The following is a 49026-nucleotide window of genomic DNA, read 5'->3' on the forward strand; positions in this document are numbered from 1 at the left end:
GAGGCGAATTCTACAGCGTTACGCACGACCGTCAACCCCCAATCTGAAAATTCTTTTCCCTGATCAAAGAGCCTGGATTTCCCCTATATAAAGCTGCCGACCCCCATACAAAGCACCAGGGCAACGGGCAGCATGCCCGCGCCACCATAGAGGCGTTTCTTTAATAGCACCGCTCAGGACACAGCGCTTAGCCGACTGGGCAGATGAGGCGGTGCTGCGCCTCTTATATAAGGCAAGAGAAAGCCGACCATATGAAAACACCGACACCGACTTAATAGCGGTGCGTGCTCACCCGCCACCCAGACTAAGAAAGGCCCTACTCAGCAAGGCCTTTTTTTTCACCCACGGAAAAGTGATGATCGCCGCCCAACCGCAACAGCAGAGGAACCTGGACAATGGAATTGACGCTGGAAGCCATTGCGCTTTTTGCCCTCAAACTGACTTATGAGACCGAAGGCGCCAGCCCAATCTTAAGGGACGATCAGCTTATGGCCGAGTATGAACGGGAAGTCTTCGGCTTGCTGGTGCGCGCCGCCGATGTCAAAGCCATCCAACTCAAAGTGGATGTCCCCCTGAGTTTGGCGTTGAAGACAGTGGGCGGCACAGATACCGTACTCGGGCGCGAGCTACAGCGGCTGGCCGAAGACGTTCGTAAGGCACAAACGATGGAAGCACTGAACGCTCCACTTGGCCTGCTCAAGGATTACCTGAAAGACATTCAGTGAAGGCTTTTCAAACACAAGGACTGCCCCATGATCGACTTCAACAACAAAGGCTTCTTCAAGCTCAAGCAGAACCATGAGTACGCCGAACGCGTTAGCTCCCTGCTGCTGGACGACGAGCAAGTGGTTGACGCTTACAAGTCCATGCGCGATGGCGTGGTGTTCACCACAAAGCGGATCATCGCCGTGAACGTGCAAGGCATTACCGGCAGTAAAAAAGACTTCACCTCTCTGCCCTACAAAAACATCGTCGCGTACTCCGTGGAAACCTCAGGCACCTTTGATCTGGATTCAGAACTGGAAATCTACTTCTCATCCCTGGGAAAAGTGAAATTCGAGTTCACCGGCAAGACCTCAATGGTTGAGATATCGAAGCTGATTTCCAAGCACCTGCTTTGACCTCCCCCCGGCAATGATTGCGACCTGAAGGCCTGAACCCAAGCAACGCCCACTCAACCCAGGTCGCTAATACCTCACCCACGCTCTGTGCCTTCCTTACATTTTCATCTTATAAGGCTTGGACTTCGCGACGATCTGGAACTGCCGACTCTTCTCGTGCCACACCACCACGCCGTCAGACTGCTGCATATCTGTGCCGACATACCCCAGGCTCGACATAAAAATCAGATTACTGTTGGCCTGGTAGGCCTGACCGCCACTGGCCTTGGGCAAGTCCGCGCCTTCGCTGGGGAACTGCATCGGTGATTTATAGATCTTGCCGTCGTTGACGTCGACGAATGCCGTGGCCTGGCAGCCAGCGCCGCAACCAAACGATGTCACCACAAAGTGCCCAGCGAAGTCGGCCTTTCGCCCTAACGCCCATTGCACAGCATCTTTGGCCTTCAGGTCCTTGGCGTAAGCCGGATTCGATTGCCAATCAATCCTTGCCAATGGCTTGCTGACCACCACCGACGCCGGATAAGCCTCAAACCTGAAGCGCTCATCAGCACCTGCGTTCAGCGCTACCGCAGCACAGCCTGCCAGGAGCCAACCACATAGCTTACTTTTCATTCATCCTCCTCTAATGACATTGATAAGCCTAGAACCCACTTCAACTGATTCACGCAGCACAGCTCACATCGTAAAGAACTCCCACTTCCTATTGCACCATCCGCGAAGTACAAAACGCCAAAAAATCATGTTAGCCGTATTTTTTCGAACAGCTGACATTTAACCAACCATCCCACTCAGACTTTCGAAGCATAATCTGCCACATAAATCCCCCCACAACAACCCGAGACGGATTACCCACCCAAATTAACAACACAACGAGAATAATATTTTTCCAAAATATTCAAATACCTCGACCCATCTAAAAATCAAAAAACATGTGAAAAAACTTAATACAACATTCATCAAAATTGTTATAACCGCCCACTAGAGGCGCCTTTTTACACGACATAGCCGTGCAGCCCTAAAAACACAAACTGCATCGCCCGACAGCCAAATGAAACATTTAGAAACATTCAGACCAATTAAAAAAATGACAGCATCTTCAGCTTTTTACTCACAAAATCGCCAAAATCAAGCAAAATACTGGATCCAACATCATGCTAAATCGTCAATCTTCTGAGAAAGCCGTACAACTCGACACATTAAGAAATCATACAAACAAGCAATGCATCTGACCTTTTTGGACTGATCAACGCTCTAGCTTTTAACTAACAAACTGATACTATTTCCCAAGGATGCCATAGTGCTATCACGGAAGAATTAAAACCCTCATTTATTAAAACTCAATCTTTTATCTCGACTCGCAAGCGCCACACTCGGCCTTGCTGGCCGGTAAACGATTGCCTTCAGGAAAAGGGGTCAGTGACTGAAAAGTTGCTGTTGCACATGGTTCAGACTTGGAAGTCACTTGTTCGGTTGATGGTCATTTAACTGCATAAGGACTCGTTAAATTGAGCGCTTTCTGGCGTCCAGGTATGTGGCTTTAGTTGGAATCTAAACGTGCACTAACGCATTGAAGCACTTGTTCTAAACAGTGAATCCAATGCGTTCCCCCTCAAGGCAAGGAGCAAGAAATGGCTGTGATCAAGACTGGCAATACCGCAAATCTGGTGGAAAAACTGTTCAACCAGATCGCCGATGCCGTGCAAGTGACCGATGAAGTACAGTCCGCGGTGACCAACACCGTTGGAAAAATCACCGACAGCAGCCTGCCGACCACAGGCATCACCGAGCAGCTGACCACCACCGCCAAAAACGCCACCCTGACCGAAACCCTCAAGGGAGTGGCCAGCGAAGGCACCGGCACTATCGACGGCACCAATAAGTTCTCGTTGACCGGGACTGGCCTCAATGCAGGCCTGACCACCGGCACCGCAACCGACCTGAGCGTGACCGGTAGCACCACCACTACCGACAAGGGTGCGGCGTACCTGAACAGCAACAGCGACGTCAGCAGCTTGACCGCCAAAATCAACCTGAGCCTGGCCACTGGTAACCTGACCGTTGGCAATTTCACCAGCAGCGAAACCGACAAGCTCAATAAATCGGGCTACTCCTTCGGTTTCACGGGTCTGCCAGTGGATGGCGCGACCACGGTTAACAACGAATCCGAAAAAACCGCATTCACCGGCAGCGCAACCTATGTAGGTGGCACGCTGCAGTCCAGCACCATCAAGTCAGTAAGCGTCAGCGTCAATGACAGCGGCACAAGCGATGGCGGCCCAGGCTCCTCGGCCATCGCCTCAAACAACGTCGAATCCCTGACCCTGACCAGCAAGGTCGGCCTGAACCTCACCGGCACCGGCGCGACCGGCTCGATCGACAGCCTGAACTTCAGCCAAAAGACGTCCTACAGCAACGTCGACCAGGGCTTCTCGATCAACGTGGAAGACGCCTACCAGTCCACCAGCCTGGGCAATACCGTCAGCGTGCTATCGGACTCCCTGACCCTGAACCTGGCTCATAACGCTGTAACTGCCGCCACCACCGCCGTTGCCAATGCCACCACTGCCCACAGCAACGCCCAGGCGGCCCTGGTCACGGCTGAAACCAGCAAGGATGAAGCCGCTGCTGCCTTGCTGGCTGCCAATGCCAACGCCACCAACGCTCAGACAGCGGCCAGTACCGCAGCGGGTGTTAAAACCGCCGCCGATCTGGCACTGACCGAAGCTAATGCTGAAGTCTCTGCGGCCCAAGCGGACCTGAACACCGCGACCACTGCTAAGAACGCAGCCGACCAGGCGCTGGCGGCCGCCAATGCCAAGGTCACAACAGCTCAATCCGCCCTGACCACCGCCACAGGTGTAAAAACTGCAGCCGACGACGCCGTAATCGACGCTCAAGCGGCTTTTGATGCCGACGGCAGCCCAGAAAATCAGACCGCTCTTACCACCGCAGAATCCACGGCCACCGCTGCGCTGACGGACTTCGACCTGAAGACAACAAACCTGGCCAACGCGATCAGCGAGCAAAGCAGCGCCACCACTACTGCGACCAACGCCGCCGCTGACCTCAGTACTCAGCAAGGCATACTGACCGATGCTCAAGCCGACGCTAGCGACGCTCAAGAAGCCGTAACCCTCGCCGCCCTCGACGCCGCCAACAAAACCGCAGCCTCGACCGCCGCGGCCGCTGCCGCAGCCGCCGCACTGCTGGCTGCCAACGCCGCCACAGCAGACGCCGCGACCAAGCAAACCGCAGTCGAAACGGCTGGCAATGCCCTGGAAGCCGCCACCAGCAAACTGGGCGACGCCAACGATGCGCTGGACAACATCGGCACCATCAACCACAACACAGTGATCCAGCAGTTGACCGACGAGCTGTTCAAGGGCAACGACACCATCACTGTCACCAGCACCGACAACAGCAGCCTGATCCACGGCGGCGCGGGCGACGACCGCATCACCGGCAACATCGGTAACGACACCCTGTACGGCGATGCCGGCGCTGACACCATCAACGGTGGCAAAGGCAACGACGAACTGCACGGCGGCCTCGGCAACGACAAGCTGTATGGTGGTGAAGGCAACGACACCCTGTTCGGCGACGAAGGCGATGACCTGCTGGACGGCGGTGACGGCAACGATTTCCTCTACGGTGGTGACGGCAACGACACCCTGCTGGGTGGCGCAGGCAACGACTGGCTGGAAAGCGGTGACGGCAACGACAGCCTCGATGGCGGCGCAGGCAACGACGTGTTGCTGGGTGGCGCAGGCAATGACATTCTCAAGGGCGGTGCCGGCAACGACATCCTCGCGGGTGGCATTGGCCAGGACACGCTGACCGGTGGTGCTGGTCGCGACCTGCTCATCTTCGAAGCCGGCGACTCGGACGTGGATGCGACGGGTAAAACCATCGATACCATCACCGACTTCAACGTCAACGAAGACACCATTGCCTTCAATCACCTGGGCTTCGACCTGGACAGCGACTCGGTCAAGACCTTGACCACCGGCAACGGCGCGAAAGCCACCTATGCTTCGTTACTAGAGGCCGCCAACGCCCTGTTCACCGCCGACGGCAGTACTGTCAAAGCCGTGATCGGCTACGACGGCGGCAACGCCTACGTGTTTGTCGACACTGACGCCAACGCTGGCGCCGATACGGCCATCAAGCTGGTCGGCGTTAAAACCGACGCAGCAATCAACGCCATCAAACTGATTGACGTTGACTACAGCCTCACCATGGCCGTTTAACTGCAGTTGCCAAAGAGCACCCGGCGAGGGCTTTAAAGCCTCGCCAATCAGCCCGCGACCTTTGGTTGCGGCCTGACTTTTTTTCGCCACGAGAGTAATCTCCCGCGGCCAACGTTTTTTCGGACTGGCCCAGGGCGGGTCTGAGGTTATAAATCCATGTCAGCACTTCAAAAAACCGAGCTGGAACAAGCGCTTGCCGTGTGCAAAGGGAGCTTTCTTTCAGTCGGTTTCTTCAGTTTCTTCGTTAACCTGCTGATGCTGGTTCCCTCCTTTTATATGCTTCAGGTGTATGACCGCGCCGTGGGCAGCGGCAGTTTGTCGACCCTGCTGATGCTGACCCTGATCATGCTGTTGTTGATGGTGACCCTCGGCAGCCTGGAGTGGGTGCGCTCGCGGATCATGGTGCGCATCAGTACGCGCCTGGAAACCCTGCTCGGACAACGGCTGTTCGACGCCAGTTTCAAGCAGGCCCTCAACACCGGCGGCATGAACGCTTCGGCCCAGCCGTTGAGCGATTTGAGCAGCCTGCGCCAGTTCCTCACTGGCAACGGTCTGTTCGCCTTCTTCGACACCCCGTGGATTCCCATCTACCTGGCGGTGATGTTCATGTTCCACCCCTGGTACGGCTGGATGGGCGTGATCAGTGCCCTGTTGCTGGCCGGCCTGGCCTATATCAACGACAAGCTGACCAATGGCCCGCTGCATGCCGCCAACCGCGAGCACATGACCGCCACCAGCTTCACCAATAAAAGCCTGCGCAACGCCGAGGTGGTCGAGTCCATGGGCATGCTCGGTCACCTGCGCCAACGCTGGAGCGCCCGGGTGCACAAGGTGCTGTCCCTGCAAAGCTCGGCGAGCGACCGTGCCGGGGCGATCTCGGCGATTTCCAAGACCTTCCGCCAGATCGTCCAATCCCTGGTTCTCGGCCTGGGTGCCTACCTGGCGATCCAGCACGAGATTTCCTCGGGCCTGATGATTGCCGGCTCGATCCTCCTGGGCCGAGCGCTGGCACCTATCGACCAGTTGATCGGGGTATGGAAAGGCTTTGTCGGCGCCCGTTCGCAATACGCGCGTCTGCATGAGTTACTGGAAAAGATCGCCGCCGAACCTCCACGCATGTCGCTGCCGGCGCCCCAGGGCGCGATCTCCATCGAGAACCTCGGCGTGGCTCCACCGGAAAGCCGCAAGCCGACCCTGCGCGGCCTGAGCCTGAGGGTCGCCGCGGGTGAAATGGTGGGGATCATCGGCCCCAGCGGCTCCGGCAAATCCACCCTGGCCCGAGCCTTGCTGGGCGTCTGGCCGCCCCTGACCGGCAGCGTGCGCCTCGACGGCGCCGACGTGACCCAGTGGCGCCGCGACGAGCTGGGCCCGCACATCGGCTACCTGCCCCAGGACATCGAGTTGTTTGAAGGCACCATCAGCGAGAACATCTCGCGCTTCGGCGACCTGAACGCCGAAGCCGTGGTGGCGGCCGCGCGCATGGCCGGGGTGCATGAACTGATCCTGCAATTGCCCAACGGCTACGACACCCTGATCGGCGCCAACGGCGGCGGGCTCTCCGGCGGCCAACGCCAGCGCATCGGCCTGGCCCGCGCGGTGTATGGCCAGCCACGCTTGGTGGTGCTCGACGAACCTAACTCCAACCTCGACGACGTCGGCGAAAAAATGCTCGCCCAGGCCCTGCAGAAGCTCAAGCAAAGCGGCGCCACCGTGTTTGTGATCACTCACCGCCCCAGCGTGCTGTCCAATGTCGACAAGCTGCTGGTGCTGAGTAACGGCGAGCTGGCCTTGTACGGTCCGCGGGACCAGGTCTGGGCCAAACTGCAAAACACGCAACAGGGTGCCGCCGCCACGCAACCTGCCCCTGTGCAACGATAAGGTCTAGAACAGTCATCCCATGCAAAACTCCACGTCCTTATCCACTGAAACCACCGACCTGCCAGTGGACGACCGCCCGACCCGGCGCGTCGGCTACCTGATCCTGTTCCTCACCTTCGGCCTGTTTGGCAGTTGGGCAACCCTGGCGCCCCTGGACAGTGCTGCCCTGGCCCCTGGCGTAGTCACCGTCAAAAGCTACCGCAAGACCGTGCAACACCTGGAAGGCGGCATCGTCCGCGAGCTGCGGGTGCGTGACGGCGATCAGGTCAAGACCGGCGATGTGCTGCTGGTGCTGGACAACACCCAAGCCCGCTCCGAGATGGAGATGATGCGCAGCCAGTTGATTGCCGCCCAGGAACTCGAGGCACGCCTAGTAGCAGAACGCGACGGTTTGCCCGAACCTCTCGCGGTGCCCGGCCTGAACCCCGAGGACTCGCGGGTGCGTGAAGCCCACGACAGCGAAGCACGGATCTTCCAGACCCGGCGCACTTCGCTGCTGGGTGAAATCGGCCTGCAGGAACAATCCATCGGCCAGATCGAACAGCAAATCCGCGGCTTCAAGGCGATCATCGCCAGCAAACAGAGCCTGGCCCGCTCCTATGAAGAAGAGATCGTCGACTTGCGCGCCCTGCTCGCCGAAGGCTACGTGGATAAGTTGCGCCTGCGCGACCAGGAACGCAGCCTCTCCCGCTTACAGGCCGAAGTGGCCGAACAACAATCGGAAAGCGCCCGCGCCGCCGTACAGATCGGCGAAGCCAAGCTGAAGATCCTGCAACTGAAAAAAGCCTTTGCCAGCGACGTCGCCGGCCAACTGGGGGAAACCCGGACCAAGGTCTACGACCTGCGCGAGCGCCTGGCTACGGTGAAGGACCGTGACCAGCGCACGGAAATCCTCGCCCCCGAGTCCGGCATGGTCATGGGCATGACCGTGCACACCCTGGGCGGGGTCATCAGCCCTGGCACCCCGCTGATGGACATTGTGCCGGCCAGCGAAGAACTGATCGTCGAAGCCCAAGTATCGCCTATGGACATCGACCGGATCGCAGTCGGCCGCCCGGTGGATATCCGCTTCAGCGCCTTCAAGAGCAGCACCACGCCGGTGATCGGCGGCACCCTGGTGCAGATCTCCGCCGACCGCCTGACCAACAAAGACAACGGCGTCAGCTACTACCTGGCCCGGGTCGCTGTCACCGAAGAAGGCCGCAAAGCCCTCGGCAACCTGGCCCTGGTGCCGGGCATGCCGGCTGAAGTGCTGATCAACACTGGCGCCCGCACCCTGCTGCAATACCTGATGCAACCGGCGACCAACGCCTTTGCCCGTTCGCTGATCGAGGACTGACATGAAGCGTTTTCTTGCTCTGTGCCTGTCCCTCAGCACCCTGCCCGCCTGGGCTGCCAGCGTCGCCGAAACCGACTACCTGGACCTCTGGCAACTGCAACAGGAAGCCCGGGGCGCCGACCCGCGCGTGCTCAAGGCCCAGGCCCAAGTGCGCAGCGGCGAGGGCCGCAAAGACGCGGCCTTCGGCCAAATGCTGCCTCAGCTCAATGCCAGCGGCAGCTTCAACCGCAGCCGTCGCGACGATGACCTGAGCCGCACTGAATACAACGGCAAGCGTGCAGCCCTGGCCCTGAACCAAGTGATCTACGACCCGCAGGTGTGGCGCAGCTATCAGAAATTTTCCGAGCTGGCGCAGCAGAGCCAATACGAGTCTGCCGACGCTCAGGTGCTCAGTAGCATCGACCTGACTGAACGCTACTTCACCGTGCTGGCCGCCGAGGACGAATTGTCCTTGGTGCGCCAGGAGCTGGAAATGACCCGGAAGAACCTGGACCGGGCCAACCACCTGTATGCCGCGCAGATGATCACCAAGCCCGAGCAGTTGGACATCAAGGCCCGGGTGGACAAGCTGGTGGCCGACGAAATCGAAGCACAGAACAAAGTGCAGATCAGCCGCGAAGCGATCTCCGAGCTGGTGGGGCGGGATATCCAGGAGCCCCTCAAGCGCATCAGCAAGACCCCGTCCTTCAACCTGCCTGCCCAGGAAATGGACTACTGGGTCGACGCCGCCCTGCACAACAACCCGGCCCTACGCGCCCGCGAACACAGCCTGAATGCCGCCGAAGCGGCCGTCGGCGAAGCCAGGGCCGGGCACCTGCCGCGCCTGGGCCTGAACCTCACGGCCCAGCGCAGCGACATCGGTTACGAAGGCACCCTGACCCCGCGCTCGGACAACTTCGTTGCCTCCCTGGACCTGCAAGTGCCGCTGTTCAGCGGTGGCTCCACCAGCGCCCGGGTGGCGGCTTCCGAAGGCGACAAGGACGCCGCCCAGCAAGACCTTGAAGCCCTGCGTCGCCAAGTGCGCAAGGAAACCCGCTCGGCCTACATCGGCATCACCGCCGGGCTGAGCCGGATCAAGGCGACCCGGGTGGCCCTGAGTTCGGCCAAAGCCTCGCGCAAGGCCACGGAGATTTCCTTCAAGTATCACCAGAAGAATGCTTCAGACGTGCTGGACAGCATCCAGAACGAGTTCCGCGCCCGGCGCGACTTCTACCAGTCGCAGTACAAGTTCATCACCAACCTGTTGGTGCTGCACCGTTGGAGCGGGCGCCTGACCGACGCCGATTTGCGCAAGGCCAACGACTGGCTGGTGGTGCCGCCCATGGCCAGCGCTCAACCGGTGGGCAAGGCCAGCGTGCGCTCCAGCCAGGGCCCGGTCTCGGCCAGTGAAATCGGTGCCGAAAACAGATAACCCTGCACCAGGGTGCAGCCCAGGCTTTCTAGGGCGGCCAGCTCCTCCAGGGTTTCCACACCTTCGACAATGCATTCCAGCCCCATGTCCAGGCTCAGGGCAATCAGCGATTTGACGATCTTGAAACTGGCCGGGTTGTGCTGGATGTCGGTGACGAAACAGCGGTCGATTTTCAGCTTGGTCAGTGACAGCGCGTGAATCTGGCTAAGGCTGGAATAGCCGGTGCCGAAATCATCCAGGGAGATGCCACAGCCCATCCGCCGCAACAGGCCGATGGCCCGCTGCACCTGGGCGATGTCCTGGATCGCTGCGGTCTCGGTAATTTCCAGGTCCAGGCGCGCCGGGTCGAAGCCGCTGCCGTTGATCACCTCGATAATCGCCGCGACCACATCGGCCGACGCGCAGTCATGCACCGACAGGTTGAAGGACAGGCCGATCTCCTGGGGCCAACCCTGTGCTGCCTGTAAGGCTTTCTCCAGCAACGGCAGGGTCAGGCGATTGATCATGCCGATGCGTTCGGCAATGGGGATGAACTGGCTGGGCGGCACGTTGCCCAGCTCCGGGCTGCACCAACGTGCCAGAGCCTCAAAGCCCCGGGTGCGGCGGGTACGGTTATCCACCACTGGCTGGAACACCACAAAAAACTCGGCTTGCAGGTCGGCCCTGCGCAACGCCTGTTCGATCAGGGCATCACCGTGAAGCTGGTTGAGGTGTTCCCTGGAAAACAGGCACTCCCCGCCGCGCTTCTGGCCCTTGCTCTGGTACAGGGCGTAGTCAGCGTATTCGTAGACTTCGGTCTCATTGGCTGCCATGTCCGGGAAGGTGGCTATGCCCAGTGAGGCGCTGATCTGTATCGGAATGTCCACCAGCAGGAAGGGCTCGCGCAACATCGCACAGACCTTGCGCCCCAGTTCCAGCACCTGCTCGTCGTGCACCGCCTCGGTCATGATCAGGGCAAACTCATCGCCGCCCAGACGGGCAATGTGGATGCCGGGGGCACGTAACCCCTGCAGCCGCTGCCCCACCTGAAACAGCAACTTGTCGCCCACGCTGTGACCGTACAGGTCATTCACCGGTTTGAACCCGTCCAGATCCAGCAGCCCCACCGCCAGGCGCGCCCCACTGGCCCGAGCCTGGCTCAACGACTGCTCAAGCACGCTGAAGAACTGCCGGCGGTTGGGCAGTCCGGTCAGGCTGTCGAGGTTGGCCAGCAGGCGGTTCTCGTTGCTCAGCTGTTCCGTATTGGCCTGCATGGTTACCAACTCGGTGAAGGCCTGGTACTGGTTCTGCAGAATCCACAACATGGCAAAGGACACCAGCAGCACGTTGATGGCCATGGCCATGAACGTCATGTTGCGGGTGGAGGCAAAAAACAGAATGAAAATGGTGTTCACCACCACCGCGGTGATCAGCCCCGCAGGGCGCAGGTGCATCATGCTGAAGATGCAGGCGATCACCGTGATCGCCATGTAGAACGCCACGTGGGCCTGGGCGTAACTGTCGCCGTAGGGAAACAGCGACAGCGACCACCAGGCAAAAAATAACGCAATGATCCCGGCCAGGCGATTGGTGCGCTGCAACGAGCGGAACATCTGCTCCGCAGACGGCTGCTGTGCCCGGCTACACCACCACAAGGTCGCCCGATAGGTACACAGCACCGTCATCGCCAGCGGGCAGTACACCACCAGCCAGAGCGGCGCGAGGCCGTAATGGGTGGCCGCCAGCGCCAGGGTGTTGACCACCAGCATGAAATACATCAATGGCAGCTGCCGAGACAGGGCGATGAATTGCGCCCGCAGCAACCGTGGATTATCACTCTGCACCGACATCAGTCCGCGCAGGCGGCCCAGCAAGGTTATTTTCATTGTTGTTGATCCCTGCACTCAGGCTGGCTCATACCCTCATCCCCCACTCGTCATACCGATACTGCTGGAGGGTTTACCCAACTCAACCTGATATCGGCCTGAGCGGGGGCTTCTGCAATCCCGGCGATAAAAAACCCATAGGGCGCCCCACCAGGCAAGGCACCGAAAATCGCGACCAAAGCACCATTGCCCCGGCATTTTCATTGATGTGAGTCTCTGTGGGCGAAAAAGAAAACCGCTATTGATGACGACCAGGCAGCGCCCGGACGCGCGCCCTTCTGGCCAGATGAATAGCCCTCGCTCGCCGCTCACCTATCGGACCGACACCATGAGTTTATTTTCCCGCTTCAAAACCGCCAGCGCCGAGGACTCGGGAGTCGTCTCCCTGGTGACCTGCGCCCGACAGCTGGCCGAGCACGTGGCGGCGCTGAGCATCGTGCCGGTGTACATCACCGGCTTTGTGTCGCCCCACATCGACCTGGACCAAGCCGCACGTTGCATCGCTGCGCGTTTCCCGGGCGCTACCCTGAGCCTGTGCACCAGCGCCGGCGAACTGCGTTCAAGCGCCAGCGGCCTGTACTGCGAGACCGGTCAGCAATGGGACCGCATCGTCCTGGCACTGTTCGACTCCACGGTGATTGCCTCGGCCGAGGCGGTGCATATTCCCTTGCATAGCGAAGACATTCGCGGCCAGGGCCGGCGCCTGAACATGCGCGAACGCATCGCGCAGCTGGTCAGCTCGATCAAAGCCGTGCGCGTGTCCACCGCCATCGACCACCGCGACACATTGGCCTACGTGACCTTCGACGGCCTCTCGGCTTCGGAATCGTTTTTCATGGAAGCGCTCTACGAATCCGGGCGCTTCCCCTGTCTGTTTGTCGGTGGCTCGGCGGGCGGCAAGCTCGACTTCAAGAGCACCTTGATCCACGACGGCCAGCGCAGTTACGCCAACCACGCCCAAGTGGTGTTTCTCAAAAGCGCGAAAAACATCCGCTTCGGTGTGTTCAAAAGCCAGAACTTCGAGAAAACCAATTTCAGCCTGAGCGTGCTCACCGCCTCCCTGGAGGAGCGTTACATCAGCCAGGTGGTCAAGGCCAATGGCGATATCAGCAGCATGGTTGCCGCCTTGTGCGAGACCTTCAGCTGCGCCCCCGGGCAACTGGAAAAGCACCTGGCCCAGTACTCCTTCGCCATCCGTGTGGGCGAAGAACTGTTTGTGCGCTCCATCGCCCGCATCGACCTGCAGAGCGAGCGCGTGCACCTGTTCTGCGACGTGGCCCCCGGGGAAGAACTGGTGATGGTCAAGCGCACCCCCCTGGTGGACGAAACCCGCAAGGACTTCGCCCGCTTCCTCAGCAACAAACCGGGCCAGGCGCTGATCGGTCTGCTTAACGACTGCATCCTGCGACGCCTGAATAACAGCGCCGAACTGGGCCGCATGGGCGGTGTGTTCGGCGATACCCCGGTGCTAGGCTTTTCGACCTTCGGCGAGATTCTGGGCTTGAACCTCAACCAGACCCTGACCGCCGTGTTCTTCTTTCGCGTACCGCCCAAAGCGCACTTTCACGACGAATACCTGGATAACTTCATCGCCTATTACGGCGAATTCAAAGCCTTCTTCCTGCGTCGGCAAATCAAGAAGCTCTCGGGACTGAGCCAAGTGGTAGTGAAGCAAATCGAGCAGTTCAAGCAGAAAAACTTCAGCGCTGCCATCGACACCCTGGGCCTGGACGAGCACATCCAGCCGGTGTTCGCCGGCCTCTCGGACCTGGGCCAGGTGCTGCATCGTGCCGACAGCGACCAGCAGCAGATTTCCAGCCAGTTGCAGCGTTACTCCGGCGAGTTGCACGTCTCGATGGACGAACTGAGCAGCACCATCCAGCTCCAGGGCCAAGTGATCGACAAGGCCGGGAGCACGGTCAAGACCCTGGCCCAGCAAGCCGACGACGTGGTGATCAGCTCCCGGGACCTGGCCCAGTCCAGCCTGCGCATCCAATCGGTGGTGCAGGTGATCCAGCAGATCGCCGGGCAGACCAACCTGCTGGCCCTCAACGCCGCCATCGAAGCCGCCCGCGCCGGAGAAATGGGCCGAGGCTTTGCCGTGGTGGCCGACGAAGTGCGCAAACTCGCGGAAAAAACCACCCAGAACGCCGGCGAAATCGGCGACGACATCGACCGCCTGGCCGCCGAGATTCGCAAGGTGGCGCAGCACATCGAGGAGCAATCCACGGAAGTCGGCACCCTCAGCGAGCTGCTCTCGGAGCTTGAAGGCTCCAGCAGCGCCACCGCCGGCACCTCCCAGCGCACCCGGGACGTGGCCGATACCTTGATCGGCCTGACCCGGCGCTAGGTTGTACGGGCCTGACGCTTGGGCACAAAAAAACCGGCGATGGCCGGTTTCCTTGCGCCCTGGGTGGGCAGCCTGCAATTACTGCGGCTGGATGCCTTTGATTTTTTCCAAACGCATCGGATAGCCCTGCGCCGGCTGCACGACGGTCTCAGTCTCGACGGTCTGCACAACACGACCTTCCGCGTCCTTGGTCACGGCGATACTTTTGCTGTAGGTGCTTTGCACCACGCAGCCATTGAGAGCCATAACCGCTGCGAACAAAGTCAGTGCATGGATGTATTTCACTTGAAGCGTTCCTTCCCTTGGATAATTGGCGGGGCGGACTCTAGCAGCCAACCTGCGAGGGCAAAACCCTCGCCGCCGATCTTTCACGCCGCCTCGCTCACCGCCGGCGTCTTGCTCGGCGGTTTGATCGAGCCGATGTACACCGCGACCACCGTGAGCAGGGCGCCGCCAATTTGCAAGGCAGAGCTGGCCTTGTGCAAGAACGCCACGTCGATGAAGTAGGTAATCACCGGCTCCAACAGCAGGATCAAGCCCGCCAGCCCCAGGCTGATGGAGCCGATGGCGCGGTTGACCAGCAACCAGCCCACGAACTGCACCAGCACGCCATAGATGATTAACATCCACAGGGTCTGTTGGTCGGCGATCACCAGGCTTTCCCCCTGCACCAGGGCATAGCCCAGCAACACCGCCGCGGCCCACAGGCTCAGGTGCAGCATCTGCGCGATTTTGTCACCGCCGCCGTCAGGCAAGTCGGTGTTGACCTTGAGGAAGTACACGCAAATCGCATACGCCAACCCGGACAACACACCAAACACCACACCCTGGATGCCCACCGTGGTGCCCATCTCCGGCAGCAGCAACAGATACAGACCGGCAAACGCCAGGGTGATGGACAGCAGGAAGTACAACGACGGTTTTTCCTTGAGCAGCGAAAGGCCGAGCAAGGTCATGAAGAACACCTGGCAATTGGTCAGGATCGAACCAATGCCCGGGCCGACGATGTAGATGCTCTGGTGCCAGAGGATCAGGTCCACCGCCAGAAACACCCCGGCCAGCGCCGTGTAGCGCCGGGCTCGAGGGCTGGCCAGACGCACCGGAACCCGGCGCCACTTCAGCGTCAGGTAAAACAGCACCGAGGCGAACAGCATGCGGTAGAAACCCACACCGCCGGCGCCCATGTTGGCAAAGGCCACGGCCAGGGCCGACAGGCTGAGCATCAGGCCGCCCAGGGTCAGTTCCACCACCGCTCTATTGGTCGACATACGCGACTCCGAAAAATACTGGTCTATACACTCGGCGCCAGCCCCAGGCCGGCGCCCTCCCTCACACCCCGGCGCCTTCCTCGGCCGCCCGTTGCAGCCACTGTTGCAGCGGCGGGTACTCAAGCACCTGCTGTACATAGCCGGCCAGCTCCGCCGGCACCGCCACGCCATAACGCCGCAAGCGCAACACCACCGGGGCAAACATGGCATCCACCACACCAAAGGTCCCGCACAGGAACTGCTCGGAGCCGCTCAGCGTCAACAACTGGCGCCACAGGGCAAAGATGCGCTGGATATCGGCCTGGGTGTCATCGTTCAAAGGCCCGGCACTCTCCCCCGTGCCCACCCCGAAGGACAGTTGGCTGCGCAAGGGTACAAAGCCGCTGTGCATCTCGGCGCAGGCCGAACGGGCCAGGGCCTTGAGGCGCGCATCGGCAGGCCACAGCCCGGCGTCGGGCCAGGTTTCGGCGACGTACTCGCAGATCGCCAGGCTGTCATGAATCAGCAGGTCATCCAGGCGCAGCGCCGGCACCTTGCCGGTCGGGCAATGGCGCAGGATATTGGCCCGGGTGTCGGGCTCGTCGAGCTTGATCAACAAGGTCTCGAAGGCCACGTCCGCCGCGCGCAACGCCAGCCAGGGACGCAAGGACCAGGAGGACTTGCGGTAGTCGCCGATAATCAGGGTGGCCGTCATTTCATCTAGCTCGCTTCAAGTAAGGGGTGCTAAATTTACCCGCCGTTTTTTTCACCGTATTGCACAAAACTGGACTCGCTCATGGATGCGCCCCGGCTCCCCACCACCCTGCCGCCCACGGGCGACTTCTCGCGGTTCTGGCGCATACCCGAAGGTGACTGCGAGCTGCTGTCGGCGCGCTACAGCCAACAGTCCTTCGGCCGCCACAGCCATGAGCGCTACGCCATCGGCGTGATCACCGGCGGCGTGGAAAAGCTCTTCTCCCGTGGCCGCCAGCACCTGTGCACCGCCGGCAGCGTGGTCACCATCACCCCGGACGATATCCACGATGGCGTGCCCGGCAGCGCCGAAGGCTGGGTCTACCGCATGCTCTACATCGACCCGGCCTGGCTCAACGCCGTGCTCGACCCGCAGCGTTTGGCACCCGGGTACATCCACCGCTTCCAGGAGGTCATGCGCCACGACCCGGCCCTGGCCTGCCTGTTTCTGCAGCGCCACCGGCTGATTGAAAGCTGCGCCCCGAGCCTTGAGCGGGAAACCCTGCTCCTCGACTTGCTGGCCCAGGTGTTCCAGCGCAACGGCCTGCCCATTCCGGTGGTTGCAGGCACGGAACGCCAAGCGGTGATGCGCATCAAACAACGGCTCGAAGATGACTTTGCCCAGCACATTCCCCTGGAGGAACTGGCAGCCACGGTGGACCTCGACCCGCTGTACATGATCCGCGTGTTCAAGCAGCAGGTCGGCGTCTCGCCCCACAGCTACCAGATCCAGAAACGCATCGCCCAAGTACAGAACCTGCTGCGTGCCGGGGTGAGTATCAGCGATGCCTCACTGCTGTGCGGTTTCTTCGACCAAAGCCACATGACCCGCGCGTTCAAAAAAGTGGTCGGCGTCACCCCCGGCCACTTTCGTAACAGCCGCCCCTGAATGGGCGGCCCAACACTCCCTGAAAGGATTCGCTTCCATGTCCCAAGAACACACCCCTGACTTTACCCAGCTCCCGGCCGGCGCCGTGGCCTTCCCCGAGGCCAGCGAGGTGTTCGTCGCCGACCAGCAAGAACTGGCCCGCCACCTGCACCCGCTGCTGAGCGTCGACGCCAGCCGCATCAACCCGCAATGGTCCGGCCACCTGCACCTGCTCAGCCCTCTGGAGCCCGACGAAGGCCTGGTGGGTGAGCTGACCGAAGACTGGTTCCTGCACAGCGACCTGGTGAAAACCAACTGGATCGGCTTCAAGCTGGAAGACGGCCGCTACCGCCTGTGCGGCGACCCGCGCTATTTCTTCCTGCACCCGGACAACACCCAACTGCACGAGGCCGAACCCCGACAGGTCAAGAAGCTGCAAGCATACTACGCCGAACAACAGGCCTCCTTTGAGGCCACGCGCCAGCACTACCGCGAGCACGGGCACCTGGTCCGTACCGACTGGGAGGACGCCGGCCGCTGGAGTTTATCGAGTCTCTGGGCGGTGACCTCGATGGTCGCGCCAACTGGGTGGAAACCGTGGAATTCCCCATGCACATCATCGAAGCCGATGACGACAGCGGTGACTCCCAGGTCTGGCCCCTGAGCCCTGCCGGGCGCCGTTTCCAGCACGTGCTCAGTGTGCCGGGCTGGCACTACCGCAGCGCCGGGGCCGACGCCATCGTCATGCTCTACGAGCCTGAAGAAGGCCTGGTGCTGTTGACCTTCGACTGGTCCTGAACCCTGCCCCTTGACTCTGTCCCTAGGGACAGGCTGCACAGTGCCTGATCTTTTTCAGGCACCGCCGCAGGCGGGCAAGGACACTTATGCACTCCCTCGCCATGGTCACCGGTGCCAACGGGCACCTGGGCAATACCCTGGTCCGGGCCTTGCTGGCCCAGGGGCAACAGGTTCGGGCCGGGGTTCGCGACCTCACACACATGGCCCCTTTAGACGGGCTGACCTGCGAGCCGGTACACGCCGAGCTGCAAGACCCAGCCTCCCTGCGCAAAGCCCTGCACGGCGTGGACGTGCTGTATCAAGTGGCCGCGGTGTTCAAGCACTGGGCCAGGGACCCCGAGCGGGAGATCGTCGAGGTCAATGTCCAAGGCACCCGCAATGTGCTGCGCGCCGCCGCCGAAGTCGGGGTCAAGCGCGTGGTGTATGTCAGCTCCGTGGCGGCAGTGGGGCACAACGGCCAGCCCCTGGATGAGGGCCACTGGAACAGCGACCTGCAAAACCCCTACTACCGTTCGAAAATCCTCGCCGAACAAGCCGCCTGGCAGTGCGCGGAACAACTGGGCCTGCCCCTGGTCACGGTGCTGCCCTCGGCGATGATCGGCCCCCATGCCGAACGCCTTACCGACACCCTGGGTTTTCTCGCTTCAGTGCTGGCGCGCCGGGTACCGCTGGACCCGAACTTCCTGTTCAACTTCGTCGATGTGCGGGATGTGGCCGCCGGCATGATCAGCGCCGCCGAGCGCGGGCGGCCGGGAGAACGTTACCTGCTCGCCAACCGCCAATGCTCGTCGCTGACCGAGATTATCCAGGCCGTCAACCAAGTGGTGCCCGGTTACCAAGTGCCGCGTCGGGCGCCAAAAAGCCTGCTGCTGGCCCTGGCCTGGATCGAGGAACAACGTGCCCGATTCAGCGGCCGCCCCGCCGAACTGCTGCTCAGCCAGGTGCGGATGTTTTATGGGGTGCCCCAGGAATACTGCATCGACAAGGCCATCAACGAACTGGGTTACCAGCCCCGGCCACCGCAGTTGGCGCTGCAACAGGCCTTTGCGTACTTGCAGCAACGCTGAGCGAACCGTCACAGGCGGGCACGGCCCCAGGTCCGAAACGTTGCGCCAGTTCGCCCCGCAGCGCCAACAATTGCAGGTCCTGGGCCTGCAAGGCAGCAATCTGTGCCTGGATTTCCTGACGCTTGGCGTCGATGCCTTGCTGAGCCAGCGCCACCGGAAACCCTTCGGTCGTCTGCTTGGCCTCAACCAGTTCGCGCAATTGGCTCAACTTGAAGCCCACCGCCTGGGCGGCGCGAATCAGCTGCACCACGTCCAGGTGATGGGCACTGTAGACCCGATAGGTGCCCTGGCGCGGGGGGAGGCGCAACAAGCCCATTTGCTCATACAGGCGAATGGCCTTGGAGGTGCAGCCTGATAAGTTCGCCAGCGTGCCGATGTACATAGTCCTCTCCCTGAACCCCTGGTTAGGCCGCGCAGCTTACCGGCAAGCCGAGCCCGGCGTCTTGCCGGCTAACGCGCCAGCACCGGCAGCAGCGCCCGCGCTTCCAGCCCGCCACCCGGGCGATTGTGCAAGGTCAGCTCGCCACCCTGCTCCAGGACAATCGCCCGGGCCGCCGACAAGCCCAGCCCGACGCCGCCGGTGCTCTTGTTGCGGGAGGTCTCCAGGCGGAAGAACGGCGCAAACACCTGCTCCAGGAATTCAGGCGCGATGCCCGGGCCGCGGTCGAGCACGCGGATCAACAACTGGTCCGCCCGCGACTCCAGTTCGATGGCCGGCTCGCGGCCGTACTTGATGGCGTTGTCCAGCAGGTTGCCCATGACCCGCCTCAGCCCCAAAGGACGGCCGCAGAACACCAGCCGTGACGGGCCGCGGAAGTGAATGTCGATGGACTGGTCACGGTAATCGTCCACCAGGGTCTGCAGCAACTCCGCCAGGTCGAACGAGGTCGCCTGCTCAAGCCGCGCATCGTCGCGGAAGAACTCCAGGGCCGAGTTGATCATGGCCTGCATTTCATCCACATCACGGAACAGCCGTTGCTGCTGGTCAGGGTCTTCGATGAACTCACCGCGCAGGCGCATGCGCGTCAGGGGCGTGCGCAAGTCATGGGAAATCGCCGCCAGCATCTGGGTGCGGTCCTGAATGAAATGCTGCAACTGCGCCTGCATCGCATTGAAAGCGAGGATCGCCTGGCGGATTTCATGGGGGCCCACCGGCTCGATGGGGGGCGCATGAAAGTCCACGGCAAAACGCCGCGCGCCCTCGGCGAACTGCTGCAAGGGCCTGGCCAGGCGGCGAGTGGCGATCAGCGCCACCAGGCTGATGGACAGCAGCACCAGGGCAATCAGGATCAGGTTGCGCGGCCCCTCCTCCAGCCCCCAACTGCGGGACGCCGACGAGAACAACAGCCAGGAACCGTCGAGCAACTGAATCAGCAGCGCATAGCCGCCATCGGCGCCAGGCCAGTCGCTGGGTTCGTAGGCCTCGATATGCCGCGGCGGCCCACTCAGCGCGTTGCGCAGTACCCGGGAGCCGCTGCCGAACTCCGAGTCATCCTGGTACGGCAAGCCCAGGCCGTCGCGGCTCCGGTACCACTGGGCGTTGATCTTGTCGTCGCTGACGGCGGCCGCCAGCCGCGGACGCTGGGCCGGTTGCGAGGCTTCGATCACCCGGGTGATGGCGGCGACCCGTTCCAGCAGGCCGGTCTCGGTCAGCGGCGGTTTGGCCCAGACCCCGGCCAACTGCACGAACAGGCTGTTGAAGGCCAACGCGGTGAGCATGGCCATGACGATGGTCAGGGCGATCCAGCGCGCCACCGTGTCTCGCGGGCGATAACGCAGCGCGGCACGAAACGCTTTCACTGGCGGCTCACGCTGGGGGTGAACAGGTAGCCGCCATTGCGCACGGTGCGAATCATCGCCGGCCGCTTGGTGTCGAACTCCAGCTTGCGCCGCAGGCGGCTGACCTGCACATCGATGCTGCGATCGAAAGCGTCATGGGCCTGGCCCCGGGCCAAGTCCAGCAACTGCTCGCGGGTGAGGATGCGCTGGGGGTGCTCGACAAACACCAGCAGCAGGTCGAACTCCCCGGCCGACAGCGGGATCATCACCTGCTCTGGCGAGCGCAGTTCGCGACGGGTGAGGTCCAGTTGCCAGTCGGCGAACTTGATCAGCGGCCGGGGCGCTTCACCGCTCAAGGGTCGACTCTCCCCGGCCCGCCGCAGTACTGCCCGCACCCGGGCCAGCAGTTCGCGGGCATCGAAGGGTTTGCTCAGGTAATCGTCGGCCCCCATTTCCAGGCCCACCACCCGATCACTCAACTCGCCCATGGCGGTGAGCATGATCACCGGCGTGGCCCGCTGCTGACGCAGGCGCTGGCACAGGCTGAGGCCATTTTCCCCGGGCAGCATCAGGTCGAGGATGATCAGGTCCGGGGCCTGGCGCTCCAGGGCCATCCAGAGTGAGGCGCCATCGGTGGCGACCTCGACCTGGTAGCCCTGTTGCACAAAAAATTTCTTCAGCAGCGCGAGGACCTCAAGGTCGTCGTCGACGATTAAAAGACTGCTCACCAGCGGCATCACTTAAGGGGTGAAAGAGCGGTTATCTAAAACCATTCGACGCCAGCCGTCATATATTTCAATGCGGTAACAAACCTTCACCCAGGCAATAAAGCAGACATCTTTGCGCAAGCAGCGAATGCCAGCATCGGCCTCCCCTTGATGGAGATCCTTCGCTCATGCCGTTGCTGAAACCTTCCCCCGCCCTGGCCCGCCATGCGGCGCTGGCACTGACCCTGTCCTGGCTCGCCGGCTGCAGCAGCCAGGCCCCCAACGAGCCGCGCCCCTGCACCCCGACCGATACGGTCGTGTACGACCCGGCAGAACGGGTCAACCGTGGCATCTTCGCCTTCAACCGGGTGGTCGATGACTACGCCCTGGCGCCGGTCGCCCGGGGTTATCGCCATCTGCCCGACGTGGTGCAACAGGGTGTGCATAACTTCGCCAGCAACTTTGGCGAACCCAAGGTGTTTATCAACGACCTGCTGCAAGGCAACCCCAAACGCTCGGTCAACACCCTCGGGCGCTTTGCGGTCAACAGCACCGTCGGCGTGCTGGGCCTGATCAATGTCTCCGACCCGCTGGGCATCCCCCGTCACGATGCCGACTTCGGCCAGACCTTTGGCGTGTGGGGCATCGGCAACGGCCCGATCGTCGAACTGCCCCTGCTGGGCACGGCCAACAGCCGCGATGCCAGCGGGCGCGTGCTGAGCTTTTTCTTCGACCCTTTCGGCGACCACAGCGACACCGTACAAACCCTGGGCACCGTGGCCACGGTGGGCGGCGTAATCGACGGCCGCGCCGCCCTGCTGCCGCTCACCGACAGCCTGCAAAACATGCCGGACTACTACAGCGCCCTGCGCAACGTCGTCGCCGAACACCGCGCGGCCTTCGTCGAAGAAGGCAAACAGGGGCTGACCGATCCCGGGAAAAACCGCTGCGAGGGCCCCGACCATGACACCTTCTGAACCCCGCTCGCTGATGCTGCTGCAACAGGTGGCCATGCAAGACGACGCTTGCCTGCACTGTCGAGAAATCAGCCTGGACCTCTCCGAGGACCAGCAGCACCTGATCCTCAGTCGCTACAGCGAACGCTACAGCCCCGACGGCATGGAATGGGTCGAACGCAAACATCAGGTACCGATAGCCGAACTGCTGCGCTGGGTCATCGAAGAAGGCCAGCCGCCGACACTGCTGCAGAGCGACCCGGCGGCCGAACTGAACGTGGCGGCTCACTGAGCCGCGCGGGAGCCTGGGCAGGACCGGATTGAACGAAGCACTGAGAGAGCCGCAGAAGACTTTGCTATCGTACCGACCCCATCCACCCGCCCTGTGCCCAGCGGCTCTCCTGCCCGACACAGGCGTTTGATTGCGATAAGCCATGCCTCTCGAAATCTATGCGCTGCTGTACCTGAAACTGCTCCTGTCCATCTGGGCCGGTGTGTGGGTCATCGTGGTCAAAAAACGCGGCCGCTTCGGACGGCTCCCCGCCAATCTGGCAGGGGCGGTTGCCGGCTTTATCGCGTTTATCGTGGCACTCACCGTATTCCCCACAATGCCGCACAAAACCCCGACCATCAGCAGCCTCTCGACCCCGGCGGCTGCGGTCGAGGTGGTGAAAGAGCGGAGGGTCTGAGTTTGAAGCTTCAACTAGGTCAGAAGTTCGAGTGTCGAGATTCGGGTAGGGTTTGATAGGTTGGTGCAGGGTGGGGCAATAACCAGCCGCAGAGTCGTGACAGTTCAATAGGTTGTAACACCAGCCCAGTCACCCCGCCATGGTACAGCCATTGAAAGCACATGTTCTGCGAAAAAGACCCAAGCCCCAACATTCTAATAGCATAGTGACTTCACCTGTTCCTAAACATTGATCAAAACCATACCGATCTCTAACTATTTAATTAGCCACATTAAACAAACACACCACCTCAGCAATACAATCTTCACTCCTAGACAACACCAAGAAAAATAAAGTGCACCTCATTTACGAAGCATACAAAAGACCTGCTTCATACATCACAACAACAGCTTAACCCCCACTATAAAAACATAGCAAAAAATATAATCCAGATCATAACACCCAATAAAAAATCGAAAACCCGATATTAAATCCGACTTCCCAGAAATCAAAATCCTACTTTAAAAGTAAGTTTATCACCTTTAAAACCAACCAATTTTTTCGCCACAAATCAGCAATCATCCATTAAAAACCTCATCAGCATTACAACGCATCAATCTCAACCTATTACTTACAATACCCCTCAGCTTCTCCAAAACATCACACCAACTTAAACCTGAGGAGATTTTATTCCTCACCAAAAAATCAAAACCGTATAAAGCCCTCACTCATCAAAGTACTTCATACGAAATACATCCACTAAACCACTATGACTACCATTACATAAGAGGACATCTCGCAGCACGCCCTCAACCTACAACGAATCAGAAACTACGCAGAGAATTCTGCCCGAACCCTGCACTAGACCAACAACATACAAAGCATTCCAGCTTAGAATAAAAACTAAATCATCAACCCTTTGTATCTATCACTCAAACAAAGCAAAACTTTATTTTGAAACCTTCATGCTTATCCTAAACCTTAATCAACTCATGAAACTCTAAAAAAGAGTGATCAAAATCAAGCAGTAATATTTTATTTTTTAGCTCTTCTGAGACAACAATATTAAATGCATCCCCCCACTCTCTAAGGCGAAATGCACATAACTCTTTAGGGATTCTCTTATCATCAATAACCGGACTTATAAAAAACCGACCTTTTTTGTACTCCCACTCAGCGGGCTCATAATTTACGGGCCATGGCTCATACTCTGACAATCCCCAATTCACACAATCAATGTGTTTATACAGATGCATCAGTAAATACGTGTGCTGCGTCTCTTCATTTACTATGGGAACAAGCTGAACGCCGGGAACCTTTAATGAATCTATACTGGGTATATTTGAATCAAACATAATAACTCTTGAACCCAACGTATTAACCGGAGAAACCTCACCTCTATCTAATACTTTATAAAATAGATCCTGATGAATCTCCTCCTCCATATTAGATATTGCAATAGCGCTTAGAGCTCCACTTTCACTAGAAAGCTTGGTTTTCGGATTTAAATATCCTTTCCACTTCCGACTTGACACATTTGGATTTAGCTTAAAATACCTCATGGGGATGCCTTTATTAGTATGTCATTTAACCAAGAACCTGGCGTTACTGCTTCAACTCTGAGTTTTTTTAGCTCATCTGTAAAAGCATCGGGCCCACGCTCACTAGCTTGTTCGAGGCGATCAAATATTTTTTGATGCATTCCTTCAGGATGTGGCCCTTTATGGCCGGGGACATCCACTTTATTCAAAGGATCGTTGAGTATATCTTTGCGAGACTTACCATTTCTGAACTGCCCCAAACCGTTTTCTTTAAATAAGTCTCTAAATCTACTAGACCAAACTCTATGTTTATTTGTAGCAATATGGTGAGTCGGAGCACAAGCCGAAAGCCCCCACGGATCAATCCACCCCAACGCATTCGGCGCATACCGATAAAGGTTATCCCCCCCCAACAACCCAATCGGATCCTGGGTGGTAAACCGTCCCACCGCCGGATCGTAGTACCGGAAGGTGTTGTAGTACAGCCCGCTTTCCCGGTCGTGGTACTGCCCTTGAAAGCGCAGGTTCTGCTCCACCAGGTTCGGTGATAACGCTTCCAGCCCGCCCCAGGCTTTGTAGTAGGCGCGCCACACCACGTGCCCTTCGGCGTTGGTCATTTCTTGCGGCGTGCCGATCTGGTCGGTGTGGAAGTAGTAGTACCGGGCGTCTCGTTCCGGCAGTTCGGGGTCGGTGTCGATACGGGCCAGGGGCGCGTAGCTGCCGGGTTCGTAGAGGTACAGGCTGTGGAGTTGCGGCTGCTGTTCCTGAAGCAGGCGCAGGCCTTGCCAGAGGAACCTGATTTCCTCGGCCTGGCCGTCTTGCGTGACGTGTTTGCCGATGCGCCGGCCCAGGGCGTCGTAGTGGTACCGGGCCTCGCTGCGCAGTTTCGAGCCTTGCCAGGTTTCGGTTTTGATCAGGCGGTTTTCACTGTCGTAGTGAAAGCGTTGCATGGCCCCGGTTGCACTGCTTTTTTCGCTGAGGTTGCCCCAGGTGTCGTAGCTGAAACGCAGGTCCTTGAAGGCGACGAGGCGGTTATCAGGCAGGCTTTCAAAGTGCCAACGACCGCTGCCGCTGAGGTTGCCGGCGGGATCGTAGGAGAAGTCCTCGGTCTGCAACTGTGGGTGATCGGGTTGGCGGCTACGCAGTTGGCCACTGGCGTCGTAGGTGAAGTGAGTCACCCCACGCTGTTTATCGGTCACGCGCTGCACTTCGCCGCCTGGGCTGTAGTGGTAGCGACGATGCAGGGCGGTGGCCGGGTGCTGTGGGTGGCCGAGCAGGCTGTCGGTTTTTTCCTGAAGCTGGCTGAGTTGCTCGTGGGGCAGGCGGATTGCGGCCTGCCACACCTTACGGTCCTTGCTGTCGTAACCATAGCGGCTGGTGAGCGCCCCCTGGGTACGCAGGGTTTCGCGGTGCAAGGCGTCACGCTCGAAGTCGCTGATCATCCGACCGTCGAGGTTGATCTGGTGCAGGTGGCCGCTGCCGTAGTGAAGGTAGTTCGCCTGGCGCCCGTCAGGCAGCGTCAAGCCGGTGAGGTTGCCCAACGCGTCGTAGCTGTAGCCGAGGTTGCCGGTGCTGCTGTCTTCACTCAGCAGTTGGCCGGCGGCGTCGTAACTGAACGCCAGGTGATCAAGGCCGACACCACGAGCCTTGCCTGCTGCACTCGGCTGGCGATCCACGGCAATCAGCCGATCGACATCATCGTACTGGTAGTCCAGACGCCCATCGTCGGTGATGCGGCTGAGCAGGCGCCCCGCAGCATCGTGCTCGAAGTATTGCTGGCGGGAGACGTCATTGAAGCCCTGCCGGGAGACTTCCTCCAACTGCGCCAAGGCGCCGCTGAGGGTGTAACGGAAGCGCCGGCGCAGGCCGTCGACCCGCACTTCTTCCTGCAGGCGATCGCTGGCGTCGTAACGGAAGCGATAGGCCGCCTTGTTCTCGTTGAGCAAGGCAATCAGGCGCTGGCAGTTATCGTACTCATAGTGAACCTGCTGCCCTCTCGGGTCCTGGCGTTTGCTCAGCAACCCGCGGGGCGTGCGCGTCACATAGGTGGTGCGCTCGTCGGCATCGGTATGGCTGAGCAGTTGGCCAAGGGCGTTGTAGCTGTAAGCGTCATGACTGCCGTCCGGGTGCTCGACGCGCAGCACTTCACCGTCAGCCTTGCGGATCAGGCGGGTGGTGCGCTCCAGGGCATCCTTGATGCTGAGCAGGTGCAGGTTCTGGTCGTAGGCATAGTGGGTGCGATGACCGGAACAGTCCTGGTACTGCTCGATTTGCCCCAGTGCGTTCCACCACAGGTGCGTGGTGTTGCCCAGCGGGTCGGTGCAGGTGTGGGGCAAGCCGTCGGTGGTGTTGAAGTACTGAGTGACATGCCCCAGCGGATCGACACTATCGAGCAACGTGCCGTTGCTGTCGTAGACCCAACTCTGGGTGCTGCCGTCCGGGCGCTGGATGCTGGTGATCAGGCTGGTGTTGAGGTGGTAGCTGTAGCAGGTGCTGCGGCCCAGCGGGTCGACTTCCTCGACCAGGCGCGCGAAGTCGTCGTAGACGAAGGCCAGTGAATTGCCGTCCGGCAACTCCAGGCGCGTCATGTTACCTGCGTCGTCCAGCTCGAACCGGTAGTGCTCGCCACCGAAGTCACGGCAGGCCGTTACCCGACGGCCATCGTTGTAGTGAATCAGCGCGACACGGTTGAGCACGTCACGGATTTCGGTTTGCTGCTGGGCCAGGTCGTAGTGGAAATGGTAACGCTCACCGTCACTGGTCCAGTGCTCGACCACGCGGGGCTGATGATCGTCGAAGCGGGTCGACCAACGATACTGACAAACCAGCCCCAGGGCATTTTCGTGGGCGACCATGCGCCCCTGCTCGTAGGCAAACTGGCGCACTCGATCGCCATTGCGATTGATCACCTGCTGGAGTTGCCCATCGGCGTCGTACTGGTAGTGAACCAGGGTTTCCACAGGCCGGTTGTCCACCACCCTTTCCACCCGACTCAGGCGCCGTTCATGGCGCTCGTAGCACAGGTGCAGACGAATGCCGCCGCTGGCACAGATATCACTCAGGCGTGCTTGGCCGTCGTAGTGGAAGCTCAGGAAATGCCCGAGTGCATTCTCGATACGGCGCAGTGGCGAGGGTTGGCCACTGTCGGCCAACTCACCGAAATAGAAGAAGGTGTTGTCGGGCGTCTGAATCAGGTAATGCCCGCCTTCGGAGCACACCAGGAACAGTTGCTCGCTGGCCAGGAAAAACCGCTCCCCCGGCTCCAGCACGGGCAGGTTAAGGTCGCGCCCCTGGTTGTCGCGCAGGTACAACTGACCCTCTTGCAGACGCAGGCTTTGCTCCCACGGCAGCACCCAGCCGCGCCCCAGCAGCCCTTCGTGATGAATATCGCTGGCATAGAAACGCGCCCAGACAATCGGCATCAGGCCGGGAAGATCAAAGTCGGTTTCGCTTTCTTCCAAGAGCAATTTGCGCCCGCTGATCCCATCCACCGGGTTGCCAAACAGTGCCCCGGCGACGCGCCCGACGGCTGGGCCTATAACGAACTGTCCAGCCAGTTCGCCCACCACAAAAGTGCTGGCGAAACGCATGGCGCAGGGGGCCACAGCTTTGAGCCCGACCTGGCTGGCCTTGAACAGAAGCTGCCCAACGCCACCGACAAGGCCGGCAACGACCATGGCGACCTCCACCGTGTCGCGTATGATTTTCGGTACTTCGTCGTCGATCGGCAGGTACTGTTCCTTTTCAGCGCCGATAAACACGTTCTCCGAACCGCTGTCGATCACACTGCCGCAGGTCAGCTTGTCGCCCTTGCGGGCCGCTGGCAGGCCGTTGATAAAGACCTTGGCCGAGCCCTCTGCAACCATCGGCGGCACCGGGTGTTTTGTGCAGAGCCCGACACTGCCCTGGACAAAGGCCGCCTTCAGGCCATTGATAAACACATCGCTGGAACCACTGGTAATCCCTCCGGCGGGCGCCTTACTCATTCGCCCTATGCCCTCCCCCGCCATCACCAGCCCTGAACCGGCAGCGCCCGCAACCACCCCAATCAGCAAGGGCAACAACACGGCCCCGGCTCCGCAGGTCGCAACGACAAAAATCGAGGCGGCAGCCACCAGCGCCAATCCCAGCGCGGCGCCCACCAAAAAACCTACGAGAGCGTTGGTGTGCGCAATCTCGTCGTCAAAACGTGCTGCTTCAAACATGCGTGACATCCATGTCATGCCGACTGTTTAGGGCCGGAAATCCTTAAGGGGTGGCGGGGTTGGAGGGATGGGCTCGAAAACTCGCCAGCACCTCCAGCCACAGCTGATTCAGCTGGGCGTCAAACGGCATTTGGCTGGTGGCGGTAAACACCAGTACCCGTTCAGGGGCGATGACAAAAGCCGACTGGCGCTGATACACCGGGCGCCCATCGCTCTGGTAATGGGCATCGACTTGCCGACCCGGGATCGGTGAGCTGGCCGAGAGCTCGACCTCGAGGAGGCTCTGGCGCTGGTACTTGCGCAGCTTGGCGGCGATCATGCTGACCTGGCGCTCGACGTAGTCGGACAAGGCTTCGCCGGGCAGTGTGGTGTCCCGTGAAATCGTCAGGCTGAACGGGGCCGGCAAAGTCACGCCCGGGACAAACATGTTGACGCTGCGGTCGTGAAAACCGACCGGCAGGGTGAGCGTGCCTTCTTGAATCAGGTAGTCCATTGGCGATGTGCCCTCAGGTTGGAACAGCAGGTTTAGGAAGCCGGCTGGGGTGGGTTGGAGAAGACGCCTTGCACCTGGCTGTCGATGCTGCCCTTGGCCCCATCGGCACCCGGAGCCGTGCCCGCTGCCCCGCCCGGCATGTTGATATTGAGATTGCCGCCGGTATTGATCTCGGCGTCGCCGGTGACCGAGAAATTGAACGCGGTGCCGTAGAGGTTGATCTCGCCGCTGGCATTCATTTCGATCACGCTCTGGCCACACACCAGGCGCAGTTGGCTGCCCGCCTCCATCAGGTACTGGGTGCCGACGCTGTCGCGCTTGGCGCCGCCGACTTGCAGGGTGTCGTTGACCTTGACCGTCCTCAGGCGGTTCTGGCCGATAGTGACGGTTTCGTTCTGCCCCACGGAGTGAGCACGGTCGACACCCACCCAGTGGGTCTCGTTGTTGCCGACGCTGCAATCCTGGTCGCGCTGCGCGTGGATGTAGATCTGCTCGCGCCCGGCCCGGTCTTCCACCCGCACTTCATTGGAGCCTGCGCCCCCCAGGCTGCTGTTGGTCTTGAACACGCTGCGGGTCTTGTTCTCGGGCAGCGGATAAGGCACCGGGGTGATTTTGTTCGGCACACAACCGGTGATCAGCGGTTGGTCGGGGTCGCCCTCAAGGAAGGTGACAAACACCTCCATGCCGATCCGTGGAATCACCACCTGGCCAAACCCCGGGCCCGCCCAACTGGACGCCACCCGCACCCAGCAACTGCTGGTTTCGTCGAAACGGCCCTCACGGTCCCAATGGAACTGGACCTTGACCCGGCCATACTGATCGCAATGGATTTCTTCACCGGCTGGGCCGGTCACCCTCGCCGTCTGGCTGGCCAATACGGGTTTTCGTGCTGGCATCGGCGGGCGGTAAAAAGTGTCCCAGGGGATGGCGGAAAAGGTGTTGCGATAGCCCTGCACAAAACCGTCTTCGAGCTTCACATCGCTGGTGACTGATTCCTCCAGCACTTGTGGCTGCAAGCCCTGGTGAGCGACTTCGGTGATCAGCCAGAGATCATTCCAGGCCATGCGCGGGTGCTTGGCCAAGGTCAGGAAATGCCCGCTGACCAGGGCCGGCTCGTCGCTGTGACCCTTGACCAGGCGGTAGTCGGCACGGTGCCGCTCCAGCGCGCGCTGGCTCAGCACCTTGCCGCGATCACGGCGATTGAATGCCCCGGGGTAGTCGTAGTCTTCCAGGTCAGGCTGCGGGGCCTGATTTTCCGATTGGTACTTTGACTCCAGCAGCATGCTCGGCTTTTCAAAGTCATAGTCACGGCGCGTGGTACGGCCGGTACGCGCCTCGACCCGCAGGTCAAAACCCTTGATCACCGGCCGGTCGGCAACCATTCCGCTACCGGCCTGATACTCCGTCGCTTGCGGCAGTTGGGGAAACACCGTCTGGTCATCCCCGAACATCAGCACATGCCCAGCCTGGCTATGGCGATGGTGGTAGTGAATACCCTCTTCGCTGCACAGGCGTTGCACGAACTGCAGGTCGGATTCGTCGTACTGCACACAGTAGTCCCGCTCCGGGTAATCCATGCCCAGGTGGAACTGGTAGGCATCGCTGAGGATGCCGTGCTCTTCCAGAATCTGCGCGATGATCCGGTTGACCGGCAAGTGCTGGAAGATGCGTTGGTTGATTCGGTGGCTCAGGTAAGCCAGGTGGGGAACCAGGGTCAGGCTGTAACGGGTCAGGCGCTTGCCGCTGGCACCCTGCTCCGCACGGTGAATGATCCCGTGAATGCCCTCGCCCCGGTCGCTAAAGGCCAGGAAGGCGGGTTTATGCAGCAAGCTCTCAAGGTCCACTTCATGTCGCTCGCTGACCAACTCCACATCGAAGGCATAGAGCGTGCTGATCGCTTCCTTGCCCACAAAGGAGAGCACTTGAAAATCATGCTGGAGCCCCTCGACGACCAGGCTGAAATGGGTCTGGTTGGCTGAACTGAACAATCCCTGTTCCTCTGTGTAAGTGCGTCAGAAGCGAAAAAAGCACATGGACCGACGCGGCAGGTCCATGTGCTGTGACGATCGACCCGCCTTAGCCGGCGACCGGGGTGCGCCAGTCATCGGAACCGGAAGTACCGGAGACTTCGTGGGTCCAGGTGATCTTGCGGTAGGTGAAATGCACGTCTTCCAGGTGGGTGAAGTGCGAGTTCGATGGGTCTTGGCAGTTGTGCATGTAGTCCTTGATGTCAACGATGATTGCGTCTTCAAGGGTGGTGGTGAAGTAGTGCTCTTGGGTGCCGGCAGCGGACGTGCGGTACCAGTGGATAACGATTTCGGTCAGGCGCTCGCCGGAGGTCAGGGCGCCCAGCAGCAGGGGCGAAGCCTTGTCGAAGACCTTGGTGATGACCACCGGCTTGTGTACGCGCTGACCGGTCGGCTGGCCGGATTGCGGATCACGGGGAATGATCACTTCGTGCTGGAAGCCCTGGACCATGACCTGGTCTTCGTGGCCTTCCTGATAAGTGTTGCCCACCGAGTCGGCGGTGAAGGCGCCAGCAGTGATCAGGCCTTGTTTGGTGCCGGTAACGGACATGTACGCGGGTGTAGCCATGGGTGCGTTCCTTGCTAAAAGTGAGAATAACCAATGGGCAACATTGCCCAATGGCTACCCAAAGCTATGTCAAGGAACGTGCCAGGAATCGTCATAACCAAGCGGGCCGGGACCTTCAGCGCGATTCCGGGTATTTTCAGACCGGCGCAACCGCACAACCCATTGGAAAGTGCGCAAGAAGTTGCGCAGTACTGTGCAAGAAGTTGCGCAGTCGTCTACAACGCTGGCAATACCTGCCTTACAGCGATGTATACACAAACTTATCCACATTGAAGTGCGCAAGAAGTTGCGCACTTGCCCTGAGCTCGTACCACGACAACTGACGCCCGCAAAACAGCCATCAATGCCTCTCACTCTGCCCGAGCGGTGTACCGATAAGGGCGTGGACCGGGAGGTTCGATCAACAGCTGGGTGCGGATTTTTTCGCCGGCTATTGGCTCACCCTGCGACCCTGGCGCTGCAGTTTTTGGCGTGTGCCGCTTACCCGCGCACCCGGGCCTCCCGACAGGCCAACGCACTCACCGCCAGGCACCCCGCCGCCAGTGAATACACCCACACCGTGGACGCCACCGGCAGGAGCAGCCCGGCGATCAGCGGGCCGATGCCCGCGCCGATGTCGCGCCATACGGCGTTGGCCGCCAAGGCTCGGACGCGTCCAGGGCCTGGGTGCCGTTGGGCCACAACGGTCACCACCAACGGCAGTTGCAGGGCCCGCAGCACCAACACCAGGGCACCGCCAACGATCAGCCAGTGGCAACCAAAACCCACCAGGGCCACGCAGGTGAGCAGGGAGAAGACGATGAGCATGCGGGTCGCGCCCCAGCGTTGGGCAGCGAGGCCGCCCAGGGGGCTGAGGAGCATTTCTGAGAGGTAGCGCAGGGCGAGCAGGCCTCCGGCCACGAGTACGGCGTTGCCGGCCATGAGTTGTTCGGCCAGCAGCGACAGGCCAATGATGAACAGGCCGTCCAGCACCAGCCCTTCGACAAAGGACCACATGGCGACGCTGTCGGGACGCTGGAAGCGCCGGGGAGAGGTGGCCAGGGGATGAGCTTTGTTCGGCAGCGCAAGGGCCAGATACACCGCGATCAATGACGTCAGGGCCATCAGGAAGAAGATCACCCGGGGGCCGTATTCAACACTGACCAGGGCGCCGAGGGGCAAGGCCAGCATCGGGCCGGTGGCGATCAGTGCCCGGGAGCGGCCGGTACGCCGGGCCGCGCCGTCAGGTTCGGCGGTGGCCATGACTTGGGTCGAAAGGTTGAGGGCGGCGTAAGTCAGGCCCCACCCCAGGCGCAACAGCAGCAGCCACCAGAAGCCGGACAACGTGGCGTAGCCCAGGGCGCACAGGGCCGCCGTAGCAGCGGCCAGCACGCAGATCGGGCGATCACCGTGCCGGGCGTAGAAGCCCATGACGTGGCTGTAGCCGAAAATCCGCACCAGGCGGTTGGCCGCCAGCAACAAGCCGGCTTCGGCCAGGGTCACGCCGAAGGCTTCGTGCTGCATGGGCAGCAGCAGGTAGAGCAAGGTGTCGCCGGGCAGGCACAGGCCCAGGATCGAGGCGGCGCGGGCGGAGTGTTTATCGGTGGTGCGGGCGTGGGTATCAGGCATGGCGGGCAAACCGGCAGGTCACAAACGGCCTCCAGCCTGACCGTCGACAGCGGCGCTGACAAACACTTTAATTGCGCCGTATAGGTGACTAAATTAGACCCATGATCAATGACCTCCCGCCCCTGAATGCCGTCCGCGCCTTTGCCGCCGCCGCTCGCCACGAGAGCTTCAGCGCGCGGCTGAAGAACTGCATGTGAGCCACAGCGCGGTAAGCCGCCATATCAAGTTGCTGGAAGAACACCTCGGGGTCTTGCTGTTCGAGCGGCGCATTCGCCAATCGTTGCTGACGCCCGCCGGGCAGGCCTTCTATGAACAGGTCAGCGTGGCCCTGACCCAAATCGCCAACGCCGCCACGTCCCTGCGCCGGGGCGCGAAGCTGCGCAAAGTGATCATCAATGTGCGGCCGTCCTTTGCCGTGCGCTGGCTGATCCCACGGTTACCGCAGTTCATGGCGCTGTACCCGGAGATTCAGCCGGAGGTGGTGACCAGCACCCTGGCTCCCGACCCGGCCAGGGAAACCTTCGACCTGGTGATTCGCCGGGGTCGCTCAGGCTGGTCGGCGGCGCTGCAGCCCCAGCGCTTGCTGGAGGATGAAATCCTGGTGGTGGCGGCGCCGTCGCTGTTGCAGGCCACTGCGCTGAACACCCCCAAGGACCTGGCCCGGCATACGTTGCTGAACAGCCGCACCCGCGCCAGTGACTGGCAGAAATGGCTGGAGCATTGCGCCCTGAAGCCGCTGCGCCATCCACCGACGCTGCATTTCGACCACATGCACTTCGTGCTCCAGGCCTGTGTCGATGGGTTGGGGTTGGCGCTGTGCCCCGCCTCGCTACTGGCCAAGGACCTGGCCAGCGGTCGCCTGGTCTGCCCCTTGCCCGAGTTGCGCCAACCCCTGACCCGCTATTACTACGGGGTGGCCGGTGATGCCACGCCCGAAGCCCAAGTGTTTATCCGATGGATGCTGGCGCAGATCGAGAAAGATGCGCAAGACAACCGACCCCAGGCGCATCGCAGAGGATGACCAGCCCCCACAAATAATCCGATACAAATGTGCCGATTCAGGGCCTTTAACCGACATTTCTTCGACATTGGCTGGAGTAATATCGCCGCCTCTCTTTGCCGTAAAAGCCCGACTGCGATGCCCTTGACCACACCTGCCTGCCACGACCTGCCTCCCGTTCTCGCCGGCCCGCTGTTGCGGCGCCTGGAGCCGACGCGATTGGTGCTCTGGCTGGTGGGCTCCGAGCCACTGCAACTGACCCTGCGCTTGCGCCTGGCCGACCACGGGGCCGACCTTGATATCGCCCTGGATGCCCGCCAATGCCAGGTGGTCGCGGTCGGCCGGCATGCCTTTATCCATCTGATCGATGTGGCCCTGGACTGCGCCCTGCCCCAGGACGTGGCGATTGCCTATGACGTGCTGATCCAGCAAAGCAATGGCACCACGGCCGGCATCGCGCAGTGGGCGCCCCACCTGGTGTACGGCGATGCGCAATGCCCGACGTTCGTGCTGCACAGCCGTATCGAGCAACTGGTCCACGGCTCCTGCCGCAAGCCACACCACCCGGCGGCGGATGGCCTGCTGTGTGTCGATCGCCTGCTGGCCGAAGCGCCCGAGCCAGGGCAACGCCCGGCGCTGCTGATGATGAGCGGCGACCAAGTGTATGCCGACGATGTCGCCGGGCCGATGCTGCGGGCCATTCACGAACTGATCGAGCGCCTGGGCTTGTTCAACGAATGCCTGGACGGCGCCGTGGTGGCCGACAGCGCCGCGCTCTATCAGCACCGCGCCAGCTATTACCATCGCGCCGAATTGCTGCCCGCCCTGAAGAGCAACGAAACCCTGCGCGAGCGTTTTTTCGGCGGGGTGAAAAAACCCATTTTCACCAGCAGCAGCGCCGACAATCACTTGGTCACCCTGGCTGAAGTGTTGGCCATGTATTTGCTGGTGTGGTCGCCGCTGCCCTGGACCCTGATCGCCCCGCAGCCGCCGCAACTGGCACCCGAAGAACAACAGCGCTACGCCCGCGAACAACAGCAGATCGACGTCTTCGTCTCTGGGCTGGGCAAGGTGGCCCGGGTCTTCGCCCATGTCTCGTGCCTGATGATCTTCGACGACCACGACATCACCGATGACTGGAACCTCAGCGCCCAGTGGGAAGAAACCGCCTACGGCCACCCCTTCTCCAAGCGCATCATCGGCAACGCTTTGCTGGCTTACCTGCTCTGCCAGGGCTGGGGCAACAACCCGGATGTGTTCACCCAGGTGCTGGAGCGCACCCAGGCCCTGAGCGCGGCCGCGCCGGGTCGCGACGGCTACCTGGACAGCCCGGCGCTGGACGGGTTGATCGACGAACTGCTGCGCTTCCAGAACTGGCAATACGTGCTGCCCAGCACCCCGGCGCTGGTGGTGCTGGACACCCGCACCCGGCGCTGGCGCAGCGAGTCCAACCTGGGCCAACCCTCGGGCCTGCTGGACTGGGAGGCCCTGTGCGAACTGCAACATGAACTGCTGGATCACCCCTCGGCGATCATCGTGTCACCGGCGCCGATCTTCGGCGTCAAGCTGATCGAGACCATACAAAAGGTCTTCAGTTGGTGCGGCTACCCGCTGTTGGTGGACGCGGAAAACTGGATGGCCCATCGCGGTTCGGCCCAGGTGATCCTGAACATCTTCCGCCACTCGCGAACCCCGGGCAGCTACGTGATTCTGTCCGGCGACGTGCATTATTCCTTTGTCTACGAAGTGCTGATCCGTCACCGCCAGGGCGGCCCGCGCATCTGGCAGATCACCAGCAGCGGCATCAAGAACGAATTCCCCGACACCCTGCTGGAATGGTTCGACCGCCTCAACCGCTGGCTCTATTCGCCACGCTCGCCCTTGAACTGGTTCACCAAACGCCGCTTGATGCGGGTCATCCCCCATGTGCCGGAGCATGCCGAGGCCGGTGAGCGGCTGTGGAACTCGGCGGGCATCGGCCAGGTGTTTTTCAACGACCAGGGCCAGCCGCGGGCGATCTACCAACTCAACGCCGATGGCTCGCCAGCCACCCGCATGCAAGCCCCGGACTGAGCCATGGAACGCCGACACACGCCGATCAGCCCAGCGCAGCGCGAGGATATTTACTGTGCCCTCTCGGAGGCTTTCGTCGATAGCCAGGTGGATTACGCACTGATTGCGCGGCAGACCCAGGCGTACGACCGGCACGAAATCAAACGCATGCTCTACGAAGAGGTGGCGCCGGTGTGCTACCCCAACCTGGCAGCGGCGGTCCCGCCGATCTGGACCGGTTTTGCCCGGGCGCCACTGCTGGAAGACATCCAGCAGTGGCTCGACGGCCTGCGCCGCAGTCGCCTGCGACGGGCCTGGGCCCTTGTGTACGTGAGCTGGATCCGCTGGCGTTGCGCCTATATCTGGCCGGAAATCACCCAGCACTACCCGGACTGATCAGCGTCCCCGCTCCACCCCCAACCCCGCCGCTTGCCATTCTTCAAAGCCGTCGGCCAGACGCTGCACCTGAAAACCCTTGGCCCGCAGCAGCGCTGCTGCCTGCTGCGAGAGCACGCAATAGGGCCCACGACAGTAAGCCACCAGTTCCTGATCGGCCGGCAACTCGGCCAGGCGCTGCTCCAGTTCATCCCCAGGAATATTGATCGCCCCCGGTAAATGGCCCTTGGCGAACTCCTCGGGCGAACGCACGTCGAGCAAGGTCATGCCGCCTTCCACCAGGCGTCGGCTGAGTTCCTCGCGGGAGATGCCTTCCAGGCGCGTCGGCTGCTGGTCGCTGTCCGCCAACAGCTCGCGGATCTGCCCCAGGTTGTATTCGGCGTATTGCCGCAGGGCCTGGAGCAACGGCGCCAGCGGCCCCTGGGCTAGGCTGTAGAGCACTCGCTTGCCGTCGCGCCGAGTCTGCACATAACCGCCCCGACGCAGGGTTTGCAGGTGCTGGGAGGTGTTGGCCACGGACAGGCCGGACAGCTCCACCAGACGCTCTACCGCTTGCTCACCCTGGGCAATGTGTTCCAGCAGAATCAGCCGGTGGGCGTGGCCGAGGATGCGCGCCAAGTCGGCCATCTCGGCGATGGGCGACTGGGCGGTGGGCAAATCAGTCGTTGACATGAAGCTCTGCCTTCTCGATCATTCAATCATTCAATTGAATGAAAGCCTAACACAGAAACCGAGGGTTCGGCCTGCATCGCCACTCTCATTCACTGTTCCAGCACACCAAGGAGTTGTTATGCACCCGACCCTGGATTTTGCCTTGCACGCCCTGTTGATCGGCGTGGGGGCAACCGCCATCCTCGACCTTTGGGCACTGTTGCAACACGCCGCCTGGGGCGTGCCCAAAGCCAACTGGGCGCTGGTTGGGCGCTGGGTCGGGTATTTTCCACGGGGGCAGTTTATCCACAAGAGCATTGCCCAGGCCGCACCGGTGCCCGGCGAACACCTGATCGGCTGGACCGCCCATTACCTGGTGGGCATTGTCTTCGCCAGGGTGCTCCTGGCGCTGTTCGGCCTGCAATGGGCCGAGCACCCAACCTTGCTCCCGGCCCTGATAGTGGGCGTGCTGAGCGTGGCGGCGCCGTACTTCATTCTGCAACCGGGGATGGGCGCGGGCATCGCCGCCAGCAAGACGCCCAAGCCGAACCTGGCGCGCATGCGCAGCCTGATCTCCCACTCGGTGTTTGGTCTAGGGCTGTATGGCGCGGGATTGTTTTGGGCGGTGCTGCGGGCCGTGGGCTGAGCAAAAACACTGGCACTTCCACGGGCCGATACACTCAGAGTTCTTGCCGCCCCACCGCGGCAGGCGCTTTATGGCTCGCTGAACAAGGACTGCCCCTGCATGCTCGAACACTTGGACCTCAATGCTCTTCTCGCCACCTACGGTTACTGGGTGGTGTTTGTCGGCTGCCTGCTGGAAGGCGAGACGGTGCTGATCCTTGGGGGCATGGCCGCCCATCAGCAGGCGCTGCAATTCTGGACGGTGCTGGCGTTGGCCATCCTCGGCGGTGTGCTGGGGGATCAGTTGCTGTTCTGGAGTGGGCGTTATTTTGGCGCTCGTCTGCTGCCCAGGCTCAAACGCCATCAGGGCGCGATTGACCGGGTCAGCGGGCTGATCGAGCGCTACCCCTCGACCTCCGTGTTCGCCGTGCGCTTTCTCTATGGCATGCGCTTGGTGGGGCCGCTGGTGATCGGCGCCAGCGGCCTATCGCCGTGGCGCTTCGCGCTGTTGAATCTACTGGGAGCGACGGTCTGGGCCACGCTGTTTGTCAGCGCCGGCTACTGGGCCGGGGAAGCCCTGCAGCACCTGTTCGGTGACTTGAAGCCTTACCGCCTGCCGATCGTGATCGGCGTGGTGCTGCTGGTGGCGACCGCGGCGCTGGTCCGCCACCTGCGGGCCAGGCGCAAGGCGCGCCGCTTGCCCACTCAAGATCAGAACAGGTAGCCGAGGAAAATCCCCACTCCCGCACCGGCCTGCGCGCCGGCGTTCATGCCGACCATGACCACCGCGCCTTTGGCCGATTGCAGCAATTGGCGATTGACCAATTGCGCGGCAATCACTGACGTCGCCGGGTTGCTGTTGAGCGCCAGGTACATGGCCAGCAACTTGGGGTCCAGGCCGAACAACAGGGCTGTGGCCGAACCGCCGACCACCAGGCCAGCTGCCACTTCGGTGTAGACACAAGGGCCAGTGATGTCATCGCTGGTCAGGTCGCTGGCCTTCAACGCATCGCTGACAAAGACCTTACCGGTGCTGGGAAAGGCTTCCGCAGCGCCCGCTGCAGCCACCCCTGTGCCCTTGACCTTGATGTTGATCTTGCCGATACGCGGCAGGCGAGCACCGACGCCCACACCCACGCCCACACCGCCGTAACGGAAGCTGACGTCCTGGCCCTGGGGCGAACGCAAGATGATCGAGCCGCCGCTGCCAGCGACCAGAGCCACCGTCAGGCCGCCGCCGCTCGCAGTCGAGTACTGCCATTTGCTTTCATTGACCGGAATCGGGATGGAGATGCTCATGCTTTCAAAGTCCTTTCAGAGAGCGCGCAGGGCGTTGGCCCTTACGCTTGAAGATGCCCAACAGGCCAGCGCCGAGGAAAATCAACCCCATGCCGCCCACCACCCCGGGCGTCGCCCAGAGCGCCATTCGATCATCGACCACGGCGCTGTTGGCCGGGCGCTCCGCCAGGTAATGCACCTTGACCGGCTGGCCTGTCTGGTAACCGAAGATAAAGCCGCCCTGGGGGTAGGAAATCTGTTCGCCCTGGGCGCTGGTGAACGCGATCTCGGGGTGCGAACCACCGGCGTTCAAACCGCTGACCACGCCATCAGCGGTCAGGGCGTTGTCGAGGAATTCCAGGCGATTGCTGAGGAGGTAGCCGGCGATCACCAGCAGCACAATACCGACCAGGCTGATGAACAGGCTGCGCAGAATGTCGAGCCAGCGTGACTGAGAGGAGTGAGCCATGGGGCGGCCTCGTTATTCTTCCGTGAAATAAGGGAGGCCACGTTAACAGCAACGTCACCGAGGAAAAAACGCCTGCCGCGACTCTGTGACCCACTGCTCAGAAATGCGGCAAGGGGTGGGCCAAACGTGGGCTGGTCTTTCCCGGGAGTGACCCGAGCTGAAGAACCCGCGCGCGGAGCTACGGAAAACTTTGTCTGCAATCGGCGCCGGAAGTTCCGCCCCTGCGCGCAACAATCTCAGCGCCCTCAGGCGATGCGCCAGGGCGCGCGATGCAGTAGGCTCGCCCACCACCCTCCCCCTTGCAAGGATGCCCCCATGTCCGACCTCGAGCACACCGACGACACCTGGCCACCGGCCGACTGCCCGCCCCTGGCCTGGCCGCATCTGCCTGATCAGGCGGCGCGTTTTGATTGGTACCGGGCGGTGATCAACGCCTACGGCGCCTTGTGGTCGGGCCACGTCAGCGCGCCGCAACTCAAGCCCGTCAGCCCCGCCGAACTGGAGCAATGCGAAGGCCTGATCGGCTGCCCCTTGCCCCCGGCGTTGCGTCGCTATCACGCCCAGTTGGGCGCCCTGTCCCTGGCAGAAACCCTGTGCAGCGTGCGCCCCGGCAGCGAGCCGATCCAACCGCTGTTGCAGGCCTATCCGGGCATTGTCGACATGGATGAACGTGAACTGGACCGGGCGCTGGTGGACAAACTGGTTGCCTTTGGCGACTACCTGGGTAACGGCAACCTGTTCTGTTTTCACCGGGACACGGGCGCGGTCTATTACTTCGACCACGACACCGACCCGGCGCTGACGCGGTTTTTCGACGCCACCGAAGACTACCTCGACGCCCTGATGCTGCTGTGCCTGGCCGAGGTCTACGACGACGATGAACGCGGCGAAGCACTGATCGGCCAGCGCCACGGCCAGGCGCTGATTCACAAGTGGCGCTACTGACGGGGCTCAGTCACGGGCCTTGTCCACGCCCCAGCCGATCAGGGCGAAGGGCAGCATCACAATGGCGAACAACCCCACCAACACGCCACCTGCGGTTTGCTCGACCACGTTCGGCTGCCGGGTTTTGCTCGGCGCCGACACCGGCCCCTGGCTGGCCCAGGCTTCATAGCGATAGCTCTGGCTGTCGGCGCCGCGCCCGCCGCGCTGCCAACACTCACGCACGGAAAAACTGGCGGCCGGCTCCCCGACCTGGGGCGCGACACCTGGGCCTTTGGCGTGCCGGGCATTGAACGCATCCACTGGGCCTTGCAAGCTCGCCCGGTCCTGATCCAGCGCGGCCTGACAATCAGCCCGGCTGTCGAAGGCCCGACTGCGCTTGAGGATCCGGGTCAGGGTCCGGTCTCGCTGCAGGTCCAAGGCCAACACCGCACCATCCGCCTGATAACTCAGGTAATCGGGCTCGGCATACGCCGGGTCGAGACGAGCGTAGGTCAAGGCCTTGAACACCTCGGCGGGCAACGGCTGCTGCAGTTCGTAGCCAAACACCTGTGGCCCGCTGACCCGCTCCCTGGGCGGCGGGCTGGCGCAACCACCCAGGGATGAAACGATGATTGTCAGGCTCAAGGTGCCGCAGACTGTGCGTTGCATGACCCATCCTTAGGACGTCGAAAAACCAGACCGGAGGGTACGCCAGTTGCCAGGGGCTGTCTCAACCCTGGCGCGGTGCCAAGGGCCTCGCCGTGTGCGCCAGGCTCTCGGCCCAGAGCCCCCGGGCCAGGTCCTTGAGCTGCAACGCCTCGGCCCAGCGGTCGCTGATGTCGCGGCCATCGGCGCCGGTGATGGCATAGGGCGGCGGGCCCAGCTCGCAAGTAAACGACAGGCTTCCCGGGACGTCGGCGCGCGCCAACCAGTCCTCGATGCCGTAGCGCCACAGCCGCAGAAAACGCTGCACCCAAGGCTGATGCTGGGGAAACCCCAGGGGCACCTGGACCTGTTCGCTACTGGCCACACGTCCATGGAAGCCCCAACTGTGGCGCAAGATACGCTGCAACTGGGCCTCGTCCTCAGCGTCCGCCGGCTCCGGCAATTCCCGGCCCACCACGTAATGAGACAGGTCAGCCAGCAGCTTGAGGTCCGGTACTTCATCCAGCAGGTCGAGGGTGAACAGCAGGTCGCTGGTCAACCGATAGCGATGGGTTTCCAGAAGGATCGGAAAGTCCGCCTGCTCGGCCAGGCGCTGCCAGCCCTCCACCAGCAGCACCGCCTCTTTCAGGGTCCGGGGCCGCACATCGGCCTGCAGGGTCAGGTGATGGCAGCCATGGCGGCTGGCAACCTCAATGGCCTCGGCCACATCCGCCACGCTGCGGGGGAACACTTGCCCCTCGATGTGCAGGCCCAGGCTTTTAGCCGCCGCGGACAGCCGCGCCGCATGCTCGGGCACCCAGAAATGATCGGTGACGCCATCGAAGCCGGCGGCGGCAATCTGCTCCAGTTGCGCCTCAAGGGGCCGCTCGGATTGGCCGCGGTGATCGAGCATGGCCCACAGGGATTGGAACACCAGGAATTGGCGCATCGTCAGCTCCGCAACACAGATTTGAGGGACACAGCGGCATCGGCCAACTGCTGGAAGTCGAGCGGGGCCTGCTGGGCAATCAGGCGCTCGCAGAGTTTGATGTCCTTAGCCGCGCTGTTGCCCAGCCCCCAACCGCACGCGCCTTGCAGACGCTGGTGGGCATCCAGGTAAAACAGCAGGCAACCGCCACCGGCCGTGTCCCGGCAGACCGTGGGCTCGGTGCTGCCGACCTGGCCCACGGTCTGCACGCTCCAGTCGTACTGATCGGACCAGAAGCCGGGAATGCCAATGAAAGCCAGCCCCTGGCCGAGCAGATTGAGGGCCGCGTGGCGCCCCTGGGTTTCTGCGTTGCGCCAGGTTTCCTGGCGTTGATAGGCGCCCTCGGGGTGCAGGCGAAACTCGCAGACATCGCCAGCGGCAAAAATATCCGGGGCACTGGTGCGCAGGCAGTCGTCCACCCGAATGCCCTGTCCCACGTCCAGGCCCGCGGCAGCCGCCAGTTCCATGTTGGGCTGCATGCCGATGCCCACCAGCATCAGGTCGCAGGGCAGGCATCGGCCATCCACCAGTTGCACCGCCTCCACCCGCGCAGCGCCCACCACCCGTTCGATGCCTACGCCCAGGTGGACCTCAACCCCCTGTTGCCGATGCAGCGCCAGCAAGGCGTCGGACACCCGCGCTGGCAGCACCCGCCCAGCCAGCCGGGGCCCGGCTTCCAACAGGGTCACCGCGCACCCCATGGCGCGAGCGCTGGCGGCCACTTCCAGGCCGATAAAACCGCCACCGACGATCACCAGGCGACAGCCCGACACCAAGGCCCCGCGCAGGGCCTGGGCCTCATCGTGGGTGCGCAGGTAGAGCAGGTTCTCCAGGTGTTCCGGCACCTGGGGCAACCGCCGCGCCCGGCCACCGGTGGCCAGCAGCAGGCGGCCGTAGTCCAGCCAGCGACCGTCAGCCAATTGCAGGCGATGGCGCTCGGGTTCCAAGCGGCTGACCGGGTTGCCGCTCAAGTGCTCGATGCCCAGTTCGGCGAACTGCTCCGCCGCCCCCAGACTGCAGCCGGCCAGATCGACCTGGCCTTGCAACAGGCCCTTGGACAGCGGCGGCCGCTCATAGGGCAGATGGGGCTCATCGCCGATCAGAACCAGGCGCCCGGCATAGCCCTCGGCGCGCAGGGCCAGGGCCGCGCGGCCGCCGGCGTGGCCGGCACCGACGATCACCAGTGGAGCGTTGGCAGATTGCATGGGTGCACTCCTTATCAACCGGCAATCGCCAGCCACACACGACCGGCCTCGACCCGCACCGGATAGGTTTTCAGGTTGACGCACACAGGCGCCCCCAGGGCCTTGCCCGAGCGGTAGTCGAAACGCCCGTTGTGCTTGGGACACTCGATGACGTGATCCATCACCAGGCCGTCGGCGAGGTGGATGGACTCGTGGGTGCAGAGCCCGGCGGTGGCGAAAAACTCGCTGTCAGCGGAGCGGTACAGGGCATAAGTGTGGGGGCCGTGGTCGAAGCGGATCACATCCTCTTCGTCAATGTCGTCCACGGCGCATACGTCGATCCAATGCTCGGTCATGGCGGCTTCTCTTGTTGTTGGGCGGGAAGAACAGCAACAGCGGGAGTCAGGCTGCGCTCGATACCGGCGTCTGCGACTCGGCGGCCTGGGGAATGGGGCGCCGCACGAAGTAAGTGGGGTCTTGGCGCTGGCGCCACAGGGCCGGGAAGATCTCGCCAAAGGCAGCAAAGATATTCGGGTACGGCGGCGGGCAATCGGCGGCCATGGCCTCATGCAGTTGCGGCAGTGCGTGGTACGGCACCATGGGGAACATGTGGTGCTCCACGTGGTAGTTCATGTTCAGGTAGAGAAAGCGCAGCACCGGGTTCATCAGGATGGTCCGGCAGTTGCTGCGGTGATCGAGGCTGTCCTCGGCCAGACCGACGTGCTGGGTCAGGCCGAACAGGTAGGACAGCCAGCCGCCATACAGGCTCGGCAAGCCGATAAACATCAGCGGCAGCCAGCTCTGCAGGTACAGCGCAGCGCCCAGGGTCGCCCCATAGACCAGCAGCCAGATCCGCGCCGTGCGCACCACCTTGGGCCACTCGGATTCGGGGATGAAATCCCGCTCTTGCTCATCGATCCGCCCCAGGGCGTGAAGACAGGAAGAACGGAGCACGCCATAGGCTCGCGGCAGGTTGAGGAAGTTCAGGAACATCCGCAGGAAGCTCGGCGGACGCGGTTCGACGATCTCCGGGTCGCGGCCCACGATGATGGTGTCGGTGTGGTGCCGGGCGTGGCTCCAGCGCCACACATCAGGCTCGAACAGGCACATGAAACTCGATACCTGATAGACCGCGTCGTTCATCCAGCGGGTCTTGAAAGCAGTGCCGTGGCCGGTTTCGTGCCAGCGGGCGTTGGACGCGGTGCCGTACAACAGGCCATAGACGAAGAAGAACGGGATGCACGCGTAAGAGCCCCAGAACCAGTAGCCGCCCAGGCCGCTGACCAGCAGCGCGGTGAACCACAAGGCGGTGTCCCGCAGGGCCGGGCCGTCGCGGCGTTGCATCAGTTCTTTCATGCGTTTGCGCGGTACCGGCGATTGGTACCAGTGGGCCGAGACCAGGCCGCGTTCGACAGCACGGGCCGCTTCGGGGCCGGTCAATCGGTAGTCTCGGCGCCCAGGCTTGGCGCGGTGGTCAAAGGTGGCGCTTGATTCAGGCATGGTGATTTTCTCCGCAAGCATGATTGTTGTTAGTCACTTGCCGGGATGTCGGGGGGACATCGCTGGAGAAAATACTAGGGAGCGCACAAATCCCGCTCAAGGCCTTGCCGGCATTCACTATCAAGCTATCATCCAGCCCCAGCCGAGCATGATGGTTTTCTATCAAGGGCTTTCCGGGACCCCACATGAGCACTGCCAAGCGCCCCACCATTGCCACCGTCGCCGCCCAGGCCGGGCTGAGTGTCGCCACCGTCGACCGGGTGCTCAACGCCCGGGCGCCGGTCAACCCGGAGACCTGCGAACGGGTATTCGAGGCCGCCGAAGCCGTGGGCTATTTCGCCGCCCGGCTGATTGGCCAGCGGATCCGCGAACGGCGCCCCAGCTACCGCTTCGGCATTCTCCTGCTGGGCACCGCACAGGCCTTCTACCGCAATGTCGCCCAGGCCATCGAGCACGCCGCCCAGCACCGCGCCGAGTGCAACCTGAGCTGCCAGTTCGAGACCATCGTCGACCGCAGCCCGGCCGCCATCGTCGCTCAGATCGAGCAACTGGCCGTGCAATGCGATGGCCTGGCGGTGGTGAGTTTCGCCCACCCACTGATCAACGCCGCCATCGCCCAGATCCGGGCCGCCGGGGTGCCGGTGGTGGCGCTGCTGTCGGACATCGACGAGACGGGCGCCGAACCCTATGTCGGCCAAGACAACCACGAAGTCGGGCGCACCATGGGCTGGTTGCTGGCCCACATGGGCGGCACAGGCAAAGGCAGCATCGGCGTGTTGCAGGGCGGCCATCGCTTCCTCGGGCACCAGGCGCGGGTCGAAGGCTTGCGCAGCTACCTGGCACAAAAGGCCCCGCGCCTGCGGGTGCTGGAGCCGGTGATTACCCTGGACAACAGCGACGTCAGCGAAGAGGCGACCCTGGAACTGCTGGCCCGACATGACGACTTACGCGGCCTGTGCGTGGTCGGCGGCGGTGGCGATGGCATCATCAACGCCCTGGCCCAACTGCCCAAGCCGCCGACGTTGTGCAGCATTCTGCTGGAGTCCACCGAGCTGTCGCGCCAGGCCTTGAGCCAGGGCCTGATCAGCCTGGTGATCGACACCCAGCCCACGCTGCTGGCGGCGCAGTTGATCGAGTTGATGGTGCGCCTGCAGACCGAACCGGCGTTCTGCGCCGCGACTCAACGGATTTACGTACCGTTGCAGATTGTCACGGCGGAAAACGCTCGGGCCTGAGCGCCTTGGGCAACTGACGGCGGGGCCCCCACAGCCGTGCACGACGCCCTGGATCACGCCTCGGCAACCCGCCCATACAACGCCTGCACGTGGGACAAATGCAAACCACAGCGTTCCAGGTTGCGCCGGCTTTTCGAGGTCGGCAGCGCCGTGGCCGCCGCCCACAGGCAGCCCCGCTCCCGGGCCTGGGCCAGGCGATGGCCAATCAGGGCCTGGTGAAACCCCTGGCCCCGAGCGGCCCGGCGGGTGAACGCGGTGCCCAGGTAAGCCACGCCATTGCTGGCGCAGAACAACGCGGCACCGGCCACGGGCCGGCCTTCGGCGTAGAGCAGAGAGAGCCGCGCGCGCGGGTCCTCTAGCAGCCCACTGAACGACGCCTCATTCACCGCGCGCACAGCCGGGTCGCGATGAAACCCCTCCGCGTGCAAGGCGGCAAAAGCAGCGAGCGTCGCCGCCGTCACCGGCTGGATCTCCACGTCTGGCGGTGCCTGGTGAACGGCCTCCAGGGAGCAGGCCAATTGCAAATGGGTCCAGCCCCTGAGCTTGGCCAGTGTCAGCCCCGCCAGGTTCAGGGTGGCCGGCATCTGCCGCGAGCGGCCCACCACAGCCAGCGCCGGGTTGTAGCGCTCGAAGGCCTGCAACTGTCGGGCAAGCCCTTGCGGGTCCGCCGTACTGTCGCCGCAGACACGGTTCAACATCGGGCTGCCACTGGCCGCCACGGCAAAGGCCAACGCGTCGTCGGCGCCACTCAGCACGGCCTGGTAAGGGTTGCCCGGCAACGCTGCCAGCCCCGCCACACGGGCACGCAAGTATTGGCTTTCAGCCGCTTCGATCTGTAAGGCGCTGGGCCGCTCCATGCCTGGGAATCCTCTGTCGGGTGAACAACACGTGGCGCTGGAACATACAGCAATCTGCGGGAGCCCAGGCCTCAACCCGGCCAAATCACCCCGATGTGCTGGGCGATGCGTGTCGCCTGCTGTTGCAGCATTTCAGGTTTTTTTCGCCGTCCGAACAGCCCGCTGATGTGCAGCACCATGCCCAGGGCAAACCTCAGCCCATCGCCAGCGCGACGAGGCACCAGGTGTAAATGGGCATGGGCGATGTGCTGGTTTGTGGCCTTGCCATCGTTGACGATCAGGTGGGTGCCCTCCACGCCAAAACCGGCACGGCGCTGGGCCGACAGCAGGCCGTCGAAGACTTGGTAAAGGTGTTGGCGCACGAAGGTCGGCAACTGTTCGAGCTTCTCCACATGCAACAGCGGGATCAGCAACAGGTGGCCTTCGCCCAGGGGGTGCACGTCCATGAAGGCCATGCAGTGTTCATCGCGGTACACCAGGGCCGCCGGCAAGGTGCCGGCGACAATCTGGCAAAAAATACAGGTCATCCATGAGTCCTCGACGGCAAGAAGGGTTGCCTTGGGGCGAGGACAATGTAGCTCACCTGGCCCGTCGAGGACGCCCGGGGTTCATGCATCCGCCAGATAGGCCTCGGCATTCACCTCGATCATCAGCGGCTGACGGGTATCGCCCAGGGCCTGCAACAGCTCCTGAAGTTGCCCCCGGTTGCGGGCGCTGTAGTAAGGCACATGGAAGCTGGCGGCCATGGCCTTGAAGTCCGGAGTGAGGATTTCCACGCCCAGCGGCACAATCTCCCGCGCCTGCATGTAGTCACGGATTTCGCCGTAGCACTGGTTGTTCCACACCAGCAGGATCACGCCGATCTCGGCTTCCCGGGCGGCGATCAACTCGGCGCAGGTGAACTGCAGGCCACCATCCCCGACCAGGGCCACCACTGGGCTGTCCGGCCGCGCCAGCTTGGCCCCCATGGCCGCCGGCAAGCCGTAGCCCAGGGTGCCGTAGCCGCTGCCGGCATTGAACCAACTGGCCGGCGTCGGCGCCTGGTAACCGCTGGCGCCCTGGTACACCGGCTGGGTCGAGTCCCCCACCAGAATCGGCGCCCCCAAGCTGTCGCGCAGCAGGTCGAGCAAGCCTTGCAGGCCCTGTTGCTTGGCGCTCCAGCCGCTGCGTTCGGCCTGGTTGACCCGCTGCACGCTGTCCACCGCCCAGCGCCCCCGAGCGTTGGGCGTCGCCACCTGGGCCAACAGCGCCTGCAAGCCTTCCCGGGCGTCGCCCACCAGACCGACATGGGCCCGTTGCAGGCCCATGACCTGCATCGGGTCGATGTCCAGGCGAATCAGCGACGCCTTGAACTGCAAAGGGCCCAAGCCAAAGAAGTCGTAGTCGGTTTCCCCCAGCTCGGTGCCCACGGCGAGCACCACATCGGCCTCGTCGAACAGCGCCCGGCCATGGGCCGACGACTGCACCCCGTCCAGCAGCAACGGGTGGTCCACCGGCAACAGGCCCCGGGCGTTGGTGGTCAGGGCCACCGGTGCCTGCAAGCGCTCGGCCAGTTGCCGCAACGCCTCGGCGCAACCCCGGGCGGCAGCCCGACCTCACAGATAATCTAATTGCCTCAATAAATTTTATAAGGCGATCCCTAGGTTCATTGAATGCGCAAAAAATGCTTGGAGCATGGTGAACTACAGTTTTTGATTGCCGTTTTGATTTTGTAGCTGGGGCAG

General features: G+C 61.9%; 44 protein-coding genes and 3 pseudogenes. 22 read left to right on the forward strand and 25 right to left on the reverse strand.

Features of this window, described 5'->3' with window-relative positions; genetic code table 11:
* Positions 1–395 precede the first annotated feature (395 nt).
* Entirely contained in the window at positions 396–725 is a 330-nt protein-coding gene (locus tag M1B34_RS18010) for a hypothetical protein (protein WP_268265849.1), read from the forward strand.
* Between the two features lie 27 nt (positions 726–752).
* Positions 753–1121, forward strand: coding sequence for a PH domain-containing protein (locus M1B34_RS18015; RefSeq protein ID WP_123337553.1), 369 nt, complete (start codon positions 753–755; stop codon positions 1119–1121).
* 96 nt (positions 1122–1217) lie between these two features.
* Here M1B34_RS18015 and M1B34_RS18020 read toward each other — a convergent pair whose 3' ends face one another.
* Positions 1218–1733 carry a hypothetical protein gene (locus M1B34_RS18020; protein WP_268265850.1) on the reverse strand — a complete coding sequence of 172 codons (516 nt, stop codon included), beginning with the start codon at positions 1731–1733 and terminating at the stop codon, positions 1218–1220.
* 1016 nt (positions 1734–2749) lie between these two features.
* Between M1B34_RS18020 and M1B34_RS18025 the strand changes: the two genes are divergently transcribed.
* The 4 genes from M1B34_RS18025 to M1B34_RS18040 all read left to right on the forward strand — a co-directional run bounded on the left by M1B34_RS18025 (position 2750) and on the right by M1B34_RS18040 (position 9999).
* On the forward strand, positions 2750–5371 hold the full coding sequence (locus M1B34_RS18025) for a calcium-binding protein (protein ID WP_268265851.1): 2622 nt from the start codon (positions 2750–2752) through the stop codon (positions 5369–5371).
* 156 nt (positions 5372–5527) lie between these two features.
* Positions 5528–7249, forward strand: coding sequence for a type I secretion system permease/ATPase (locus tag M1B34_RS18030; protein WP_123337555.1), 1722 nt, complete (start codon positions 5528–5530; stop codon positions 7247–7249).
* A gap of 19 nt (positions 7250–7268) precedes the next feature.
* Positions 7269–8588: an HlyD family type I secretion periplasmic adaptor subunit gene (locus tag M1B34_RS18035; protein WP_268265852.1), complete on the forward strand. Its 1320-nt coding sequence runs from the start codon at positions 7269–7271 to the stop codon at positions 8586–8588.
* 1 nt (position 8589) lies between these two features.
* Positions 8590–9999, forward strand: a complete 1410-nt coding sequence (locus M1B34_RS18040; RefSeq protein WP_268265853.1) for a TolC family outer membrane protein — start codon at positions 8590–8592, stop codon at positions 9997–9999.
* On the opposite strand, the gene M1B34_RS18045 is transcribed toward M1B34_RS18040, so the two are convergent.
* A complete protein-coding gene (locus M1B34_RS18045; protein WP_123337561.1) occupies positions 9921–11864 on the reverse strand; it encodes a putative bifunctional diguanylate cyclase/phosphodiesterase in 1944 nt (647 codons plus the stop codon). The genes M1B34_RS18040 and M1B34_RS18045 overlap by 79 nt on opposite strands.
* 328 nt (positions 11865–12192) lie before the next feature.
* On the opposite strand from M1B34_RS18045, the pseudogene M1B34_RS34115 reads away from it, so the two are divergent.
* A pseudogene (locus M1B34_RS34115) lies at positions 12193–13299 on the forward strand (FIST signal transduction protein); the annotation flags it as partial.
* 420 nt (positions 13300–13719) lie between these two features.
* Complete coding sequence (locus M1B34_RS34120) at positions 13720–14214, forward strand: methyl-accepting chemotaxis protein (RefSeq protein WP_425273522.1); 495 nt, start codon at positions 13720–13722, stop codon at positions 14212–14214.
* Between the two features lie 78 nt (positions 14215–14292).
* Here the strand turns inward: M1B34_RS34120 and M1B34_RS18055 are convergent, their stop codons facing one another.
* From M1B34_RS18055 to M1B34_RS18065, 3 genes are all read right to left on the reverse strand, one after another.
* On the reverse strand, positions 14293–14499 hold the full coding sequence (locus tag M1B34_RS18055) for a hypothetical protein (RefSeq protein ID WP_123337565.1): 207 nt from the start codon (positions 14497–14499) through the stop codon (positions 14293–14295).
* Positions 14500–14582: 83 nt separating this feature from the next.
* Positions 14583–15482: a DMT family transporter gene (locus M1B34_RS18060; protein WP_268265855.1), complete on the reverse strand. Its 900-nt coding sequence runs from the start codon at positions 15480–15482 to the stop codon at positions 14583–14585.
* A gap of 61 nt (positions 15483–15543) precedes the next feature.
* Entirely contained in the window at positions 15544–16176 is a 633-nt protein-coding gene (locus tag M1B34_RS18065; protein WP_268265856.1) for a glutathione S-transferase family protein, read from the reverse strand.
* Positions 16177–16257: 81 nt separating this feature from the next.
* On the opposite strand from M1B34_RS18065, the gene M1B34_RS18070 reads away from it, so the two are divergent.
* From M1B34_RS18070 to M1B34_RS18085, 4 genes are all read left to right on the forward strand, one after another.
* Positions 16258–17103, forward strand: a complete 846-nt coding sequence (locus tag M1B34_RS18070) for an AraC family transcriptional regulator (protein WP_268261327.1) — start codon at positions 16258–16260, stop codon at positions 17101–17103.
* Positions 17104–17140: 37 nt separating this feature from the next.
* Positions 17141–17746: a hypothetical protein gene (locus M1B34_RS18075; protein WP_268265857.1), complete on the forward strand. Its 606-nt coding sequence runs from the start codon at positions 17141–17143 to the stop codon at positions 17744–17746.
* Positions 17692–17880, forward strand: a complete 189-nt coding sequence (locus tag M1B34_RS18080; protein WP_268265858.1) for a hypothetical protein — start codon at positions 17692–17694, stop codon at positions 17878–17880. Before M1B34_RS18075 ends, M1B34_RS18080 begins: the two co-directional genes overlap by 55 nt.
* An 86-nt stretch (positions 17881–17966) precedes the next feature.
* Entirely contained in the window at positions 17967–18947 is a 981-nt protein-coding gene (locus M1B34_RS18085) for an NAD-dependent epimerase/dehydratase family protein (RefSeq protein ID WP_268265859.1), read from the forward strand.
* On the opposite strand, the gene M1B34_RS18090 is transcribed toward M1B34_RS18085, so the two are convergent.
* From M1B34_RS18090 to M1B34_RS18100, 3 genes are all read right to left on the reverse strand, one after another.
* Positions 18871–19329 (reverse strand): MerR family transcriptional regulator, encoded by a 459-nt coding sequence (locus M1B34_RS18090; protein WP_268265860.1) that lies wholly within the window; start codon positions 19327–19329, stop codon positions 18871–18873. The two genes, M1B34_RS18085 and M1B34_RS18090, sit on opposite strands and share 77 nt — an antisense overlap.
* A gap of 68 nt (positions 19330–19397) precedes the next feature.
* Positions 19398–20672 (reverse strand): sensor histidine kinase, encoded by a 1275-nt coding sequence (locus tag M1B34_RS18095; RefSeq protein WP_268265885.1) that lies wholly within the window; start codon positions 20670–20672, stop codon positions 19398–19400.
* Between the two features lie 71 nt (positions 20673–20743).
* The gene (locus M1B34_RS18100) at positions 20744–21454 is read right to left on the reverse strand and encodes a response regulator (RefSeq protein WP_268265861.1); all 711 of its coding nucleotides are present in this window, start codon (positions 21452–21454) and stop codon (positions 20744–20746) included.
* Positions 21455–21621: 167 nt separating this feature from the next.
* On the opposite strand from M1B34_RS18100, the gene M1B34_RS18105 reads away from it, so the two are divergent.
* From M1B34_RS18105 to M1B34_RS18115, 3 genes are all read left to right on the forward strand, one after another.
* Positions 21622–22410 carry an MlaA family lipoprotein gene (locus M1B34_RS18105; protein WP_268265862.1) on the forward strand — a complete coding sequence of 263 codons (789 nt, stop codon included), beginning with the start codon at positions 21622–21624 and terminating at the stop codon, positions 22408–22410.
* A complete protein-coding gene (locus M1B34_RS18110; RefSeq protein ID WP_268265863.1) occupies positions 22397–22681 on the forward strand; it encodes a hypothetical protein in 285 nt (94 codons plus the stop codon). Before M1B34_RS18105 ends, M1B34_RS18110 begins: the two co-directional genes overlap by 14 nt.
* A gap of 142 nt (positions 22682–22823) precedes the next feature.
* Positions 22824–23078: a hypothetical protein gene (locus M1B34_RS18115; RefSeq protein WP_268265864.1), complete on the forward strand. Its 255-nt coding sequence runs from the start codon at positions 22824–22826 to the stop codon at positions 23076–23078.
* 953 nt (positions 23079–24031) lie between these two features.
* Here the strand turns inward: M1B34_RS18115 and M1B34_RS18120 are convergent.
* The 6 genes from M1B34_RS18120 to M1B34_RS18145 all read right to left on the reverse strand — a co-directional run bounded on the left by M1B34_RS18120 (position 24032) and on the right by M1B34_RS18145 (position 33499).
* The gene (locus M1B34_RS18120; protein ID WP_268265865.1) at positions 24032–24619 is read right to left on the reverse strand and encodes a hypothetical protein; all 588 of its coding nucleotides are present in this window, start codon (positions 24617–24619) and stop codon (positions 24032–24034) included.
* The gene (locus M1B34_RS18125; RefSeq protein WP_268265866.1) at positions 24616–28803 is read right to left on the reverse strand and encodes an RHS repeat-associated core domain-containing protein; all 4188 of its coding nucleotides are present in this window, start codon (positions 28801–28803) and stop codon (positions 24616–24618) included. The genes M1B34_RS18120 and M1B34_RS18125 overlap by 4 nt, the downstream gene beginning before the upstream one ends.
* 43 nt (positions 28804–28846) lie before the next feature.
* Positions 28847–29296, reverse strand: coding sequence for a DUF1795 domain-containing protein (locus tag M1B34_RS18130; RefSeq protein WP_268265867.1), 450 nt, complete (start codon positions 29294–29296; stop codon positions 28847–28849).
* A 32-nt stretch (positions 29297–29328) separates the two neighbouring features.
* The gene (locus M1B34_RS18135; protein ID WP_268265868.1) at positions 29329–31284 is read right to left on the reverse strand and encodes a type VI secretion system Vgr family protein; all 1956 of its coding nucleotides are present in this window, start codon (positions 31282–31284) and stop codon (positions 29329–29331) included.
* Positions 31285–31372: 88 nt separating this feature from the next.
* The gene (locus M1B34_RS18140) at positions 31373–31891 is read right to left on the reverse strand and encodes an Hcp family type VI secretion system effector (protein WP_268265869.1); all 519 of its coding nucleotides are present in this window, start codon (positions 31889–31891) and stop codon (positions 31373–31375) included.
* 480 nt (positions 31892–32371) lie between these two features.
* The gene (locus M1B34_RS18145; protein ID WP_268265870.1) at positions 32372–33499 is read right to left on the reverse strand and encodes an MFS transporter; all 1128 of its coding nucleotides are present in this window, start codon (positions 33497–33499) and stop codon (positions 32372–32374) included.
* Between the two features lie 101 nt (positions 33500–33600).
* Between M1B34_RS18145 and gcvA the strand changes: the two are divergent.
* From gcvA to M1B34_RS18160, 3 genes and pseudogenes are all read left to right on the forward strand, one after another.
* A pseudogene (gene gcvA / locus M1B34_RS18150) lies at positions 33601–34520 on the forward strand (transcriptional regulator GcvA).
* 117 nt (positions 34521–34637) lie between these two features.
* Positions 34638–36572 carry an alkaline phosphatase D family protein gene (locus tag M1B34_RS18155; protein WP_268265871.1) on the forward strand — a complete coding sequence of 645 codons (1935 nt, stop codon included), beginning with the start codon at positions 34638–34640 and terminating at the stop codon, positions 36570–36572.
* A 3-nt stretch (positions 36573–36575) separates the two neighbouring features.
* Positions 36576–36947 carry a DUF7079 family protein gene (locus tag M1B34_RS18160; RefSeq protein WP_268265872.1) on the forward strand — a complete coding sequence of 124 codons (372 nt, stop codon included), beginning with the start codon at positions 36576–36578 and terminating at the stop codon, positions 36945–36947.
* Here the strand turns inward: M1B34_RS18160 and M1B34_RS18165 are convergent, their stop codons facing one another.
* Positions 36948–37619 (reverse strand): ArsR/SmtB family transcription factor, encoded by a 672-nt coding sequence (locus M1B34_RS18165; RefSeq protein ID WP_268265873.1) that lies wholly within the window; start codon positions 37617–37619, stop codon positions 36948–36950.
* Positions 37620–37737: 118 nt separating this feature from the next.
* Here M1B34_RS18165 and M1B34_RS18170 point away from each other — a divergent pair, with 118 nt between their 5' ends.
* Complete coding sequence (locus M1B34_RS18170) at positions 37738–38244, forward strand: DUF2938 domain-containing protein (protein WP_268265874.1); 507 nt, start codon at positions 37738–37740, stop codon at positions 38242–38244.
* A 99-nt stretch (positions 38245–38343) separates the two neighbouring features.
* Positions 38344–38946 (forward strand): DedA family protein, encoded by a 603-nt coding sequence (locus tag M1B34_RS18175; protein ID WP_268265875.1) that lies wholly within the window; start codon positions 38344–38346, stop codon positions 38944–38946.
* Here the strand turns inward: M1B34_RS18175 and M1B34_RS18180 are convergent.
* Together M1B34_RS18180 and M1B34_RS18185 are read right to left on the reverse strand one after the other, a co-directional pair.
* Positions 38934–39521 carry a hypothetical protein gene (locus M1B34_RS18180; protein ID WP_268261311.1) on the reverse strand — a complete coding sequence of 196 codons (588 nt, stop codon included), beginning with the start codon at positions 39519–39521 and terminating at the stop codon, positions 38934–38936. The two genes, M1B34_RS18175 and M1B34_RS18180, sit on opposite strands and share 13 nt — an antisense overlap.
* A 4-nt stretch (positions 39522–39525) precedes the next feature.
* The gene (locus M1B34_RS18185) at positions 39526–39969 is read right to left on the reverse strand and encodes a DUF3592 domain-containing protein (protein ID WP_268261310.1); all 444 of its coding nucleotides are present in this window, start codon (positions 39967–39969) and stop codon (positions 39526–39528) included.
* Between the two features lie 315 nt (positions 39970–40284).
* Here M1B34_RS18185 and M1B34_RS18190 point away from each other — a divergent pair, with 315 nt between their 5' ends.
* On the forward strand, positions 40285–40914 hold the full coding sequence (locus M1B34_RS18190; protein ID WP_268265876.1) for an SMI1/KNR4 family protein: 630 nt from the start codon (positions 40285–40287) through the stop codon (positions 40912–40914).
* A 6-nt stretch (positions 40915–40920) separates the two neighbouring features.
* Here the strand turns inward: M1B34_RS18190 and M1B34_RS18195 are convergent, their stop codons facing one another.
* The 5 genes from M1B34_RS18195 to M1B34_RS18215 all read right to left on the reverse strand — a co-directional run bounded on the left by M1B34_RS18195 (position 40921) and on the right by M1B34_RS18215 (position 45210).
* A complete protein-coding gene (locus M1B34_RS18195) occupies positions 40921–41562 on the reverse strand; it encodes a hypothetical protein (RefSeq protein ID WP_268265877.1) in 642 nt (213 codons plus the stop codon).
* A 61-nt stretch (positions 41563–41623) separates the two neighbouring features.
* Positions 41624–42487, reverse strand: coding sequence for a sugar phosphate isomerase/epimerase family protein (locus M1B34_RS18200; RefSeq protein ID WP_268265878.1), 864 nt, complete (start codon positions 42485–42487; stop codon positions 41624–41626).
* A gap of 2 nt (positions 42488–42489) precedes the next feature.
* Positions 42490–43731, reverse strand: coding sequence for an NAD(P)/FAD-dependent oxidoreductase (locus tag M1B34_RS18205; RefSeq protein WP_268265879.1), 1242 nt, complete (start codon positions 43729–43731; stop codon positions 42490–42492).
* 14 nt (positions 43732–43745) lie between these two features.
* Positions 43746–44066 (reverse strand): MocE family 2Fe-2S type ferredoxin, encoded by a 321-nt coding sequence (locus tag M1B34_RS18210; RefSeq protein WP_268265880.1) that lies wholly within the window; start codon positions 44064–44066, stop codon positions 43746–43748.
* Positions 44067–44112: 46 nt separating this feature from the next.
* Entirely contained in the window at positions 44113–45210 is a 1098-nt protein-coding gene (locus tag M1B34_RS18215; protein ID WP_268265881.1) for a fatty acid desaturase family protein, read from the reverse strand.
* A 185-nt stretch (positions 45211–45395) separates the two neighbouring features.
* Here M1B34_RS18215 and M1B34_RS18220 point away from each other — a divergent pair, with 185 nt between their 5' ends.
* Complete coding sequence (locus M1B34_RS18220) at positions 45396–46445, forward strand: LacI family DNA-binding transcriptional regulator (protein ID WP_268265882.1); 1050 nt, start codon at positions 45396–45398, stop codon at positions 46443–46445.
* Between the two features lie 53 nt (positions 46446–46498).
* On the opposite strand, the gene M1B34_RS18225 is transcribed toward M1B34_RS18220, so the two are convergent.
* The 3 genes and pseudogenes from M1B34_RS18225 to M1B34_RS18235 all read right to left on the reverse strand — a co-directional run.
* A complete protein-coding gene (locus tag M1B34_RS18225) occupies positions 46499–47302 on the reverse strand; it encodes a GNAT family N-acetyltransferase (protein WP_268265883.1) in 804 nt (267 codons plus the stop codon).
* A gap of 71 nt (positions 47303–47373) precedes the next feature.
* A complete protein-coding gene (locus M1B34_RS18230; protein WP_268265884.1) occupies positions 47374–47829 on the reverse strand; it encodes an HIT family protein in 456 nt (151 codons plus the stop codon).
* 81 nt (positions 47830–47910) lie between these two features.
* Positions 47911–48885 (reverse strand): annotated as a pseudogene (locus M1B34_RS18235) (thiamine pyrophosphate-dependent enzyme); the annotation flags it as partial.
* Positions 48886–49026 lie beyond the last annotated feature (141 nt).

The sequence above is a fragment of the Pseudomonas morbosilactucae genome (assembly GCF_023241715.1).
GTDB classification, from domain to species: Bacteria; Pseudomonadota; Gammaproteobacteria; order Pseudomonadales; family Pseudomonadaceae; genus Aquipseudomonas; species Aquipseudomonas morbosilactucae.

Bases quoted from the DNA above. Each gene is read 5' to 3' on its own strand.
- M1B34_RS18170 (WP_268265874.1), top strand. From the start codon at position 37,738: ATGCACCCGACCCTGGATTTTGCCTTGCACGCCCTGTTGATCGGCGTG.
- M1B34_RS18160 (WP_268265872.1), top strand. From the start codon at position 36,576: ATGGAACGCCGACACACGCCGATCAGCCCAGCGCAGCGCGAGGATATT.
- M1B34_RS18120 (WP_268265865.1), bottom strand. From the start codon at position 24,619: ATGAGGTATTTTAAGCTAAATCCAAATGTGTCAAGTCGGAAGTGGAAA.
- M1B34_RS18145 (WP_268265870.1), bottom strand. From the start codon at position 33,499: ATGCCTGATACCCACGCCCGCACCACCGATAAACACTCCGCCCGCGCC.
- M1B34_RS18190 (WP_268265876.1), top strand. From the start codon at position 40,285: ATGTCCGACCTCGAGCACACCGACGACACCTGGCCACCGGCCGACTGC.
- M1B34_RS18035 (WP_268265852.1), top strand. From the start codon at position 7,269: ATGCAAAACTCCACGTCCTTATCCACTGAAACCACCGACCTGCCAGTG.
- M1B34_RS18215 (WP_268265881.1), bottom strand. From the start codon at position 45,210: ATGCCTGAATCAAGCGCCACCTTTGACCACCGCGCCAAGCCTGGGCGC.
- M1B34_RS18155 (WP_268265871.1), top strand. From the start codon at position 34,638: ATGCCCTTGACCACACCTGCCTGCCACGACCTGCCTCCCGTTCTCGCC.
- M1B34_RS18015 (WP_123337553.1), top strand. From the start codon at position 753: ATGATCGACTTCAACAACAAAGGCTTCTTCAAGCTCAAGCAGAACCAT.
- M1B34_RS18220 (WP_268265882.1), top strand. From the start codon at position 45,396: ATGAGCACTGCCAAGCGCCCCACCATTGCCACCGTCGCCGCCCAGGCC.
- M1B34_RS18110 (WP_268265863.1), top strand. From the start codon at position 22,397: ATGACACCTTCTGAACCCCGCTCGCTGATGCTGCTGCAACAGGTGGCC.
- M1B34_RS18225 (WP_268265883.1), bottom strand. From the start codon at position 47,302: ATGGAGCGGCCCAGCGCCTTACAGATCGAAGCGGCTGAAAGCCAATAC.
- M1B34_RS18200 (WP_268265878.1), bottom strand. From the start codon at position 42,487: ATGCGCCAATTCCTGGTGTTCCAATCCCTGTGGGCCATGCTCGATCAC.
- M1B34_RS18140 (WP_268265869.1), bottom strand. From the start codon at position 31,891: ATGGCTACACCCGCGTACATGTCCGTTACCGGCACCAAACAAGGCCTG.
- M1B34_RS18065 (WP_268265856.1), bottom strand. From the start codon at position 16,176: ATGACGGCCACCCTGATTATCGGCGACTACCGCAAGTCCTCCTGGTCC.
- M1B34_RS18030 (WP_123337555.1), top strand. From the start codon at position 5,528: ATGTCAGCACTTCAAAAAACCGAGCTGGAACAAGCGCTTGCCGTGTGC.
- M1B34_RS18045 (WP_123337561.1), bottom strand. From the start codon at position 11,864: ATGAAAATAACCTTGCTGGGCCGCCTGCGCGGACTGATGTCGGTGCAG.
- M1B34_RS18095 (WP_268265885.1), bottom strand. From the start codon at position 20,672: ATGGCCATGCTCACCGCGTTGGCCTTCAACAGCCTGTTCGTGCAGTTG.
- M1B34_RS18175 (WP_268265875.1), top strand. From the start codon at position 38,344: ATGCTCGAACACTTGGACCTCAATGCTCTTCTCGCCACCTACGGTTAC.
- M1B34_RS34120 (WP_425273522.1), top strand. From the start codon at position 13,720: ATGGACGAACTGAGCAGCACCATCCAGCTCCAGGGCCAAGTGATCGAC.
- M1B34_RS18025 (WP_268265851.1), top strand. From the start codon at position 2,750: ATGGCTGTGATCAAGACTGGCAATACCGCAAATCTGGTGGAAAAACTG.
- M1B34_RS18040 (WP_268265853.1), top strand. From the start codon at position 8,590: ATGAAGCGTTTTCTTGCTCTGTGCCTGTCCCTCAGCACCCTGCCCGCC.
- M1B34_RS18060 (WP_268265855.1), bottom strand. From the start codon at position 15,482: ATGTCGACCAATAGAGCGGTGGTGGAACTGACCCTGGGCGGCCTGATG.
- M1B34_RS18165 (WP_268265873.1), bottom strand. From the start codon at position 37,619: ATGTCAACGACTGATTTGCCCACCGCCCAGTCGCCCATCGCCGAGATG.
- M1B34_RS18180 (WP_268261311.1), bottom strand. From the start codon at position 39,521: ATGAGCATCTCCATCCCGATTCCGGTCAATGAAAGCAAATGGCAGTAC.
- M1B34_RS18125 (WP_268265866.1), bottom strand. From the start codon at position 28,803: ATGTTTGAAGCAGCACGTTTTGACGACGAGATTGCGCACACCAACGCT.
- M1B34_RS18205 (WP_268265879.1), bottom strand. From the start codon at position 43,731: ATGCAATCTGCCAACGCTCCACTGGTGATCGTCGGTGCCGGCCACGCC.
- M1B34_RS18080 (WP_268265858.1), top strand. From the start codon at position 17,692: ATGCACATCATCGAAGCCGATGACGACAGCGGTGACTCCCAGGTCTGG.
- M1B34_RS18010 (WP_268265849.1), top strand. From the start codon at position 396: ATGGAATTGACGCTGGAAGCCATTGCGCTTTTTGCCCTCAAACTGACT.
- M1B34_RS18085 (WP_268265859.1), top strand. From the start codon at position 17,967: ATGCACTCCCTCGCCATGGTCACCGGTGCCAACGGGCACCTGGGCAAT.
- M1B34_RS18075 (WP_268265857.1), top strand. From the start codon at position 17,141: ATGTCCCAAGAACACACCCCTGACTTTACCCAGCTCCCGGCCGGCGCC.
- M1B34_RS18115 (WP_268265864.1), top strand. From the start codon at position 22,824: ATGCCTCTCGAAATCTATGCGCTGCTGTACCTGAAACTGCTCCTGTCC.
- M1B34_RS18090 (WP_268265860.1), bottom strand. From the start codon at position 19,329: ATGTACATCGGCACGCTGGCGAACTTATCAGGCTGCACCTCCAAGGCC.
- M1B34_RS18130 (WP_268265867.1), bottom strand. From the start codon at position 29,296: ATGGACTACCTGATTCAAGAAGGCACGCTCACCCTGCCGGTCGGTTTT.
- M1B34_RS18230 (WP_268265884.1), bottom strand. From the start codon at position 47,829: ATGACCTGTATTTTTTGCCAGATTGTCGCCGGCACCTTGCCGGCGGCC.
- M1B34_RS18105 (WP_268265862.1), top strand. From the start codon at position 21,622: ATGCCGTTGCTGAAACCTTCCCCCGCCCTGGCCCGCCATGCGGCGCTG.
- M1B34_RS18185 (WP_268261310.1), bottom strand. From the start codon at position 39,969: ATGGCTCACTCCTCTCAGTCACGCTGGCTCGACATTCTGCGCAGCCTG.
- M1B34_RS18070 (WP_268261327.1), top strand. From the start codon at position 16,258: ATGGATGCGCCCCGGCTCCCCACCACCCTGCCGCCCACGGGCGACTTC.
- M1B34_RS18210 (WP_268265880.1), bottom strand. From the start codon at position 44,066: ATGACCGAGCATTGGATCGACGTATGCGCCGTGGACGACATTGACGAA.
- M1B34_RS18195 (WP_268265877.1), bottom strand. From the start codon at position 41,562: ATGCAACGCACAGTCTGCGGCACCTTGAGCCTGACAATCATCGTTTCA.
- M1B34_RS18020 (WP_268265850.1), bottom strand. From the start codon at position 1,733: ATGAAAAGTAAGCTATGTGGTTGGCTCCTGGCAGGCTGTGCTGCGGTA.